The sequence below is a fragment of the Caproicibacterium lactatifermentans genome (assembly GCF_013315815.1).
GTDB lineage: Bacteria > Bacillota > Clostridia > Oscillospirales > Acutalibacteraceae > Caproicibacterium > Caproicibacterium lactatifermentans.
In genome coordinates this window covers 1827501-1885171 of sequence record NZ_CP046051.1, presented here as the reverse complement: position 1 = coordinate 1885171, position 57671 = coordinate 1827501, and the positions used below count along the sequence as shown (strand labels likewise).

Here is a 57671-nt window from a genome sequence, read left to right as displayed (position 1 = left end):
ACGACAACATTGATGGCGTCCGATTCCAGCACATCACGAATCATCTGCTGCTGGGGCAGAATCATGCGGCCTTTGGGTGCGGCAGAGTCAATGGGCGTTACCAGCACCGCAATATCGCCGGGGTGCAGCAGGTCGCCGATCAGCCGGTGCGTCAGGTCTTCGGTATGTGTCAGGTGACCGATGCGCTCTTTTAGGCTGTAAATGCCCTCTTTGGTTACGGCGCTGACATACATGGCGTTCGCTGAAAGCGACGGGCGGTGTGTCAGCAGGTCACATTTATTGTAAGCAATGATATACGGAATTTCTTTTTTACGGAAAATCTGAATCAGCTGTTTTTCGCAGTCCGCCATGCCCGCCGCAGCATCTGTTACCAGTACGGCAACGTCCGATTTGTTCAGTACCTGCTTGGTTTTGCGCACACGCTGTTCCCCCAGCAGGCCTTCATCGTCAAAACCGGGGGTGTCAATAATCATAACTGGACCGAGCGGCAGCAGTTCCATGGATTTGTAAACCGGGTCCGTTGTCGTGCCTTTTGTGTCCGAAACGACCGCGAGGTCCTGGTCCGTCACCGCGTTTACCAGACTGGATTTTCCGGCGTTGCGCCGTCCGAAAAAGCCGATATGTACGCGTTCCCCGGACGGGGTGCCATTCAGCCCCATAACTGTCACTCCTTATTTTTGCAAAATAAAACTGTACACAAAAATACCCGCAGGCAAAACCAAAAGGCAGCTTTGCCAAGCGGGTCCTTGTTTGGAGCTACTGGGCGGACTCGAACCGCCGACCTGCTGATTACGAATCAGCTGCTCTACCAACTGAGCCACAGTAGCGGATAAAATCCTGTTCCGAACTTTCTTATTATATCGTAGAAATAAAGTTTCGTCAAGCATTTCCCGTATGTGCAGCGCTGTGCTTTTTTCGTGCGGATGGGTGCTTAAGCGAGATATTCTTCCAAACAGAGATTTTTCCGCTGTATTTCTTCCGCGGTGGGAACACCCACATAGCGGTAGTGCCACGGTTCAAAGATAATACCTGTTATCTGTTCCTTTCCTTTGGGGTAGCGCAGAATAAAGCCGTATGATGCAGCATTCTTTACGAGCCAGCGGCTTTCCGGTGTGCCGGCGAATGTTTCATCCAGCAGCTGATTGGAAATGCTGCCGAGGTCCACCGCCAGCCCGAGGTTGTGTTCACTGGTGCCGGGAGGTGCCACCACCGCTGCCGCGGCGGCAACAGCGGCACCGCTCTGCAGGCCGTTGCTCTGTTTGCTGCGGATTTCGTCATGATACAGCGTTGTCTGTAGGCTGATGCTGCGCCAGCCGGAACAGGCCATCAGGTGATTTCCCTCGGTGTTGCAGGCGGAAATCATTTTTTGCAGTGCACCGGACGCGCGTGCGTCAAAACGGACATTTCCCACAGCGGATGTTTTCACGGAGAAATTTGCCGGCAAGGGGTGCGAAGCATTGACCAGCCGCAGCTGCCACGACTGCCGGTCAACTGTGGGTGCGGATGACGCGGCCGAGGAGACCGGCGCGGGCGAAACGGGTGACACCGCCGCTGCGGCAGCGGAAACCGAAGAGGAAGCTGCCTGCAGGCGGGGGTGCGTGATTCCCCAGGTACATAGGGCGGCCGCGCACAGGACTGCGACACTAATCAAAAAAACAGCCTCCCGACGGCCTTTGTGCGGTGTGGGTGCATAACGATACATATCCTTCCTCCTTAATATGCCTGTCCATATTTTTGGGCGAATCTTTATTTCTGCGGCAAAGTTCTATCTTTCTCACTGCTGTCATACCGTATAATAAATGATTATGAACGGACGGGAGGGCATGACAGTGACTATTTCATTTCACGGGAAAAAGCGAAAACTGATGTTCCTGGCGGCTGTCGTGCTGGCAGCGGTCGTCGTCTTTTTTGTCTGCACAGCGCACGCGTCTGGCGGCATTCCCGGTGCGGAGAACGAGGACCGCATTCGTTTTCTGCATCAGTGCGGCTGGCAGGTGGAGGAGGAACCGTTGTCGGTACGGGAAGTCACGATTCCGAAGACCTTTTCCAAGGTATATCAACAGTACAATGCACTGAACCAGCAGGCGGGCTTTGACCTGACAAAGTCAGCAGGAAAGGTCTGCCAACAGTATGTGTATCATGTGACCAATTATGCAGGAAATCCAGATGTGCGGGCAACGCTGCTGGTCTGCCAGAAAAGAATTATCGGGGGGGACCTGTCTACCGCCGCACTGGATGGTTTTATGAAGCCGCTGCGCAAAACGGGCAGTTGAGTTCTGCAGTGATTTTCGGTATAATGCAGGGTAGGAGGGGAAATATCCAATGGCACAAATGCGTTTGGACAAACTGCTGTCCCTGCAGCTGAAAATCAGCCGAAAACAGGCCGCTGCGCTGGTACGCGGCGGCACTGTGCGGGCAGGAGAACGGATTCTGCGGGACCCGGCGGAGCATATGGAGCCGGCAGAAGTTACGGTCAGCGGCAGGGCGCTGAGGTATCAGCCGTTTTATTACCTGCTGATGAATAAGCCGACCGGTGTGCTGACCGCTGCGCGGGACCGCCGGCAGCCCGTAGTAATGGACTTGGTGCCGAAGGACCTATACCGGCGCGGCCTGCAGCCGGTCGGCCGGCTGGACAAGGACACCAGCGGTTTGCTGCTGCTGACCGATGACGGCGCACTGGCACACCGGCTGCTGTCCCCGCAGCATCATGTTTGGAAGACCTATCAGGCACGGCTCAGCTGTCCACCGCGTTCCGGCGCAGCAGAGCGTTTTGCCGAAGGGGTGGTCCTGCCGGAATTCACCTGTCTGCCGGCGGAACTTCGCCTGCTGGAAGGCGGCAGCTGCCCGCTGTATGAGGTCCGCGTACGGGAAGGAAAGTTCCACCAGGTACGGCGAATGTTTGCGGCACAGGGCAGTACTGTGACGGCGCTGTGCCGGACAGGCTTCGGCCCGCTTGTGCTGCCGGACGAGCTGCGGCCGAGTGACTGCCGCGCACTGACACCGGCGGAGGAAACTGCCCTGCGACAGGATAAGATGGACAATTTGCCCAAAAATGATGGCTAGAATTTGATAAACAGCATTGACAATATGGATGAAATTAAGGCCTCATTTTTGGCTTTTAGAAGAATTCCATAAACTGAGCAGAAGAACTTTGGATAAAACAGGGCTGTACACATTTTGCGTTATTTGCTATGATTAAAACAACCGATTTGTGCAAAAGAAAATTGAACCAAATTACAGGAGGCACATAATATGGCAAGCGTATCCCTGAAACATGTTTACAAAATTTATGACGGCGGCGTACAGGCCGTCAGCGACTTCAACCTTGAAATCGCGGATAAAGAATTTATTATTCTGGTCGGTCCTTCCGGCTGCGGCAAATCCACCACACTGCGGATGATTGCCGGTTTGGAAGACATTTCAAAGGGTGAGCTGTATATCGGCGATACCCTGGCAAACGATGTTGCGCCGAAAGACCGCGATATCGCCATGGTGTTCCAGAACTACGCCCTGTATCCGCATATGACCGTGTTTGATAATATGGCATTTGGCCTGAAGCTGCGCAAGGTCCCGAAGGACGAAATTAAGGCCCGCGTGGAAGAGGCCGCCCGTATTTTGGACATTGCCCATCTGCTGGACCGCAAGCCAAAGGCGCTGTCCGGCGGCCAGCGCCAGCGTGTTGCGCTGGGACGTGCCATTGTGCGTAACCCGAAGGTCTTCCTGCTGGACGAACCGCTGTCCAACTTGGACGCAAAGCTGCGTGCACAGATGCGTACAGAAATTAGCAAGCTGCACAAGCGCTTGGGTACAACCTTCATTTATGTTACGCATGACCAGACCGAAGCTATGACCATGGGCGACCGCATTGTTGTTATGAAGGACGGCATCATTCAGCAGGTAGATACCCCGCAGAACCTGTATGACTTCCCGGTCAATGGATTTGTGGCAGGCTTCATGGGCAGTCCGCAGATGAACTTTATCGATGCAAAAGTCAGCAAGGGTGCAAAGGGCTATGCGGTCAATTTTGGGCAGTACACACTGGCGCTGCCGGCGGACAAGGCAAAGCCGGAAATGATGGACCCTTATGTCGGCAAGGATATTGTTTTTGGTATTCGCCCCGAGCATATGCATGATGAACCGGAGTTCCTGCAGGAACACCCGCAGTACATTGCGGATGCACAGGTGGAAGTAACCGAAATGATGGGCGCAGAAACTTACCTGTACCTTGTCTGTGACGGCAACGACATGACCGCCCGTGTAGAGCCAACCTCTACGGCACAGTCCGGCGACCATATCAAGATTGCCTTTGATATGACGAAGTGCCACCTGTTTGATAAGGATTCTGAGATTACGATTCTGAACTAAAAACGCAGTGATACAGCGTAAAAAGGAACCACACTGTGTGCGGTTCCTTTTTTCTTTGCCAATTATCTGTAGGAAATAAATAAAAGTTGTGAACTTTTTTATGAAATAGTTGAAAAGCATTTAAAAAGTATGTAAAATAAATAAAGGCGCTTTTATATGAAGAGCCAGCTTTTGTGAAATCATCTATTGCATTTTTTCAGCAGCTTGTTCTTTTGCTGAACAGTGCGCTTATATATTGCTTATATATTTAGAAAAAGCGAGGGGTTCTTTTATGTCAAACAGATTATTTCAGGGCGTTATTCATCAGATGAGAGATGCGATAGACCGCACGATTGGCGTGATAGACGAAACATCGGTCATTATTGCTTGCAGTGAACTGGGACGCATCGGGGAAGTGAACGAAAGCGTTACACCGGAACTGATGATGTCACAGGAACCTTTTGTAGTCAACGGGTATACCTATAAATCTTTCGGCTGCCTGCCGCGTCCGGAGTACGCCGTGTTTGTGCTGGGCACAGACCCGGAAGCCGCCCGCTATGCTTCCCTGCTGGCGGTTTCACTTTCCAGCATTAAACAGTTTTATGATGAAAAGTATGACCGCAGCAACTTTGTGAAAAATGTCATTTTGGACAATATTCTGCCCGGTGATATTTACCTGAAGGCACGGGAACTGCACTTCGACAATGATGTCAGCCGGGTATGTATGCTGATTAAGGTTACCAATAAGACCGATATTGCTGCCTACGATGTCATTCAGAACTTGTTCCCAGACAAAAATAAGGACTTTGTTATCAATATCAATGAAACCGATATTGCACTGGTCAAGGAAATTAAGCCGGGCATCGACAGCAAGGACCTTGAAAAGCTGGCGAGCTCCATTGTGGATACCCTTTCCAGTGAATTCTACACGCACTGTGTTGTGGGCATCGGCACACCGGTGGAGGGTATTAAGGACTTGGCACGCTCCTTTAAGGAAGCACAGGTTGCACTGGAAGTCGGCAAGGTCTTTGATACCGAACGCAGCATTGTCCGGTATGACAATTTGGGAATAGCCCGTTTGATTTATCAGCTGCCGACCACACTGTGCGAAATGTTCCTGAAAGAAGTGTTCAAAAAAGGCAGCATCGACAGCCTGGACCACGAAACACTGTTTACAATCCAGCGCTTCTTTGAAAACAACCTGAATGTTTCCGAAACCAGCCGCAAGCTCTTTGTGCACCGCAACACGTTGGTGTACCGTCTGGAAAAGATTAAGAAAATCACAGGACTGGACCTGCGCCAGTTTGAGGACGCCATTGTCTTTAAGGTAGCACTCATGGTGAAAAAGTATCTGGATTCCAACCCTGTAAAGTTCTGAAAGTGAAAAATAAAAACAGGCAGCGGTTCCTGCACAGGCGGGGCGGTTGCCTGTTTTTGTCTGATTGCCTGTATCCTTTTTCCAGGTGAGGAAGGCAGGAAAGAGTGAAGCGTTTTTCCTGTACATCTGTTTACAATTTGATTACAGTATTTTTCCGTATAGGAATTATAAGAGTAAGAAGTGTGTTAGTATGATTACATACGCGGTAAATAAAAACTGTGCGTATAAATCAAATGTTTTATGATTGGAGCGATCTGCTTGATCGAGTTGAGTCATGTCAATAAGACCTACCCGAACGGCACCCGCGCCCTGTATGACGTGAGCCTGAACGTGGACAAAGGCGAGTTCGTCTTTATCGTGGGGGCCTCCGGTGCGGGGAAAAGTACGTTGCTCAAACTGATTACCTGTGAAGAAAGGCCAGACTGCGGCAATCTTACTGTAAACGGCCATGACCTGATGCATATAAAGCGCAAAGAGGTTCCTTATCTGCGGCGCACACTGGGAATGGTGTTTCAGGACTTCCGTCTGATTTCTAAGATGACAGTTTTTGAGAACGTGGCGTTTGCCATGCATATTGTCGGCGCCAGCCGGCGGGAAATAAAAAAACGTGTACCGTACATATTGGGCCTAGTGGATCTGCAGGGGAAGGCAAAATGCTATCCGGCGGAGCTATCCGGCGGTGAACAGCAGCGTGTTGGTTTGGCGCGTGCACTGGTCAATAATCCAGATATGATTATTGCGGACGAACCTACCGGCAATATTGACCCTGCTCTGTCGTTTGAGATTGTGGATCTTTTAAGTGAGATTAACCTGCGCGGGACCACTGTGCTGATGGTTACACATGAGCACAGCCTGGTGAAACAGTTTCACAGGCGCATTGTCGAGATTCAGGAAGGCCGCATAGTGGCAGATAGCAAAGAACTGGAGGCCGCTGCGCAATGAAAAATTTTAGGTATCTTTTTAAAGAGGGCATTAAAAATATCTGGACTAACCGCACCATGTCACTGGCAAGTATCGCTGTGCTGATGAGTTGCCTTTTGATGACTGGTGCAGCTGTCCTTTTCAGCTGGAACATCAAAAGTGCCATGGGTATGGTGGAAGGAAACAATTCCATTAAAGTATACATCAAACAGGAGGTCCCTTCGCTGAAGGCACTGCAGATAGGTGACCAAATTCGCAAGATGGACAACATTTCCTCCTGTGACTTCATCTCCAAAGATGACGGCATGAAAGATATGCGCAAAATGGTTGGTGAGCAGAACGCTGGTCTGTTGGATGGCCTGGAGGGTGACAACAACTGGCTGCCGAACTCCTTCCGTATTTCTATGAAGGACCTTTCTAAATATAAGGACACGGCGGCAAAAATAACAGCAATCGACGGTGTTGACAAGATTTACGATTATCAGCAGTTGGCGGATAAACTGACACACATTGACCGAATTGTTGCCAATGTCGGTGCGATTATTGTCATTGCACTTAGTTTGGTTTCGCTGTTCATCATTGCCAATACCATTCATGTAGCCATGTATTCCCACAGGCTGGAAATCAGCATTATGAAATCGGTGGGTGCCACCAACGGGTTTATCCGAGTGCCATACCTAGTGGAAGGCATGGTCACTGGTTTGGCGGCGGGCGCCATTGCTGCCGGTCTGCTGAACCTTTTGTACTATAAAATCATCAGTTCCATTGGTATCCGCGCCGTTTTCAATGTTATCAATCTGAACAGTGTTATGGTGCCGGTACTGATTGTGTTTATGCTGGCGGGCGCTGTATTCGGCGCGGCCGGCGGCATTATTTCCATAGAGCGCTATCTCAAGAAAGAAGGAGGTTCTATCGTTGGCTGGTAAGAATAAGAGAACGAAAAGAATCCTGGGCGGCATTGTTTCCCTATGCTTGTCCGCTGCACTGGTGCTTTCTCCGGCAGTGGTAACCGTGTATGCTGCGGATGATATCGATACTCTGAAGCAGAAACAGGCGGCATACGCACAACAGAAGCAGGCTAATGATACTAAGCTGAGTCAGCTGCGTCAGGATAAGAGCAAAAAAGAAGAGTACAAACAGACGCTGCAGGTCCAGATAACAACACTGCAGAACCAAATTGATACATATAATACACAAATTTCCGAACTGGATAACAATATTCTGCAGGCACAGAATGAAATTGCAGACAAGCAAACCAGCATTACAGCAGACACCAAAAAGCTGAAAAATCGGCTGTGTGCCCTGTATATGTCCGGCGGCGCGAGCAACCTGGAGATTCTGCTTTCTGCCAGCAGTGTCGCGGACCTTTCCGATAAGGCAGAGGCCCTGCAGATGGTCACGTCGCATGATACGGCACTCATTGATACGCTGAAGTCCGAAATGGCCGCAGTGAGCAAGCAGAAGAAACAGATTGAAAAGAACCGTGAGGAAGTTGCCAATGCCAAGACAGCCCTTGATGAAAAACAGAGCGAACTTTCCAGTTTGGTAAGTGAGGCACAGAGCGTTATTAACGGGATGTCTTCACAGGAAAGCAGCCTGCAGGCCGCCAGTGATGCACTGGCCAAAGAAGAGGGCGCTGCCAGTGCGGCGGTGGATCAGTGGTATGCGGCTTATCAGGCAAGCCAGAAGAAAAAGCAGATAGAAGCAGCACAGGAAAAAGCTGCTCAGCAGAAGGCCGTGGTCCAGAAGTCCAGCGAAAGCAATGCTTCTTCCACAAAGAAGAGCCGTTCTGAAAAGAGCAGCGATAATAGCAGTGATGACACAAATTCCTATTCTTCACATTCACAGGACAGTGGCGCCAGCGCTTCCGGCAGTGGCTCCATGACATGGCCAGTGCCTAGCTGCACATCGATTACGTCTCCGTTCGGTCACCGCAGCAGCCCGGGTGGTATCGGCAGCACCTACCACAAAGGCGTAGACATCAGCGGCGGCGGCATTTACGGCGCACCGATTGTTGCGGCCGACAGCGGCACGATTGTACAGGCAGGCGACAACGGCTGGGGCTATGGCAATTTGGTTATCATTGACCATGGCAACGGCATTATGACCTACTATGGCCATATGAGCAGCGTAGCTGTCGGTTCCGGTCAGACAGTGGCTAAAGGGCAGGTTATCGGCTATGTTGGCAGCACCGGCCACAGCACCGGACCGCACTGTCACTTTGAGGTGCGTGTAAACGGCACAGCTGTTGACCCGATGGGATATGTGTAAATAGAAAAAGGGCTGAAAAAGTCCGTACAGAAGCAGTCAGTCAGCGGAAAAATTCGCGGCTGGCTGCTTTTTGAATGACCGGAAAACAAGAGGAAGGAAGAACAACAGATGCAGCCGAAGATTGTCATTCTCAATTTTACCGATATTTACAGGCAGGAAACATTTTACAAAGATGTCCGTTTTGCGTTAGTAGATTGTCACGACATTCCGGGTACCAACTGTTACTGTACCCCACAGGCTGCCGATGAGATTCGCCGAAGGATACGGGATTTTCCCGCCGCAGGCATTCATTTTTTGGATTCCGGAGACTACCATTATGTTACGGGCTTCTGGCTGGAAAAAATCCAGCAGCCTTTTCATTTGCTGCTGTTCGACTACCACAGCGATATGCAGCCGCCGAAATTTCCCGGTCTGCTTTCCTGTGGCGGTTGGGTACGGGACGTGATGGACCGCAGTCCCTTTCTGCAGAAGATTTGCATTGTGGGTCCGGACCAGTCCGCTTTCGCGTCTGTTGAGGAACCGTACCGCAGCCGCTTGCTGGCAGTAAGCCTGCAGGCACTGCAGGAAAAAGAAACATGGGCGCAGCTGGAACAGCTAAAGGGTGGTATACCAATCTATATTTCCATTGATAAAGATGTACTGAATACCTATTTTGCCTGCACAGACTGGAGTCAGGGGAAGATGTCCTTGGCAGTGCTGGAACGTCTGCTGCGGCTGTTTGAGCGCGGCAGTCCAGTGCTGGGAATCGACATCTGCGGGGAATGCAAAAAGGATATGCTACCCTTCCTGCTGCAGCAGGGGGAACAGGTTAACAGCCGCACCAATTTAGAACTGCTGCGCTTTTTGCTGCGCGGCAGTCAGAGAAAATAAAAAGGGTCTCTGCAAAACAAATGCTTTGCAGAGACCTTCGTTTGTTTAATTAGGAAGCGGCAGGAATACTTTGAATATCAATAGAGAAATCAAAATACCTAAAAGACCGCCGCACGTTACTTCCAGTGGGCGGTGGCCCAGCCGTGTTTCCAGCGGCGGAGTGTTTTTTTCCGGTTCCACTCTGGCTTCCAATCGGTTCAGTGTGGCTGCGTGCAGCCCGGACTGCCAGCGGATACCCAGTGCATCGTAAATAACAACAGCGGCTAGTGCTACGCCCAGCGCAAACGCAACAGAGTCAAAGCCACAGACCATGCCACAGCCAAAGGCAGTGGAACAGACAAAGGCGGAGTGGGAGCTGGGCATACCGCCTGTTCCAATCCAGTCGTGCAGGGTTAGTTCCTGGTGGCGAACCAGACAGACTGCCACCTTAATCAGCTGCGCTGCCAGCCATGCCAGCACTGCAGATACAATAATCCAGTTCATAAATCCTCCTGATAAAGCAGCTGCCTTTTCGGAATGCCGCGGCAAGCGCTGCCTTGTGGGTAAACATACCTCTCTTTTTACATTTCCAACAGGTGTAACTCTTTTATTATACCTTTCTGTACCAGCAAAGTAAAGAATAGAAGTTCATAAAAACGGCCAGTTTTGGTCAGCTGTTTTTGCCGCCGCGCAGCGGAGCAGAAAAGGATAAAAATGAAACAATCATTTACACGTGTTTCATAAATTGTCTATATTACAGGAAATAACGCGAAAAATGTACAAAAAAGAATTTCTATAAAAAAATATTTCAAAAGGGCTTGATTTTTTAAAAAGGGGTGTTAAGATATAGCCAACAAAGAAAGACAGGGGTGAGTCCAATGGCACAGGAAAGCGCAGAAGCGCAGAATCCAGTTTGCGAAAGGACCGATGCCTATTTGAGTGGTTTGTTTTCTTCCGATTTTGAATAGATGATTTTCATTTTTCTGTTTTAACGGAATATATTTCTCCTGTTAAAAGCGTCTGCGGGCCTTATGGTCTGCGGACGCTTTTGTGTTCTGCGTCTAGATACGGCGAAGCAGTTCCCAAATGGCAATCATGACACAATGCGGAATGAATTTTGCGGTAATGCGGTGAACAAAGCTGACTGGGCTTGGGGTAGATACTGCAAGGTCCAGCTGACTGTCCCACAGGGCCAGCTTCACCACACTGTGGGCATGACTTGCCAGCGGAAAATGACGCACGGCCTTTGCGTCTTTGGTTTTCCGGGCAGTGGGAATGAATTCAGTATCCTTTACCCAGTACGGACATACCGCAGTTGTATGAATGCCGCGGGGAAACAGCTCCCAGCGCAGGGCGCGACTGTAGCGCAGAAGAAAAGCTTTGCTGGCCGCATAAACACCCAGCCCGGGCAGCGGCTGAAAACCGGCGGTCGAGCAGATTTCCAGAATGCGTGCTCCCTTCCGCATATAGGGAAGGGCAAGCATGGTCATGTCTACTGCCGCACGGCAGTTCAAGTCAATCATGCCGTCACAGTCACAGCGGGAAATGTCCGCATAACTGCCCATTTTTCCGAACCCAGCTGCATTGACCAGAATGCGGATGTCCGGTTTTTCCCGTTGTAAAAGCGCTTGCAGCTGCTGAAGGCTTTTCTGATGGGTAAGGTCCAGTGCGACGGGCCGCACCTGTACAGATGAAATTTCCGCTGCCAACTGCTGCAGGCGGGTTTCCCGGCGGGCAATCACCCAGATTTCATCTAATGGTTCAGTTTCGCTGATTTGGCGGACAAATTCGCGCCCCAGACCGCTGGAGGCACCGGTCACAATGGCAATCTGCATAGGACCTCCTTGCTGGCAAAGCTGTACCGCCCTGCCGTTTTGTATTTTTTTCCTGTTTATAGTATAACGCATTCCATAGTCCCGAAACAAGGGAATTATAAAACTGCTGTTGAGGCAGGCTTGTTTCTATTTGTTTTTTGTTTTACAATGGATTCATCCTTACGAAAATAATAAAGAATGTTAAGAATCAGGTGTATCAAATTGGAAAATAAACAGTGCCCACTGTACCGTAAATGCGGCGGCTGTCAGCTGCAGAACATGGACTATGCCCGGCAGCTGGAATGGAAACAGAACCGTACACGGAAACTGCTGGGAAAGTTCGGGAAGATTGAGCCTATTTTAGGCATGAAAAATCCCTACTACTACCGGAATAAAGTGCAGGCGGCTTTTGCACAGGACCGCCGCGGCAATATCGTTTCCGGCGTGTATCAATCCAGTACGCATCGGGTGGTGCCGGTGAAGTCCTGCCTGACAGAGGATCAAACCGCGGATAAGATTATGGCAACGGTTCGTCAGCTGTTGAAAAGCTTTAAACTGCACCCCTATGATGAGCGTACGGAACGCGGTTTTCTGCGCCATGTATTGGTTAAGCGCGGTTTTCAAAGCGGACAGGTTATGGTTGTATTGGTTGTCAGCAATTCCATTTTTCCGGCCAAAAAGTTTACGGCGGCGCTCTGCCAAAAGCACCCGGAAATTACAACAGTTCTGCTGAATATCAATCGTCACCATACCAGCATGGTGTTGGGGGAACAGGAAAAGGTCCTGTATGGACCGGGGTATATTGAAGATACGCTGTGTGGCTGCCGATTTCGCATTTCTGCAAAGAGTTTTTACCAGATTAACCCTGTCCAGTGTGAAGTTCTGTACAGCAAGGCCATGGAGTATGCGCAACTGACGGGAAAAGAAAGCGTTATCGATGCCTATTGTGGGATTGGCACCATCGGCATGGTAGCTGCGAAAAAGGCCGGCCAGGTACTGGGCATTGAGCTGAACCGCGATGCCGTGCGGGATGCGGCGGCAAATGCCCGGCAGAATGGACTGCACAACATTCACTTTGTGTGTGCGGACGCAACGGATTATCTGACCGAGATGACAGAGGAGGGCATTCGCCCCGATGTTGTCTTTATGGATCCGCCCCGTGCCGGCAGTACCGAGCGTTTTTTGCTTTCTCTTTCGGAGCTGGCGCCGCAGCGAGTGGTTTATATTTCCTGTAATCCGGAAACGCAGGCGCGTGACCTGCAGTATCTTTGTGAACTCGGTTATGCGGTACAAAAAATACAGCCGGTCGATATGTTCCCGCATACCAATCATGTTGAGACGGTAGTATTGATGTCAAGGGTCAGGGACTAAGGGGTGAGCAAAGCCTTATTTTAAGCCATTCCTGCACACCTGACCATTTTGCAAAAGGATGGTTCAATTAAGGAAAAACTCTCTGGGGGGGAACTTATCGACCGAGCTATTTTACAAGGTTGAGACTCGTGATTAGATATTTGGTAGGTTGAGACTCGTGATTGGATGTAGTGTTCCAGTTGGATGTCATAAAAGATAAAAAGAGAGCAGGCTGCTCCGGGAGCAATCCCATGAGCAAGCCTGCTCTTATTCGTTGATGTCGATCTCAAGCCCTGATTTGAACCGGACGGTGAAGTGGTCGTCGTAAACGGTGATCTGCTGGATCAGCTTTCGGACGAGGCTTTCGTCGAATTCGGTGATTTCGGATTGCTGACTACCAATGAAGTCCTGCAGCTCGGCGATGCGCTTCCGGGTCTCCTTGCGGCTGCGGGTGTCTGCCTCGGCCTGTGATTTCTGCCCGCGCAGCGTAAAGATTTCATCGGCGATGGCATCGTAGTCCTGCTTGCTGTTGGCCTTTCGGATGAGCTCTTTCTGCAGCTCGTCGAGCCGTGCCTGGATACCGTCCGGGCTCATCGTGTCGGCGGCCATTATAGCTTTTGCTATGTTCTCCTGCATCTGCCGGAGGAAACCGTCGCTATCGGTGAGTATCCGATTGAAGGCCTTGACCGTGACCTCTTGCAATAGGTCTTCCTTGACGGTTCGGCTGATGCAGTTCATGGCGGCGCGGCTGGGTTCAAGGCGGCTGATGCATCGCCAGACGATGCTCTTGCAGCCGTGGTTATTCCAGTGGACGCGCCGGTAGAGCTCGCCGCATTCTCCGCAGACGACCATCTGAGAGAAGCAGTTGTTGCCGGAGTAGATGCGCTTCTGGCCGTTCGGCCCAGTGTGAACCTTCCTGCGTCGCACAAGCTCCGCCTGCACCTGCATGAAGATTTCCTTCGGAATGATGGCTTCATGGTCATCTTCCACATAGTATTGCGGCAGGGCACCGGAGTTGCGTACGCGTTTCTTGGTGAGAAAGTCCGTGGTTACGGTTTTCTGAAGCAGGGCGTCGCCCATGTATTTCTCGTTTCGGAGAATTTTGTTGATGGTGGAGTCGTACCATTTTGTCTTGCCCGCGCCGGTGAGGATGCCGTCCTGCTCCAGTCCTTCGGCGATCTTCTTCATGGAGAGCCCTTCGAGGTACTCGCGGTAGATCCGCTTGACGACCTCCGCCTGTTCCGGGTCGATGACGAGGTGCCCGTCGCTGTCCTTGGTGTATCCGAGGAAGTGATTGTGGTTGACCTGCACCTTTCCCTGCTGGTAGCGGTACTGTAGTCCGAGCTTCACGTTCTGGGAAAGGGACTGGGATTCCTGCTGCGCGAGGCTTGCCATGATGGTGATCAGAACCTCGCCCTTGGAGTCCATCGTGTTGATGGATTCCTTCTCGAACCAGACCGCGATGTTCTTGTCCTTTAGAAGCCGGATGTACTTGAGGCAGTCGAGCGTGTTGCGGGCGAATCGGCTGATGCTCTTGGTGATGATCATGTCGATGTTTCCGGCCATGCATTCGTCGATCATGCGGTTGAATTCATCACGCTTCTTTGTGTTGGTGCCACTGATTCCGTCGTCGGCGAAGATTCCGGCAAGCTCTGAAGTGTACCCCGTTGTTCGGACAAAATAATCAAACTTGAAATCCGAAAGCTGAATCCGTGATATAATGTTCCTGCTTTACTGACAGACAGGATAGGGCAACGCTGGAGAGCGACCCGAGCGGGCTGTCAGGTTTGCGGGGAAGGCGGAGCTTTGGCTTCGTCTTTTTCTTTGCCTTTCCCGGAAACAAAAGCGTTAAACTCCGGGGGGTTGGGGGCAGCGCCCCCAAATGTATCCAACGGATAAATTCCCGTCATGACAAACTTGTAGTACTCACACGGCGAGAGCTTGGCAAGGCTCCATTGATACCGGTCGTTGTTATAATACTCAATCCAAGCGTAAACACGTTCAGCAATTACTGCATGTCCATAAGATCCAACCGGTGGCAGTTCATCCTTCATGTGTCCAAATAGGCTTTCCTGCGGTGCATTGTCCCAACAATTTCCTCTGCGGGACATGGATTGACGGAGGTTGTAATCATTCAGAATGGCAACGAATTTAGAACTGGTGTATTGGCATCCTTGATCTGAATGGATCAGGGCGTCCGTGTGAAGTTCAGACCCATGCTTTTCCATCAGTTGATTTACGGTGTCCAAGACGAAATCTGTATCACAGGAGTTACTGCAGGTACAGGCCAAAACTTCTTTTGTGAATGCGTCCATGATCACACAGACGTATGAATAATAGTAAGCTCGTTGGCTGCTATCTCGGTGTACCGGTCTCGGAATATATGTAATGTCCGTCAGCAGAACAGTGCGCGGTCCAAATGACTTAAACTGTCTGTTTAGTATGTTCGGAGCTGTCCTGTTTTCCTGTAGACGCTTGCCGAGCTTGCGGTACGGATTTACCTTTCGTACCGGACATACGAGGTGATACTTTTTCATCAGTCTGCGAATCTTCTTTGTGTTCATAAGCACCGGGGGATCCTGATGCCGCAGTCTCATGTGTATACCGCGTGCGCCTTTTGAATATCCGCGGAAATTGTATGCAGCCACAATGAGGTCAAAGTCTCTTTGATCGGCCTCATCGGATGCTGTCCGCTCGGTCTGATGTCCACGCCAGTAATAAAATCCCGAACGAGATACGCCTGCTATTTCACAAAGATAAGAAATATTCAGAAGATTGTCATCCTGGCTAATGGTTTCATTTATGATGCGGTAGCGGACTTCTGGGGAACCATTCATATACATGGCTATTTCCCTTTCTTCTCCGCAAATATAATTTTTTTTATAAACTCAATCTCTTGGGACATGTAGGCAACCTTCGCAGCGAGATGGTTTATTTCTGACTCGCTCATCAATGGAGGATGCCCTTTGTTTGCCCTACGAGGCGGCGCTGGCAGTGGAGGTGCATCCTCGTTGTCATCCGGATAAGGATCATTTCCTTCGGTAAACTCGAGGCCACGTCCTTTTGCTTGCCGCAGAAGCTTAAAAAAGCCGAGAATGCGTGCACGTCCTAATGTCTCCGGGTTGAGGCCGACCTCAGAAAAAATCTGTATCGGATCGACCCCATCGCAGTACCGTTGCCAAGCTGCATCTTTAAAAGCTTTTGTGTATGACACTGTTTTGCTTGAGACATATGCCACATGAGGCGAGTCCGTGAGTTCCTTGAGTTGTTCTGCAGAGAACGCAGCATGCTCATATGTGCCGTCAGGATTCTTTTTCTTACGGCCTGCACCAGGACGTGAACCCCCACGATTACTGCTGTTTGCCATTGATAATTCCTCCTTTTGCAGAGAGAAATGATTTCAAATACAGATATTATAGCATTATCTGTCCGGTCTGTGGATGCAAACTATATTATCTGTCCGAAAACTTGATTTCCAACTCTGCGATTTGTGTGATGATTTTGATTTCACACTCTCGAATTTCAATCAATGACTGTCCAAATTTCGGGGTACGGATCAGGGTAATGCCGGAAATCAAGCCGCCCAAAGGAAACCCGCCCGAACCGTCAAAGAGACTGCCGAGCGTCAGGTTAGGTTTCATCCGGCAGTTCCACCTCCTTGACAAGGTCTGCATACATCAGCTTTTTGCCGTTTCGGACTACATACACATTTTCCGTGTCGGACGTGTTTTCCACATACCGGCGGAGAATGACGGATGCGTATTTCGGATCAAGCTCCATCATCATGCAGGTGCGGTTCAGCTGCTCGCAAGCCATCAGCGTGGAGCCGGAACCGCCGAATGTGTCGATGACGACGGCATTTTCCTGCGTGGAGTTTTGAATCGGGCAGCCGAGCAGGTCAAGCGGCTTTGACGTCGGGTGATCCTTGTTCCGCTTTGGCTTGTCATAATTCCAGATGGTGGTCTGCCTGCGGTCTGCGTACCACGGGTGCCTGCCGTTTTGCAGAAATCCGTAAAGCACAGGCTCGTGCTGCCACTGATAATCCGAGCGTCCCAGCACCAGGGAATTCTTCACCCAGATGCAGACACCCGCCAAATGGAACCCGGCGTCAATGAATGCCTTTCTGAAATTCAGCCCCTCGGTGTCCGCATGAAAACAATAGGCCGCGCCGCCCTTTTCAAGATGGTCCGCCATGTTTTTAAAAGCCGAGAGCAGAAAGTTGTAGAATTCCTCGCCCTTCAGGCTGTCGTTCTGGATGGTCAAGCCGTCCGATGCCTTGAAGGAAACGCCGTATGGAGGGTCTGTCAGGATGAGGTTTGCGCGCTTTCCGTCCATGAGTTTTGCCACATCATCGGCGGAGGTGGCGTCGCCGCACATCAGCCTGTGCCGTCCGACTGTCCAGATGTCGCCCGGCGCTGCAAAGGATGCCTTTTCCAAAGCGGCGCTCAGGTCGAAGTCGTCATCCTCGATGTCCTTATCGGTTCCGCCGCCCAGTAATTTCTCAAGCTCCTTTTCGTCGAAGCCGAGAAGCGAGAGGTCGAATGCGTTATCCTGCAGGTCGGACAATTCGACCGACAGCATTTCCTCGTCCCATCCGGCATTCAGCGCCAGCTGGTTGTCGGCAAGGATATACGCCCGTTTTTGCGCGTCCGTAAGGTTCTCGGCGAATACGCAGGGAACGGTTTCGTAGCCTTCCTCGCGGGCGGCCTTGATTCTGCCGTGGCCGACAAGAATGTTATAGTCGTGGTCAATGACCGCGGGAGAAACGAATCCGAATTCACGCAGGGAGCTTCTCAACTGTGCAATCTGCTCCCTACTGTGCGTCCGGGCGTTCCGGGCATAGGGCACCAGCTTATCAATGGATACCTGTTCTAATCTTTGTGTGTTCATCTATATTCCTTTCCGGGCGCGGAGCAGGCGCTCCATCGTGTCATTCGGGCTTCCCTCAAAATCTTCCGTGCAGTTCTGTTTCACCACGTCAAAAATTTCGTACCAGATGAGATTTGCTGTTTTCTGATACTGCTGCGACATCTGCACGAACGGAGACGTCACCACGCCGCCGGTTGTCGGATGCTTTCCCAAAAGACCGAAAGTGCTGATTGCGTCCTCGCACTGAATATACCGTGCAAACGCCTGCGCGTAGGATTCGATGAGCCGTTTGTTCACAAGGTTCTCGCAGCGGCGTTCCTTCAGCCACAGCCAGGTTTCCTTGTAGATGATGTCCGCACCGAGCGGCTGGCCGTTTTTCTGCTTTGCCGACAGGTATTCATCGGGCTTTGGCATATCCGCGCCTTCGAGCACCGCGCCTTCCGGCAGGTCGACCGCTTCAAGCTCGTCGTAATCAAGCTCCGGCACATCGTTGTTCATGATTCTTGCTTTGTGTCCGCTGTTGATTTTCTCCGCGGCAGGTGCCGGTTTGTCGCCGGCCCGGACACGTCTGCCGCCTCGATAGGTTCCGTCTTTTGCCACAACCCGCACCTCCTTTGCTGGCAGCGTTCAGCCGGGCAGGGGGTTAATCCCCTGTTTGAACCGGAATTTTCGTACACGAAGCCCCGCGCCGCTGTCCGCTTGAAGCAGGTTTAGAGATTTTGATACCCCCTGATCCGTACCCCGAAATTTGGACAGTCATTGATTGAAATTCGAGAGTGTGAAATCAAAATCATCACACAAATCGCAGAGTTGGAAATCAAGTTTTCGGACAGATAATATAGTTTGCATCCACAGACCGGACAGATAATGCTATAATATCTGTATTTGAAATCATTTCTCTCTGCAAAAGGAGGAATTATCAATGGCAAACAGCAGTAATCGTGGGGGTTCACGTCCTGGTGCAGGCCGTAAGAAAAAGAATCCTGACGGCACATATGAGCATGCTGCGTTCTCTGCAGAACAACTCAAGGAACTCACGGACTCGCCTCATGTGGCATATGTCTCAAGCAAAACAGTGTCATACACAAAAGCTTTTAAAGATGCAGCTTGGCAACGGTACTGCGATGGGGTCGATCCGATACAGATTTTTTCTGAGGTCGGCCTCAACCCGGAGACATTAGGACGTGCACGCATTCTCGGCTTTTTTAAGCTTCTGCGGCAAGCAAAAGGACGTGGCCTCGAGTTTACCGAAGGAAATGATCCTTATCCGGATGACAACGAGGATGCACCTCCACTGCCAGCGCCGCCTCGTAGGGCAAACAAAGGGCATCCTCCATTGATGAGCGAGTCAGAAATAAACCATCTCGCTGCGAAGGTTGCCTACATGTCCCAAGAGATTGAGTTTATAAAAAAAATTATATTTGCGGAGAAGAAAGGGAAATAGCCATGTATATGAATGGTTCCCCAGAAGTCCGCTACCGCATCATAAATGAAACCATTAGCCAGGATGACAATCTTCTGAATATTTCTTATCTTTGTGAAATAGCAGGCGTATCTCGTTCGGGATTTTATTACTGGCGTGGACATCAGACCGAGCGGACAGCATCCGATGAGGCCGATCAAAGAGACTTTGACCTCATTGTGGCTGCATACAATTTCCGCGGATATTCAAAAGGCGCACGCGGTATACACATGAGACTGCGGCATCAGGATCCCCCGGTGCTTATGAACACAAAGAAGATTCGCAGACTGATGAAAAAGTATCACCTCGTATGTCCGGTACGAAAGGTAAATCCGTACCGCAAGCTCGGCAAGCGTCTACAGGAAAACAGGACAGCTCCGAACATACTAAACAGACAGTTTAAGTCATTTGGACCGCGCACTGTTCTGCTGACGGACATTACATATATTCCGAGACCGGTACACCGAGATAGCAGCCAACGAGCTTACTATTATTCATACGTCTGTGTGATCATGGACGCATTCACAAAAGAAGTTTTGGCCTGTACCTGCAGTAACTCCTGTGATACAGATTTCGTCTTGGACACCGTAAATCAACTGATGGAAAAGCATGGGTCTGAACTTCACACGGACGCCCTGATCCATTCAGATCAAGGATGCCAATACACCAGTTCTAAATTCGTTGCCATTCTGAATGATTACAACCTCCGTCAATCCATGTCCCGCAGAGGAAATTGTTGGGACAATGCACCGCAGGAAAGCCTATTTGGACACATGAAGGATGAACTGCCACCGGTTGGATCTTATGGACATGCAGTAATTGCTGAACGTGTTTACGCTTGGATTGAGTATTATAACAACGACCGGTATCAATGGAGCCTTGCCAAGCTCTCGCCGTGTGAGTACTACAAGTTTGTCATGACGGGAATTTATCCGTTGGATACATTTGGGGGCGCTGCCCCCAACCCCCCGGAGTTTAACGCTTTTGTTTCCGGGAAAGGCAAAGAAAAAGACGAAGCCAAAGCTCCGCCTTCCCCGCAAACCTGACAGCCCGCTCGGGTCGCTCTCCAGCGTTGCCCTATCCTGTCTGTCAGTAAAGCAGGAACATTATATCACGGATTCAGCTTTCGGATTTCAAGTTTGATTATTTTGTCCGAACAACGGGGTACACTTCACCCGGAGACGAAATCTCTACGTACACAGGCACGGGCTCTTATCGAAAAGGATTCTGATAATTCGCTTGCAGCACACTGGTGTATTATCCTCGCCACTTATCCGATATTTGTAGATGTATCGAGGATCATTGGTAAGCTCTCCGAATTCGAAAAGGAGTTTACACTCCAGCAACTAAAGCAGAAGATCTTTGATGAATGGGGTGAACGCGCTACGCTGTTCCACTCCATCGACAAGATCATCGCAACAATGAAAGCAATTGGTGCTTTAAAAGCTGAGAAGCCGGGTCGCTACACTATCGTAAAGCATGAAGTGCGAGACGATAAAGTAAATGCACTTCTGGCAAGTGCCGGTATGACTGTCGAAGATAAAGGAAACTTTACCCTTCAGGACTTACGCGAAATGGGCTATATGTTCCCGTTCCAATACCAAATTGAGAGGGAAATGCTTATGATGAATGACACGTTTACCATCACGAACATCGCTGGCGAAATGATAGTGAGCCTGACGGCGAGCTTATGATGACCTGGAAACAATTCTACGATGGTTATCTTTGCTGGTCTGATAGCACTGTCTCTTCCAGACTTTCACAGATATCCGACCTTCAAAATGCGGATACCACCGAGATTGTAGATTGCTGCCAATGTATAGATGAGGCTCTTGCCCGCCGCCTTCTTCGCAAGGCAGAGAAGGTACAGCTTTCCTTCACCTATGCTCAGGTTGCGGAGCTTGCTGCATTTATCGGCGACGAGGAGCTTTTGAATACTCTCGCGATAGCGGCAACGGGTCCTTGTACGCAGGAGGTTCTGGAAGAACTCAATAATAACGAGATTCGGGACGATGTGATAACAAATATCGCTAAGCGATACAATCTGCAAGATCCGAATGAAGGTGCTATCTGGCAGCCGGGAGTTCTTCAGAAACAGATCGACGACCTCGCGGAAAGTGCGGGACAGCTTGCGGACAACCTGAACCGGATTAACAAGAATCTCGAAAAGCAGAAACGAAAGAAAAAATCAAGATGGTTTGCTTTTCTCGGTGTGCTCGGAGATTCAAACCGAGCCAAGTCGTCGTCTGGCTTTAGAGTTGGTGATCATGTGCGAGTGAAGTATCGCGGCCAAGAAGGAACGATAATTGACATCAATGGGAACCTGATAATGGTTTCCCTTGATGACGGAAAACATGTGGATTCCTACGAGGCGTCAGAGCTTGAGAAAGCATGGTGACGCCGAGTAACCTTTCAACGATAGCCATACCTTTTAACGATTGCAGATTGGGGGGAGGGTGTCGCTTTTGACTACAGAAGCCACGGCAGCATATACATACAGGACCACAGACGTAATCCTGCTCTATACTCTGAGACGAAGAAAAGCCCAGAAACAGCATGGTTTCCGGGCTAAAAGCACATATGGGCATTGTATCCGAAGATGAGGTCTTGATAGACAAGCCTAACAGCCGAAATCAGAGGTACAGGAAAAAGCAACTTGATCGGTGACCGACCAAGATAAGCGACCAAGATGCCGACCAAGTGAACGGCATACTGGGTTGAGGCCTTGATCATAAACCGATTGAGCAGAGGAGAGCAGGTCGAGACGATGGCTTCCCTCCTGCCCGCCGTATTATAGGTAGAAAAAGCATGTGGACAAGTTCCCGCAAACGGAGAGCACCTGTAAAAGCGCCGATTTTCGGCTTAGAGCAGTTCCCGCGAACGGACGGAAATGTGTACGGAATCCAGACATTCAGGTGCTTGCCTCGTGCCACGTGGAGAGTGTTGTATTGATAACAAGAAAAGATAGGTAAAGGGTTAAAAAGCCTTGAAATAAAGGACTTTCCGAGGGTTAGAGTGTAAACTCTGGCTCTCGGATTTTTTATTGGATAAATCAGAACCAAACATATCCACGATGGAAATGCTGTAGGGTTGAGTTGACAGGATTAAAATAGGGAGGTTGAGTAGACAGAAATGTTGATATATATTTTATAGATAATATTGTAAAAAATAGCCAACCGATGATAATTGGTGGGCTATTTTTTAAATAAAGAATTATGGTTCATTTGCGATTATTTGATCAAGAGTGCGCCCCATACGAGTAATCATAGGAACAACTAAAGCATTCCCCATACAAAAATAGCGCATTCTCTGTGTCATGCCAGAATTAGTCCAATTATCATCAAAACCTTGCAAACGTTCGGCTTCAATGGGTGTTATAAGCCTTAAACGATGTGTTCCAGGATCTTCAACCACATGAGTACTCCTATTTAGTGTGGATTCGCTAGTTAACATAGTTCTGCCAGGTTTATCCCAAGCATCAGGGAACGCAACTGGCCCCTCTGAATAGATGTATTCATGACCATTTGCTGCTACACGAGGAATCTTTTTAGCACCTTTTAAATATTGCCATTTTTCCATACGTTCATCTGTGATGTAGAATTTTTCATCAACATTACTCTCTAATATTTGTCCTAGAGTAATTGGAGGCTCTTCAATTTCAGAAACAGCAGCAGTGTTAATGATACCATTTGACATTAATCCAGCATTAGAAAAATCAAATTTAAATTCATCAGATGCAATTATTACATTAGTCTCAACAGGAACTGAATTAACTTCTGTAATAGGGATAATTGGAAATGTTCTAGCAAAGAATCCTTCGGTTGATATTATATCGACTGCTGAGAAATTATTTTCGCCTAATGCAAACATGGTATCATTTCTATAAGCAAAAATAAATACTCTACGCCTACGTTGTGCAGCACCATATTTGGCGGCATTTACAACACGCCATTCAACAGAATATCCAAGTTCGTTTAAACAGGTAAGCATTATACCGAAATCACGACCACGCTGTTTCGAAGGTGACTTTAATAATCTATCCACGTTTTCAAATAAGCAAAATGCAGGGCGCTTTGCAGTTATGGTTTCGTATATTTGCCACCAAAGAACACCCTTTTTACCATGTATTCCTTGTTCTGTTGATAAACCATGAGCAACAGAGTAGTCTTGACAAGGGAAGCCACCAACGAGTAGATTGTGGTCTGGTATAGTATTTTTGTCTACCTCAGCAATATCTTTACCTGTAGTGATGTTGCCATTAACATCTTCGGATTCGCCAAAATGCTGAACATAGCACTTGTGTGCCCACTGAGTGGCAGCTTTTGGTTCCCATTGACTAAACCAAACAGTTCTCCATTCAGTATCTAATCTCTCAAATCCTAATCGAAAACCGCCGACTCCGGCGAATAATTCACAAATAGTTTTATCCATCGTAAAACTCCTTTCAACTTGATCTATTATAGCAAAAAACATTCAAAAGATCAACAAGTATTTTCTCAAGATTATAAGAAGTTTATTTCGGATAATCTATGCGCTATATAAACACCTTTTATCCAGATATACTGTCTATACATTCTGATTCCATTAACCTCTTCGGGCTTATTTGTAGAGTCTGAGCCACTACCACGAACAAAAATCAGACCGTCTGAGGATTTTGGAAAATTAGGTGCAGATTGAATAGTTCCAGTTCCTTTGTTGATTTTTGGCTGACCTGTTTTCTTATCGATCTTTATAACATCGATAAGTTTGTTATTAAAAATTAGTCTTCTGATATCATCCCAGATTGGCTTGACTTGTGTATTTATAAAATTATCATCAAAGGTTAATCTTTTGAATCCAAGTAATTTATTATCCTTGAACGGAGCATCGGTGCTGGGTTCCTCAAAAACAATGCATAGCATTTGATTATTTGCAAAATAATCTCTAAAAGAAGAATCCTCAAACTGGATGTCTGGATTCGTTAATTCTTCAAAATCAATGCAGAACAGTTTCATATCCTCAGTGCGTAGCCCGGCTTTGGTAACTACAACGGATTTTCCTAACAATCCGATTTTGTTAAATAAATCTATTTTTTGCATTTTCTTTGCCTGTCCATCAAACATTCTAACAATTATTCTTTCACTAATAGATTTATCCTCGATATTTCCATCAATAGAAAAATAGTCCACAAGCTGTTTTACTGTTTGTTCAGCATAAAGCTGAGTAAGTGCATGGCACTTATGGTCTATGTCAGAATAGCTTGTATATTTGCCTGGGAGTTGCTCTAGCTCACTGCCAAAGTGCTCCTGGACAATGTTGGTTATCACGGCACGTTTCAAACGAAAACGTGGTGGATTCGGCCACTTTGGAGCTGTATCAATAAAGAGCAGTTTATCCCTTAATTCTGAAGACAAACGTGGATATTGACTTTTGTAGTCAGTATAATTAGTTTGTAATTCCACAATGAAATCATGAACAATTGTCCAGTCGTTCTTTAAGGTCGTTTTATCATCTTCGCTGAACTCATAAAATTGATAGCCTTTTATAGGAAAATTTGCATATTCAGCAGCGGGAACTGTTTTATCAGATGCATAAAGATAATAAACAAACAGAAGATGCTCTAATTTATGCCAAAAATTAGAATCCTCAAAAACTTCCGCAACAATTCTATCTGGAGATACTGCTGTAATAGACATCGGCTCTTTTGCTTCATATTTATTACGTTCCTTTTTAGAATATCTTATTCCAGTAGTCTTCAATTCTGTTTTGATGCCATCAACATTTAAATCTGGCTCTTGCCTAGTATCAGCAGGATAGCCTAATATAGATTGTTCTACAACATCTCCCGCAATACCAGTAATCTTAGGATTTAAAATAGTTCTTTTAAAAACATGGCTTTTATCTACCTCGCCTAAAGTTCTATTTAGGCAGGCATCAAATGTTTGTATCAATTCATCTCTATGGAAAAAATGATCGCTTGATGTAGACATAATTACTCCTCCTTTATCGTTTCTATGATGTCTTCTAATTTGCAATCTAGAGTTTCACAAATCTTCAGAAGAACATCAGTTGTAATATTTCCACCTTTACCTAGTTTTGCAATGGAGGCGGCACTGATTCCAGCCGCCTCTTTTAAGTCCTGTTTATTCATTTCTTTATCAATAAGCATTTTCCATAACTTGTTATAACTGATACGCATTTCCCAACCTCCTTATTTCTTCATTCTCACTCGGCATACGAGTCCAAGCTGCTTCATTAACCTCTGGACGGTTTTGTGATTGATGCAGTATCCTCTACTGTGCAGAACATCTGTGGTACGGCGATAACCATAGCGCCCCTTGTTTTCATGGTAGATTTCAGTGATCTGTTCTTTGATTTCGCTGTATTTATCCGGTTGCATTCTACGCTTGGCATAGTAGTAATAGGTTGATCGCGGCAAACCGGATACTTCAATTAGTAGTGAAATCTTGTGTTTATGCCTTAGTTCCCAGATCACTTGCGCCTTTTGTCGCGGCGTTCCTCTTCCAAAACCAAGGCATTCAATTTTTTTAAGTAATCTACCTCTGCACGCAACCGTTGGTTTTCTGCAATCAAATCTTCTTCTACCTTTTTGTTCAGCTTTGGGTTGCGTTCTTTCTGAGTGCCGCTTGCAGCACTGGCTCGACCACGGCGTTCCACATATAGCCCTTCTGGTCCTTCTTCCAGATAAATTCGTTCCCATTGAGCAACGCTTTTATGGTCAGACACGTGAAACTGCCGCGCTGCTTCACTGTAACTGAGTTTCTCTGTTTGCATAGCTTCTACAACCTGCTGTTTGAATTCTCCTGTGTATCGTTTCTTTGCTTTACCTTTTGGCATAAAAACACCCCATTTGTTTTCAGTATATCATACTGTCTAACAAATGGGGTGCAGTTCAATAAGCCGTTTCTGTGATTTTGAGATTTTTAAACTGTACATCCAAAGCGTGATTTCACCCGTTCGAGGAAATCAATCTATCGGGTCGGATTCCGTTCGCGAGAGAACAGGATGGATGTTTTTTGGATTTTGACGTATGCGTGGGAACAGGGAGAGCGAGTAAAAAGGAGTATTCGAATGAGTATAGAAAATGTATTTGACAAGAGTTTTAGAGGTTGTGCCGTAATCACCGAAAAGAATAAGGTGTTATTAAAAAAAGCATTTGGTTATGCTGATTTGCCCAATAAAGTTGATAATGATTACGATACAAAGTTTGCTACAGCTTCAGCCGGTAAAGTGTTTGTTGCTGTGGGAATATTACAACTAATTGAAAAGCATCTTATTAATTTCAAAGATACAATTGGAGAAATTCTTGATTTTGACCTTAAACAAATAGATCGAGGCATAACAATTGAAGAATTGTTGACTCACACCTCAGGAATACCAGACTATTTTGATGAATCTGTTATGAGCGAGTATGAAGATCTATGGATTGATTTTCCAAACTACAAAATACGTTCTAATCAGGACTTATTGCCTCTCTTTGTTGATAAACCAATGATGTATCCCCGTGGCACCAAGTTTCAGTATAACAACACCGGATTTGTTGTGTTGGCTCTGATTATTGAAAAAATAACGGGAATAGAATTCGACAAGTATCTAAGTGACAATGTTTTTACACCTTCAATGATGCTCAATACTGGATATTATGAACTTGACATGCTACCTGCAAAATGTGCTGTAAATTATATTTACGATGAAAGAAGTGGCGGTTATAGAACAAATATTTTCAGCGTAGATGCTAAAGGTACTGGCGCTGGAGGTGCATTTACTACAGTAGCCGATATCAAATCATTTTGGGATTGCTTATTGTCATACAAACTGCTTTCAGAATCTATGACCAAAAATATGATTTCAAATCATAGCGGAAAAGATGAATGCTATGGTTATGGAATCTGGCTAAGAAAAGTAAAAGGCCGTTTCGCGCCATATTTTCAGGGCTGTGACCCAGGTGTAAGTTTTATCACATCTTATAATATCCCGAATCAGTTGATGGTTGTATTAGTCAGTAATTATGGGGATAATGTCTGGAAATTACTAGAGAACATACATAACTATTTTTTTGAGTAAGTCAAGGCACCCTACGTTGTTATTTCGCAGAGTGCCTCGTTTATTTCCGTGCCTATCCGTTGGTATCAACCATCACACTGGATATAAATCCAAAGTGAAGACGGCTTTATTTTTCTATAATTGAATAGTTTTTGTTGCAACATTTTCACAGAAAGCGCTGTCGTGTTCAACGAACAGAATCGTGGGCCTGTATTCGAGCAACAGTTTTTCAATTTGCATTCTGGAAAGGACATCAATGTAGTTTAACGGTTCATCCCAGATATACAGGTGCGCTTGGTCACAAAGGCTTTTTGCGAGCAGCACTTTCTTTTTTTGGCCTTCACTAAACTCGTCAAGTTTCTTTTTAAACTGTCCACGTGGGAAATCAAATTTCCGCAGGATGGCTTTAAAAAGGCTTTCATCAAGAAGATTGTGCTTGATATATTCGCTCAAGGGTCCGCTTAAATCTGAGGTGCTTTGGGGAACATAGGAAATTTTTAGCCTTCCGCTTTTTCTAATGGTTCCCCGATAAGAGATGCCTTCTCCGCAAATCAGCTTCAAAATGCTGGATTTCCCGGATCCGTTTTTTCCCTGCAATGCGATTCGGTCACCCTGTTCCACAGTAAAACTGATGCTCGAACAGACGACATTATCGCCATACATAACCGAAATGTCCGAAAGTTCCAGCAAACAATTGGTATAATATCGAAGAGGAGAAATTTTTAAAGCTTCATTGATTTCAATGTTTTTAAGCAATTTTGATTTTTCACTGATCAAGGTTTGCTGACGTGTCTCGATACTCTTTGAACGCTTCATCATCTTAGCTGCTTTATGAGACACAAAGCCTTTGTCGAGCTTGCTGCCCGAATTGGTTGGGCCGTTCTTGCTTTTCTCGACTCGGTCAGACCAGCCGGAAGTCCTTTGAGCAGCGGCCGTTAATCGGTCTATATCTTTTTTTCGTTTCTCATTTTCAGCCATTTCAAAGCTGTCCTGCATCTCTTTGTTACTCCACCATGAGGAGAAATTTCCTTTTTGTATCTCGATATTGGTTTTGTTTATAGCGAGAATATGATCAATACAATTGTCGAGGAAAACCCGGTCATGTGAAACCAGAATAAATCCGTGCTTTCTTTTCAGATAATCGCTCAAAATTTTTCTTCCCATGGTGTCAAGGTGATTGGTAGGTTCATCTATCAGCAAAAAACTGTTCTCTTTGAGAAACAAAGCGGCAAGAAGGACTTTTGTCTGCTCACCTTTTGAAAGCGTAGTATACTGCCGATACAATATATCATCCGACACCTTCAGCAGAGATAATTCGCGCATAATCTCCCAGTCCTGTGCATTTGGACTGATCTCATGAATGACATCGATGACAAAGGAGTCCGGTGTGGGTACATCATAGGGGAAATACTCAAAGGAGACACTGCTGGAAATGGTGCCGCTGTATTCGTATTTTCCCATAAGAAGCTTTAAAAAGGTGGTTTTACCCCGGCCGTTTCGACCTGTAAAGCCTAGCTTCCAATTTGTATCAATCTGGAAACTGACATTTTCAAAAATGTTGTCAAAACTTCCTTCATAAGAAAAAGTTAAATTTACTATATTGATTAAAGACATGGATCAAAACCTCCGCAAAAAAATGGGGTGCAAGAAAGTTGCTTCTTGCACCCCATACCTATAGCGAAGTCAAGCCAAAACAAATGCGGCAAAACAAGGCTTATATGAGTGAATTGGCATTAAACTTCCTTGCAAATGCACAACAAAAACAACAGCACGGACATCATGCCTATCAATCTTTGCTATGCGTAATTATGGTTAGCAAGAAAATTTAATCACCTTTTCACCTCAAATATTAAAATCTAATTAGTAATATTATACATCAATTTAATGCAAGGGTCAACTCATTTTCGATTTACAGCTATATACAACTATTGTTCCTATTCCAGGTTGCACCAAAAATCGGTTTTAAAATACAGTTGCTTGGGTGAAAAAGTGGGTGGTATCGCTGTCAAACAGCGTCCTATTAAAAAATGACCCATAAAAGTCCCTTCTTACAGTGTGACTTCGCAGCCGTTAGGGGGAGGGGTTCTATGAGTCAGCTATTTTCTATTCCATTCAGTAAATTGTGTTTTTTATCCTAAATGCCGTTTCTTCGGAGCCATCTTGGCTTTTAGACTGTCTTCTTCTTTATATCCGAAGAAGTAGGTCAGCAGGGATGCCGCAACGACTGTGACTGCAGAAACGATCCAGAAATTCAGCAGGGTGCTTGGGTTAGAGGAGCTGGCGAAAGATGGGAACCCAATCAGGCTGCCGGTAAATCCGTACATATCAACACCCAGCAAACCGTTGACTAAACCGCCGATTGCCGCCCCGATACTGGAAGTGAGGAAGACACGACCGTATTTCAGATTGACACCATACATGGCAGGTTCGGTGATCCCACAGAATGCGGAAATTGCAGCGGACGCGGACAAACCTTTCAGATTTTTATTGTGGCGGGTCTTCATCCATACAACCAGTGCACCGGCACCCTGCGCAATCATGGTAACAGATACAATCCCATTCAGAACAGAGTGGCCGCCGGGGACAGAAAGCTGGGCAGAGATAATCGGAATGACTGCCCAGTGCAGCCCGAAGATGACCAGGACCTGATACAGACCGCCAATAATCATGCCGGACAGCGGCAGACTCAGATTTAGCAGCCACTGCAACGCGTTGGAAATACCAGTAGAAATCAGGGTAATGATTGGCCCAACGATGACCAGCACGGTTATGCCGACCAGGAAGATCTCGACCAGCGGAGTGAAAATCATCCGAAGAACAACCGGCATCCACTTTTTGATCCAGGGTTCAATTTTTGACGCCATCCATGCAGCAAAGATCATGGGGAAGATAGAGTAGGTGTACTGCGGAATGTGGATAGGAATGCCCAAGAAATTCGAATTGATGCCCATACCGAGGATCGAGTAGGAAAACTTGCCGGAAGCATAAATGCTGACCAGTGATGGATAAATCAAAAACGATCCAATAATGGCAACGACAACCGGATTGGATCCTAGTTTCTGGGCGGCGGTGAAACCGACCAAAATCGGCAAAAAGTAAAATGTAGCGTCGCCCATCGCGTTAATAATGACATAAGTCTGAGATGTGGTTGACACACCGCCCCAAGTGGTGAGGATCGTCATAATTCCCTTTAGCATGCCGCTGGCGGCCAGCAGACCAATGACCGGCATCATTGAACCCGTGATGATTCCAATCAGGCTGGACGCACCATGCTTAATTTTGTCCCAGAAGCCCAAGCTTTTGTTGGCCTCAGTTGTGGTTTTTGCTACTGCCTGCGTGGCCTTTTCGGGATCAGCATAGCTGTTACTAAGCTGTTTGATCGCTTCATCATAAACATCCCCGACAGTCTGACCAATGACGACCTGGTATTGGCCGCCGGCGCGGGCAACATCTATGACACCTGGAATGCTGCGGACGGCATCGTCGTTTGGCATTTGGTCGTCTTTCAGGTAGAAACGCAACCGAGTGATACAGTGAATCAAACTCTTGATGTTTTGCCTGCCTCCGACTTTCTGTAAAATCAGCCGTGCAGTCTTGGCATCCTTGTTTTCGTTCTTCGGCGCTTTTCCTTTCGGGGCAGCGGCCGACTGTGTTTCTTTCAGCGTCAGTGTTGCCGCCTCGTCGCCGCGGTGAACTTTGCCAACGGCTTTAATTTCTAGTTTGTCAACCACCTCATCGGTATTGGTAATCGCCACAACAACCGTTGCCTTTTTGCCAGCTATTTTTATCTTGTCCAAATCCATGGAAGCGATGATGTCGCCCGCTTTGACTTTGGCATCCTTCTTCGTGTCGATTTCAAAGGGTTTACCATTCATTTCAACGGTGTCGATACCCAGATGGATCAGCAATTCTGCACCGTCGTCGGTGCAAATGCCGATTGCGTGCTTGGTATCGGCCAGTATGCTGACACGGCCACTGGCGGGGGCGACGACTTGGCCGCTTGTCGGTTCAACGCCGAATCCGTCACCCATGACTTTCTTAGAGAACACCAAATCAGGGACTTCATCGATTGGCATTAGCAGGCCATCGACTGGTGAAAATAACTTTGAGACTTTACCCATGGACCTTTTCCTCCCTTATAGTGCGGATTGCCAGCGTCGTAAACGGCTCAAGCGTCAGCACATCCGTTAATTGAATACCTGATTGATTGGTAATTAAGATATTGCCCTGCTGCCACTCAGCCGGCAGTGGGACTTGAATGCTGTGGTCTGCAAAATTATTTAAAACCAGCAACGCATCGTGATTTAGGTGTCTTTGGTAACCATAGAGCCAGCCAATGTTTGTACCGAACGGTTGATAGTCACCCGCCGCAATGACGGGTACCGTCTTGCGCAAATAAATCAGCTTTTGATAGAATGGAAAAATCTGTCCGTGGTCTAGTTCATCTTTCACGTTGACCAATTTTTGGTTGGTCGGCCGTAGCCACGGTGTGCCGGTGGTAAAGCCGGCGTTGGCACTGCTGTCCCACTGCATCGGTGTGCGTGAGTTGTCGCGTGCTTTACTGTGAACGATGGCAAATGCCTCATCTGCCGGCTTGCCAGCATTGAGCAATTCCCGATAGGCATTTTTAGCCTCAATATCGACATAATCCTCCATGCTGGTATAGTCAGGATCGCTCATTCCAATTTCCTCACCCTGATAAATATATGGTGTACCGCGGTTCAGGTGAATGCTGGCGGCCAGCATCTGCGCACTTTTGACACGATAGTGTTTGACATCACCGAAACGGTCCAGCGCACGCGGTTGGTCATGATTGTTCCAAAACAGCGCTTGCCAGCCGCCGCCCTTGGACATACCGACACCCCACTGATTGAGCAAGCCACGTAGTTTCTTGAAATCATAGCGCTTTTTCGTCCACTTTTTGCCGTTGACGTAATCTGTTTTTAAGTGGTGAAACTGAAAAACCATACTCAGCTCTTTGTTGGCCGGATTGGTATACTCAATAGCCTTGGGAATCGTGGTCGAGCTCATTTCACCGACTGTGACGCTGTTGTCATCCTGGCCAAAGCTGCTGGCGGCAATTTCTTTGATATAGCTTGACACAACAGGTGTGTCAGTATAAAGCGTTTTGCTTTGGATTTCCGGCGGCGCATCGACCAGCCGATTGTCTTTCCCAATGACATTCAGAACATCAAAGCGGAAACCACGCACGCCCTTTTGACGCCAGAAGTTTACAATATCCGCTGCCTCTTTCCGAACCTGCGGGTTGTGCCAATCCAAGTCAGCCTGCGTCGGGCCGTACAAGTGCAAATAATACTTGCCGATATTGCCAAACTTTTCCCACGCAGAACCGCCAAATTTAGATTCCCAGTTGGTCGGAACAGTGCCATCTGGCTTTGGGTCACGGATGTAGTAGTAAGCCTGATACATGGGGTCTCCCGCCAGTGCCTTTTGAAACCATTCGTGCTGGGTACTGGTGTGGTTTAAGACCATGTCCAGCATCACGTCAATGCCGATATCCTGCAGCTTCCGCATCAGTTCATCAAAATCGTCCATCGTACCGAACCGCGGATCAATGCGGCGGTAATCCGCCACGTCATACCCATTGTCATTTTGCGGCGAAACAAAGAACGGATTGAACCAAATCATATCTACATGTAATCGCCTAAAGTAATCGATTTTTTCAATAATTCCGCGCAGGTCACCGATTCCATCGCCGTTACTGTCGTAAAATGACTTCGGGTAAAGTTGATAGATTACTTTATTTTGTAAACTCATAGTGCCTCCTTTAAACATTCAGACACAAAGCGATAAATCCAGAGGATTCATTCGGCCAATGTGCGAATGCCTCATAAACGTCTAGCAAAATCTTGAAATCGAAACCGATCAGGCCGATGCCGTGATTCTGTGTACTGAAATGTTGTTGTATCCTCCAAACTCGTTACGCTTTTGACCACCACAACCACATCTCCAGCTTTTAGATGGAGCAGTTCTTGATCAGAATCTGTAGCCGGTTCAACAGTGATCTCCTTTTTGGCATAGGCAATCGATAAATGCAGTTCCTCTTCAAAGTAGCGATAAATTGAATCGGCGGCCACCTCGTGGGAAATGCCGGGCACAACATCCGTTGATACATAATCGATATCAATAATCACCGGCTCACCGTTGACCTCGCGAACACGCACCAGTTTTGTGACAGGTATTGCTTTTGCAGTCGGATCGACCGATGCAAAATCGCTGATCGGAAGTTTCGTGATTTTATCCTTAATAACGGTGGTATGTGTGCTTATGTGTCTGCGCGTCGCCAATTCTTTGTAGCTGATGACATCGGATACCGGAAACACATACCGCTGGCGGTTGATGACGATAGAGCCCTTGCCTTTCTGCGACTGAATGTAACCTTCCTCGCGCAGTCGGCTCAGCGCCTTACGAATGGTATCACGCGATGCGTCATATAAATCGCACAGGCCGCTTTCGCTTGGCAGCAAGTCGTTGGTTCTATAAATGCCTTCGTTGATTTTTGCCTTGAGATCCTGATAGATCAAACAAAACTTTGCCATAATTTTCTCCAATAACAGTTTCTTTTGTATATATAATATACATGTACGTACAGGTTGCCAAGCACTTTATTATTATATAAAAGAGTAAGATCGTTTTTTCGGTTTGTACAAACTGTGCAAGAATGGGTTTCACATCCATTGAACGGACTGCCGCGAGGTCTTCCAATCACTCCATACCACTTGATGCAAACTTCCTTCGTTTTTTATGCCTACCGATCTATTTTCGACGGGCACGGAAACAGGCGGTGGCTTTGCTTGTGGGCACGCACGTTTTTTGTTATACTATAATATTTTATATGAATATTTTATATGCTTTTGCCCAAGAGGAGTGTCTGCCCAATGGCCAACAGCCAGAATGATATGCAAAACTTAAAAGCGACCCAATGAACAGCGCTGATTGTGCAGGCCACGCTGATGGTACTTTTTCTGCTTCCGGACGGAAATTCGCTGGATGGTAGTGCTCTTGCCAACTCGGTACAGATGGACCTTTTATATTTACAATACGGTGACCTGATTCATTTTATCGGAGGGCTGTTATACTGCGCGCCGCTGTTTGTCATTCCGGTAGATGTATGGCTGGTCACACTGTTGCGCAAACCGTGGCGCAAAGGCGAGGTGGAACGCAGTCATCTTAACGACCAGAGGCATTTCTACGACTGGGAAAAATTTGCCAACGTATGTGAGCTTAACCAAAAACTGGAATCCCATCTATCTTGGGGCAACACTAAGGCTATGCGTACGCTTGGATGGAAAAACCCTCTTCAACTTCTTGCTGATTTCCTTGGTTCACATTATTAACAAACACAGATTAAATTGCAAACTTCTCTTGACACCATCTAGGGGACAGGCTTCAGCAGACGGATGTTCCCTGCAGGAGGCCAGTTTTATTTCTGCCGTATGCATATGCGCGTATGTATTTTATAAATTTGATTGGCAGATGGCAAAATTAACAAATATAGTTAGGGACATTTGTAATAATTTGGGATTTATTTTCCCAATGGGATATGCTATTATTCTCTAAGGACACACGATACTTTGTAAAAACGGAGGGGTTGTGAAAACAGGAAATTTGGCGCAATAATTTCTATAAAAGCATTTCGTGCTGGAAATTCGGTTTACGCATCGACAGTTATGTAACCGATTGCATAACTGAGAAAACCAGATCTTGCTGTATGCGGTGAAAGTCGTTAAAAGGGAGGAAATTATGGTAAAAAAAGTGTGCAGGCAATGTCTCAGCTTGGTGCTGTCCTTGCTTATCGGGCTCTCTGCCTTGACAGGTGTCACTTTGAAAGCATCTGCTGCGGAAGCCACGGGCGGGCCGAAAGTAACTGACCTGGTATTGCTTGCTATAGACAAAGAAACAGACAATCAGATGTCCCTTTATGCAGGCGGCATATATGAATCATGTGTTAAGCTCAGTGCCGGAAAACACACTTATACCGTTAAAGTAAACGGGAGCGCAAAAGCTGCAGATGTTTCGGTAAATGTACCCGCAGAAGAGAACGTTTACATACGTTATTATTCACGTGGCTCTTCCGATGCTGCGGCAAAAAACAATACGGTGGATTCCATTAATAACGCAGTTCACTTTAAAACTTCGGCGACGCTGACAGGCGCTTTAGGCTCCATCGGCACGGAGCTTAACATCAGCGACTGGGTGCCGAATGACACAGACGGTGACCTCGACTATCTCGGCGGAGGACGCTATTCTAAAACTTTTAAATTTTCCGCGACAAAAAGCGATGTAAATATCAGTTATAAAGTCGCTTATAATCATGCATGGGGATATGGCGAGTGTGGAAGCAACGTTGAGACGAAGGTGCCTGCCGGTTCCACATCCTTTACGATTTTTGCGGATTATCTACAGGGGATATGCACCGATTCTATCCGCGAACCTGCCATCAATATTGATCAAAAAGATGCGGAGGGCAGCAATCTTTCCAAACCTGCTTTTACGACGACCGTTTCGCTGATAGGGACCGTACGCGGCAGCAGCGGCACATGGGACCCTAGCGCGGCTGGATGGGATTTTTCACAGATTACGAAGAATCTTTACGTATTCAGCAAAACATTCGATAAGGGTACCTACGAGTACAAAGTCGTTTTCGACAAGAAATACAAGTACGACAAAATCGCAGAAAACATCAGCTTCAAAGTTGACAGCGATGACACAAATGTTGTTTTCCTCTATGATGCCTCTTCCCAGAAGCTTTTTGATACAGTCAACAAGTTCAATGCCGTTTCCGAAGCCCTCGGATATCAGTTTGCTTCGGCAAAGGTGATTGACAATGCCAATGGGATGGTGGAATTTGTTTTTCAAGAGGCGCCGACAGACAAGATTTCTCTGACGTATGCGCCGAAATCTTCTCCCGAGAAGGCCAAAACGATTTCGCTTTCTGCCGAAAAAGATGCCAGCGGCACGTTTACAAGCGGCAACCTATTTTTGGGTGATGGGGCGCTGGATTACATTTATTTTTACACGGTAAACGGCACACGTACCCTGGACCCTTCTGCAGAAAATACTTACACGTATAACAATGAAAACTATTCCAACTACACCCGCGCAGCTTTCACAGGGCGGGCAGTCTATGTGCCGGGCACACTGCCTGGCAAGTCGTGGGACCCTGCTTCCAACAAGATGACGTATAAGGGGAAGGGCCTTTACTCATATACTTTTAAAGATGTACCGCCAGCGAACAACTACCAGTATAAAATTACAGTGGACGGAACATGGAATGAAAACTATGGCATGCATGGCAAATCAGGCGGCGACAATCTCAGCCTGGATGTAAACAATCAACAGGATGTCACGGTTTATTACAACGATATTACTCACCTTTCCGTCACATCGCTGAACTATCTATTTGTTGACCCCAGCCTTTCCGGAACAGGCGTGCCATCCGGCACAAAACTGACAGATGACGGCCTCACGGGCATTTATCAGGTAACTGTTTCTCTGCCTGCCGGAACCTATTCGGACTTTAAAATTAACTGGAAGAATAAGTCGGGCAGGGCTGCTTCGTGTAATGTCGCTCCGTTTACGCTTGCCGGGGAAAAGAATGTCACTTTTTCTTTTGACCCTTTGACTGAACTGTGTTACTCCAATGCTTCCGACCGCAAAATTGACGGGAAGAATGTCTACTACAATACACAGGACAGAAAATACAAAAGCACTTACGGCGCAGTGGAGCAGAACAAGCGGACCACCTTTTCCATCCAGACGGGCGATGATGTGTCAGAAGCTTATCTGTTTATAAAAGGGCCTGAAAATAAACGCATCACGATGACAAAGAGCTCCGCCGCCGACGGAAAAATTATGTGGAGCACAACGCAGAGTTTTGCCACGATTGGGCAGTATACGTATTACTTTGAGCTGGCGAATGCTTACGGTGATTTCAAGGTGTACGGCGATGACGACGGATATTATGGAACGGGAAAACTGACCGACCCGGGCAGCATCTCTCCTTACGACCTAGTGGTTTATAAGGAGGGCTACAAAACACCTGACTGGATGAAGAATGCGGTGATTTATCAGATATTCCCGGACCGCTTCTATAATGGTGATACCGCGAACGATGATGCTGCCCCAAAGGGTGCACGCGGGGCCACCAACTATGAGTTCGTAAAGGACTGGAGCAAATATCCGGAAAATCCGGAACAGGAGAGCCAGCACGCAGGTGAATATCCGTCCCAGGCTTACAAAGGGGACGGCATATGGGGCAATGAAATCTATGGCGGTGATATTAAGGGAATCACGCAGAAAATCGACTATCTGAAAAAACTTGGGGTGAACGTGATTTACGTTAACCCAATTTTCTCTTCCGTGTCCAACCACAGGTACGACACAACGGATTACAAGAAAATCGACCCCATCCTCGGCACGGAAGGCGATTTCACCGAACTGTGCCAAACAGCCAAGAGAAACGGGATGCACGTTATCCTCGACGGCGTTTATAATCATGTTTCGGATGACTCGATTTATTTTGACCGGTACTACAAATATGTCGGGGTAAACGGGAAAGTCGGCGCCTATCCGTACTGGGCATATGTTTACGACTATATAGATGACCATCCCGGCACAGCGCAGGATGCAGCGGAGACCGCTGCCACAGCATATTTTAAAGACCACCACAGCGTGAGAGATTTCACTTACACAAAGTGGTTTACGGTAACACGAGACCCGCTCCTTGATCAGACGACAAAGCAACCGATTCGAGATACAATCGGCGGACGAAATGGCAAAAAAGTTTATGGTTATGAAGGCTGGTGGGGCTATGACTCTATGCCTGTCATCAAGGCTACCAATGGTTCGGAGTACCAGACATCCAGCTGGGCAAAAGAGCTGGTCGACGGACCCGATTCTGTAACGAAATACTGGATCCGCAAAGGCTCCGATGGATGGCGCTTGGACTGCGCAAATGAGGTTTCGGATGAAACATGGCAGAAATTCCGCAGCTCCGTGAAAGCGCTTGGCAGTGACAATGTCATTATCGGAGAAATCTGGGCTGACGCAACAAAATATCTGCTTGGCGATATGTATGATTCGTGCATGAATTATCAGTTCCGCAATGCGATACTTACCTACACAAGAGGAGGAAGTTCGGCGGATTGTGCGAAAAATCTGGAAAAACTGCGCGAGAGGTATCCATCGGAGGCATTTTATGCAATGATGAATCTTCTGGATTCGCACGATACAACGCGGCTCCTCTCCTACCTTGACGGTATCGATGATGACCGGAATCAAAAGGATATTGCGCATACCTTCCCGACTTATGCCCAAACGTCAGATGCCGCAAAGAAAAAGCAATATATGGCGGCCCTCCTGCAGCTAACTTACCCAGGCGCTCCCACGATTTACTATGGTGATGAAGTGGGCGTGGTCGGTGCTGACGACCCGGATGACCGCCGTACCATGGACTGGAGCGGCAGCAACCAGGATTTGTTTCAGTGGTACGCAAAGCTGATTTCCATCCGAAACAGCAACTCAGCCCTTCGCACAGGAAGCATTTCTATGCTCAAAACAGATAAGAATGAGGTAATGGCTTATGTGCGCGCGGACAGTAAAAATCAATTTTTGATTGCTGCAAACAACAGTGGGCAGGATGTAACCGTAACCTTGGACGCTTCCACTGTCAAGGGCGACACACTGGTTGACATGATGACGAATACCGCTGTGCCAAAAAAGAACGGCGCTGTCACTATGACGATTCCAGCATATTCCGGCGTGCTCCTGGCTGCGAATGCCTCGTCACCTACCGACCATACTCAAACCGGCGACGCAACAGATGATTCTGATGGAAATGCTTACATCAGCGACACAACAGATGATTTTGATGTTAACGGCGCATATACCTTCAAAATCACCTCTAAAAATGGAAAGGCACCAGACTTTGCAGTCGGCACACCGAGTGTGTTCCGCACAACGCTGGTAAAGCGCAGCGGCAATGATTACTATTACAAAATCACGGCAATCGGCGCACCGGGCGCACAGTCCGGCATTTACCTCAATGGCAGCCGCCTGCTTGTGGCGACGGTCGGAAAAAATCCAAATTATTCTTTGAGTGATACCAGATGTAATCTTGTTGTCGATGGCGCTTATACTTTCAAAATTACGAACACATATGGAAAGGTACCAGATTTTGTAGTTGGCACCCCAAATGTGTTCCAAACAACGCTGGTAAAACACAACGGCAATGATTACTATTACAAAATCACGGCAATCGGCGCACCGGGCGCACAGTCCGGCATTTACCTCAATGGCAGCCGCCTGCTTGTGGCGACGGTCAGAAAAAATCCAAATTATTCTTTGAGTGATACCAGATGTAATCTTGTTGTCGATGGCGCTTATACTTTCAAAATTACGAACACATATGGAAAGGTACCAGATTTTGCAGTCGGCACCCCAAATGTGTTCCAAACAACGCTGGTAAAACACAACGGCAATGATTACTATTACAAAATCACGGCAATCGGCGCACCGGGCGCACAGTCCGGCATTTATCTCAATGGCAGCCGCCTGCTTGTGGCGACGATCAAGAAAAGCACGCGATAAGAACTTGTCGCCTCGCTGAAAAACCCAAAAGTCCATCCTTTGCTCCATGCACTGGGTGGGCTAGCCAATCATCCGGTGGCCTGCATTGTACCAAGTTGCAATGCAGGCCACCATTTTTTATGCTGGCTTCATGTCAAGAGTTGAGGTAGCCCAAAAGGGGGACAGACAAAAAGAAGGAAAATAGACAAAGTGATTTGGCAGTGCTACAATAAACATTGCCAAATCTTTTATACTGTACGGACTTTTGCCGACAGATATTGTCAGGGGGAATCCCATGAAGGAACCATTTGCGGCCTGCAACCCCAGTGTTTGTTTTATATTCTTTGCGGCAGCCCTGCTGCTGAGCGTGTTTTTGACAAACCCATGCTTTTTGGCACTGGACGCGGCGGCATCCACGTTGTATATGCTGCTCTTACGGCGCTCTGGCGGTCTACGCTTTCTAATGTCCATACTTGGATTTTCCGCTCTGCTTGCAGCATTAAATCCGCTGTTCAATACCAGCGGCAGCACGGTGTTGTTCACTTATTTTAGCCGCCCGTATACGCTGGAAGCACTGCTGTACGGCGTGACGGCCGGCGGAATGTTCTTTTCAGTGATGATGTGGGCCTCCTGCTGGCAGCAAACGATGGACAGCGACAAAATGCTGTATCTTTTCAGCGGGCTGGCACCAGCCGCTTCACTGATGCTGTCTATGGTATTTCAGATGGTGCCTGCCCTGCGGCGAAAGGCTGAAACGATAACGGCGGTACAAAAAGGTATTGGCTGCACCGGCACGGGGAATACCCGGCAGAAGCTGCGGAACAGTGTGGGCAGGCTTTCAGCACTGACATCCTGGGCACTGGAGGGTTCCCTGACCACAGCGGATTCTATGAAAAGTCGCGGCTACGGCACCGGCCGGCGAACTTCCTTTGCACGCTATACTTTTCGGGCGGCGGACTGCGGCGCGCTGGTGTTTTTCGGTGCCTGTTTTTTACTGGCGGCCGTGTCCTTTTCGCCGCGCTACCAGTGGAGCTGTTCAGGGACCGCGTTTTGGCTGGCGTTCGGGGGAAGTGCGGCACTTTTGCTGTTCCCGAGCTTCCTACATATTAAAGAGGATATTTTATGGAATTATTTTCGGTCAAAGATTTTAGCTTTTCCTATCCAGCGGCACCGAAAGAGGCATTGCACAAAGTAAATTTTTCAATCCGTTCAGGGGAATATGTTGCGCTGTGTGGAAAAAGCGGCAGCGGCAAAACAACACTGCTGAGCCACCTAAAAACGGTGCTAGCACCACATGGCACCCGGCAGGGTACAATTTTATGGAAGGGACGTCCTTTGCAGCAGGTCAGCCTGCGGGAACAAAGCAGCCAAATCGGCTATGTGATGCAGAATCCGGAAAATCAAACGGTGACAGACAAGGTGTGGCACGAGCTAGCCTTTGGGCTGGAAAGCCTGGGCACGGACCAGCGGACCATGCGGCTGCGGGTTGCGGAAATGGCCAGTTATTTTGGCATACAGTCGTGGTTTTACCGGGATGTCAGCACGCTTTCCGGCGGGCAGAAGCAGCTGCTAAATCTAGCGTCCATTATGGCGATGCAGCCGGAAATGCTGATTCTGGACGAGCCAACCAGCCAGCTGGACCCGGTTGCCGCTTCTGATTTCCTCAATACAGTATGTAAGCTGAATCGGGAATTGGGCACAACGGTTCTTATTTCGGAACATCGGCTGGAAGAAATCATCCCCTGTGCGGACAGAGTGGTTGTGATGGACAATGGCAGTATCTTTGCGGACGATGTGCCGCGTCGGGCAGGCCGCCGCATTTTTGAGGACAAACCAGAACTGGTACCGTCCCTGCCGGCACCTATGCAGGTTTACTACAGTATCGGCGGCGGTCAGTCCTGCCCGGTCACGGTGCGGGAGGGACGCAACTGGCTGACACAGGAGCTTGCAGGAAAAGAAAACATTGTTCGCCGACTGAATCGCCCAGCTGAGCCGGAGGAGGACGCGGAAACAGTGCTGGAACTGAAAGATGTCTGGTTTCGTTATGAAAAAGACACGCCGGATGTCCTGAAAGGCGTTTCACTCAAGCTGCCGAAAGGGAAGCTTTCCGCCGTGGTGGGTGGCAATGGCACGGGAAAATCCACGATGCTGAAAGCCGCCTGCGGCATTTGCCGTCCCTATCGGGGGAGCGTTCTGGTTTTACAGAAAAATATCCGCCGCTGGAAGACAGAAAGATTATTTCACGGGTGCCTCGCCATGCTGCCGCAGGATCCGCAGTGCCTTTTCCTGAAAAAGACTGTGCGGGAGGATCTGGAAGAGATGCTTTCCTCACAAAAACTCGCAAAAGAGGAGGGAGAAGCGCTTTTGCAGCAGGTGATTGCCGAATGTGACATTACCGAGCTGCTGGACGCGCACCCGTACGACCTTTCCGGCGGCGAGCAGCAGAAAGCGGCGCTGGCGAAGGTGCTGCTGTGCCGGCCGCGGATTTTGCTGCTGGACGAACCGACCAAGGGAATTGACAGCGGCTTTAAGGCCCAGCTGGCCGCTGTTTTTGAGCGGCTGAAACAGCGGCAGACGACTATCCTTATGGTTTCACATGATATTGAATTCTGTGCCCGCTATGCGGACCAAGTGTCGCTTTTTTTTGACGGCAGTGTACTGACGACCAGCCCGCCAACGCAGTTTTTTTCCAACAACAGCTTTTATACCACCGCGGCCAATCGTATGAGCCGCCATGAGTTTAACAATGCAGTAACCTGTAAGGATGTGATTACATTATGCCACAAGAATCATTTGTAAAGAGAACATACAGCAAAAAGTCCATTCTAGTTATGACAGCCTGCTTAGCAGGGATTGCAATGCTGCTGGTTTTTGGCGGCAAGGCGATGGGCAACGGACATGCCTATGGGGCCAGCCTGCTGGTGATTGTGCTGGCAATGGTGCCGTTTTTCTTTTCCTTTGAGCACCGCCGCCCACAGGCCCGCGAGCTGGTAACACTGGCGGTTTTATGTGCCATTGCGGTGGCCGCACGGCTGCTGTTTATCTGGGCGCCGCACTTTAAGCCGATGACTGCTATTATTATCATTGTCGGCGCGGCACTGGGCCCGCAGGCCGGTTTTATGACCGGCGCCATGGCGGCCTTTGTTTCGAACTTCTTTTTTGGGCAGGGCCCATGGACACCGTGGCAGATGCTTGCCTTTGGTATGGCCGGATTTTTGGCGGGTATTTTCTGCCGCAGTGGGATGATTAGCCGCCGGCGGATACCACTGTCCATTTTTGGTGCGGTGCTGGTCATGGCTATTGTTGGGCCGCTTCAGGACACCTGTTCCCTGTTTTTAATGACCAATACCATTACACCGGCGAGCGCAGGGGCCATTTACCTTTCGGGTGTTCCGGCCAATGCCGTACACGCGCTGGCAACCTTTTTAACGCTGCTGCTGGTGTCCCAGCCGATGTTTGAAAAGCTGGACCGTTTAAAGCAGAAATATGGCATTCTGAAGGAATCGGCGTGAGGCTTGACTCTTATCATCCAGTGGTCAATTTGCTTTCTTTTGCGGCAGTGCTGACCTTGCTGTACAGCCTTTTGCCTTTGCTGTTGCCGCGGCGGGAAAAGTTCCAGCCTGCGGCAGCGCCCTTTTTATCTTTTTTACAGAGAATTAAAGCAGAGTGATAGTAAAAGCAAAATCAGAGGTTTCGTTCGGTGGCAGAATGGTCATACCACGCTTGTGTTCAAAGCAGTTATCTTCATCTGTGGTGGTGCTGCAGCCTGTCCGACAGGCATCTGAAAAGCTGGATGACCGCCCACCACGAACGATATGGACTAGGCACCGATATTAGTTGTGGAAAAGCGCATTTCCAGGGAAGCAGGCCCTGTCATGCGGTAGGACATACGCAGGTGAAACGGATAGGGGTAGGCCTTCAGCCGTGTCAGATTACGAAAAACCACTGGAGCAACCAAACAGGCGGGACAACAATGCTGCAAAAAAACAAGGCCGCCATGGTGCCGCCTATATGGCGACACACCCAAAAAAATTGGGTGGGAGTACATTGTATGTGATGTGCAGTGGTCGGAGCCGCAGGCGGAGGTAGACTTTGCACGTGGGCCAAAAAGATATACGCAATGGGACTGGAATTTGGCATTCATATTATGCACGAAGGAAAAAAGGTTCTCCTTTACGGAGAACCTTTTTCTTTGCATTACAGTCAAAAAAGACCCCGCGCAGCCTCTCTGCCGGGATCTTTTGTCATGCGGATTTTAGCCTTCTTCAGGGGAAAATTCTTTTTTGTCTATGCCGCACAGAGGACATTTCCAGTCGTCCGGCAGCTTTTCAAAAGGCGTTCCGGCGGGGATACCATTGTCCGGGTCACCTATGGCAGGGTCATAGACATAGCCGCAGACGTTACAGACGTATTTCTGCATTTTGTTTTCTCCTTCCAACTGATTCTGCTATATTATAGAAGAATCACCACCACATGGCAAAATTTAATCGAGAAAATGATAATCGTCCAGAATTTCAGTTAGGTTATCGGGAAAGACCTGATTGCGCAGCAGCGACTGTGCAAGGTGGACAGCCTGCCCGCGGCTGTCCGAAACGGTTCCGCTGGCAAGCTGGGTTTTCACCTGCTCGACTTCTACGCCGTAGCTCTCCCCATCATAATAGATATAATACTGTAGGCAGCTGCTTCCAGTCGTAGATTTTCCAATTAATTCCTTACGTATCTGCATTTTCTCCGCTCTCCTTTGCTGTTTCAATTGAATACTCTCCGTTGCTTGACAGGCTGTGACAATCGTTCACACTATCGCCGACAGGAAGAACGCATCTCTCCTTTTATAAACAAAAAAAATAGGAGAAACCGGCGTCTTTTTCAACAAAAACAAAAAGCCCGGCAGATCTTCCATATGGCTTACTTGTTAAGTCATTCTTATAATACCTTTTATCGCCTAGATTTTCAAGGGCAAAAGTGGAGTATTTAGTAGGAATGAACAAAAAGTACCATATATTACCCCGAAAACAAGAAAAGGGCTTATTCTTTAGGCAATAAGAGAGCAAAGAAGTAAGCTTGGATTTCACAAGATTAGAGTTTTGTATAATTTGGCTTCACACCAGCAGGAGAATAATCCATTTTATCCAAATACAGTTTGTACTGATTTCCTAAAGAATTGCATAAAGTGAAAACAGCAGGGGGGATTTCCTATGACAAACTGGCACAACTTGACAGTGGCCGTATGTGAAAAAAAACTGAACAGCAAACCGGAGGGGTTAAATCGGGCACAGGCCGCGGACCGGCGGCGCACATGGGGGAAAAATGCCCTTGCAGGACAACATGGGCAGCCGCTTATCCGGCGCTTTTTAGCACAGTTTCAAGATTTCATGGTGCTGATTCTGCTGCTGGCAGCTGGTGTATCCTTTTTTACCTCCTGGCTGCAGGGCAGCACGGATTATATTGATTCCATTATTATTCTGCTGGTGGTCAATGTCAACGCAGTGATTGGCGTTGTGCAGGAAAGCCGCGCAGAAAAGGCGCTTGCCGCATTGCAGGAGATGGCGGCACCGCAGGCAAAAGCTGTGCGGGGTGGCAGAACGGTACATATTCCGGCGGAAGACCTTGTGCCGGGCGATGTTGTTTTGCTGGAAACCGGTGACCTTGTGCCGGCGGATATTCGCCTGACGCAGACCACCGGACTGCAGGTGCAGGAAAGTACGCTAACCGGAGAAAGCAGGGCGGTCCGCAAAGACGCAGACATCCTGTGTTCGGAAACAGCGCCGTTGGGGGACCGACACAATATGTGTTTTTCCTCTACCAGTGTGACGGCTGGACATGGCCGCGGGTTGGTGGTTGAAACGGGAATGCACACACAGGTTGGGCATATTGCACATATGCTGACAACGCAGAAAACACCGCAGACACCGTTGCAAAAAAAGTTGGAAGTAACTGGGAAAGTATTAGGGACAGGCGCTTTGGTTCTGTGCGGCATCATCTTTATTATGGGACTTGTGCAGGGAACGCCGCCGCTGGAAATGTTTCTAACCTCTATTTCACTGGCGGTCGCTGCCATTCCAGAAGGACTGCCGGCGGTCGTTACCATCGTTCTGGCAGCTGGGATGCGTCATATGGCGGAGCACCGGGCAATCGTCCGCCATATGATGGCAGTGGAAACACTGGGCAGTGCCAGTGTCATTTGCAGTGACAAAACCGGCACACTGACGCGGGACCATATGACGGTGACCGAACTGCGGAACGCTTCTGGGTTACTGCCGGCACACAGTACACGACGGCGGGAATTGCTGGACGATGCCGCACTGTGCACCAACTGCACAGTGGACGGCAGCCATATCTCGGGGGAAGCAACCGAGGCGGCCTTGTGTGAGGCGGCCGGAAACAAAGCGGTGCTGGACCGGCAGTTTCCCCGTGTGCGGGAAGTGCCGTTTTCTTCAGCCCGCAAGCGTATGACCGTAGTAGTTCGCCTGCCGGGCGGACGTTTTCGTGTGATAACAAAGGGCGCGCCAGATGTACTTGCCCCCCTGTGCCGCGGCGGCTGTGCGCTGGCACAGAACCATGAAATGGCCACACGGGCGCTGCGGGTACTGGCAGTGGCACAGAAAGAGGTTTCGTCATTTTCTGGTGTCAGCGACCAGTCGCTGGAAAGCAATTTGCAGTTCATTGGCCTTATCGGTATGTCTGACCCACCGCGGCCGGAGGCGGAAGATGCGGTTGCTTTGTGCCAGCAGGCGGGCATACGGCCAGTGATGATTACGGGCGACCATGTGGAAACAGCGGCGGCCGTCGGGCGGGAACTGGGCATTTTGGGGGATGGAAGTGTGCTGTCCGGTCCGGAGCTGGATGCTATGAAACAGGAAGAACTAGCCTGCAATATTTATCGGTATACCATTTTTGCACGCGTGACACCGGCACACAAGGTGCGCATTGTGCAGGCACTGCAAAGCCGCGGCGAAGTAGTGGCCATGACCGGCGATGGTGTCAATGATGCACCGGCGCTGAAGGCAGCAGACATTGGCTGTGCCATGGGACGCAGTGGAACGGATGTGGCAAAGGGTGCGGCAGATATGATTTTGGCGGATGACAATTTTGCCACGATTGTAGAGGCCGTTCGGGAAGGACGCGGCATTTACAGCAATATCCGCCGGACCATTCATTTTTTGCTTTCCTGCAATGTCGGGGAACTCTTGGCGGTGTTTGTCAGTTTCCTGCTGCGGCTGCCGCTGCCGCTGGCGGCCATTCAGCTGCTGTGGGTCAATTTGGTTACCGATTCATTTCCGGCGCTGGCGCTGGGCGCAGAGCCGGTGGACCGCGATGTCATGAAGCAGAAGCCGGTGCGACGCGGCAGCAGTATGTTTGGGGGCGGCATGGGCTGGTCCATTCTGGTAGAAGGCTGTTTAATTGGTGCTTTGTCCCTGCTGGCATATACGATTGGGCGGGTATTCTTTGACGCCAATCCGGCGAATCCCGTGATTGGGCGTACCATGGGTTTTGCTGTGCTGAGCTTATCACAGCTTGCCCATGCCTTTAATATGCGTAGCGACACGCATTCCCTGTTTGAGAAGGGACGTCCGCGCAATCCCAGTTTGATAGCGGCTACAGTTGCCTGTGGTGCGGCTATGGCGGTGGTTGTGGCAGTCCCTGCACTGGCAGTCATCTTCCGCACCGCGGTGCTTTCGCCGCTGCAGTGGCTGCTGACGCTTTTGCTGTCGGTTGTGCCGATAACAGTGGTGGAATTGGAAAAAGCACTAAAACGCGTACAGGAAAAACATGCGGCGCGCCGCCGGAGAATGCTGCCAAATAAGATAAACCGGCAGGAGCCATAAAAAAACGGAAGCCTTTAGAGGCTTCCGTTTTTTAGCGTGCAGAATTATTTTTAGGCTGCTTTCTTTTCAATCAGCTGTTCGTCCGGTGGTCGGGTGCCGACGTACCGGCGGGAACCCAGCAGTACCAATATATAACCGAACAGAATGGTTCCGTAATAGGTAATCAGACGCCAAACCAGAATAGCAGGCGTGGTGAGAGAGCCGAAGAAGATGGTGCAGAACGCTTTAAAGGAAATTTCCGCGCCGCCGGAGCCACCCGGCAGCGGAACAAATGCGACAACGGTTGCAGCGAAAACCTCAGCTGCGATAATCAGCCATACGGAGGCACCGTGCAGGTGGAAAGCACGGTAAATGCAGTAAGTGTCCAAGCTGCCAAAAATCAGCTGTACAATCGTGATGGAGCAGACAAGGACATACAGCCGGCCACAGTTTTTCCCCATGGTTTTAAATCCGGCATGGAAAGAGTCCAGCTGTTTAATAATGGTTTGGTACAGCTCTTCCGGATTTTTTACGATATGAATTTTGTTCAGCCCTTTCAAGCAGGTGTGCAGAAGCCGGTAGATGAAGCCAGCGTTTACGGAAACCAGAACCACTGCTGCAATGAAGATAATATTTGTGACAAGCCCGAAAATTGTAAACATTGTCAGATGTGTTACGTTTTCTACGAAAAAAGAAAGCTTGGTCGCCACCAGCAGCAGGGAAAAAGTCAGCGCCGTTGTTTGATGTGTAATCGTTTTAGAGGAGATAATAGCGGCGCTTTTACCGGGCTTCATTCCCATTTTGGACATATAGTAAATCTGCATGGGTTGTCCGCCAGAGGAAAATGGTGTGATGGCGGAGTAAAAAATGCCCGTAATGCCAATCATGAAGGAGCGCCCATAAGTCCAGCTTGGATACAAATGACGGCACAAAAGCCAGTTGCACAGGCCTTCCAGTACCCATGTGACGACCAGTGTGCCGAAAGCCAGCAGAATCCAAAATGGGTCCAGCGTACTGAGAATATGGCCTAGCTGTGAAATGCTTTCTTCTTTAAAAAGAGAAAATAAAAGAATGGCCATGGTCACGGCCAGAACAATGACGGTAAAAAGGTGTTTTCGAAGGGCCCTGAAAAAACGTTTCATAATATCTCCAATCAAGAGGTAATAGGGGAAAGAAATAAGCGGGACACTCCTGCGGAACTGCCCAGACGGCAGACAATTTTCTATAATCATACCGCATTCCGGCCAGATATACAAGACTGCCTTTTTATCCTGCGCAGGAAACAGAAAAGGTATGTATATATAAAAAGCACCCTGTGCCGTGGTGGACACAGAGCGCTGCTTTTTGAGAATTATGAACGATGCGGCGGAATAAAGCCGACTTTTTTCATGACTTTCTGCAGGGTGCGGTTGGCGATGCGGGCAGCTTTTTCGGCACCGTCGTTCCAGTACTGTTCCATATAATCGCGGTCACTGCTGTACTGGGCAAAGCGTTCCTGAATGGGACGCAGGTGCTCAATGACAGCTTCACCGACAGCTGCCTTAAAGTCCCCATATCCTTTTCCGGAAAAATCATGTTCAATCTGGTCGAAGGTTTCACCGGTGATACAGGAGTAAATCTCCATTAAGTTGTTGATGCCGTCCTTGCCCTCGCCATAGTGGACACTTGCTTCGCTGTCCGTAATGGCGCGCTTGAATTTGCGCATAATGTCGTCCGGCTTGTCCAGCACATAGACACAGCCGTTTACGTTTTCGTCGCTCTTGCTCATTTTATGGGACGGGTCCTGCAGGCTCATAATGCGCTTACCTTCTTTGCCAACGAAAGCCGCGGGCAGGGTGAAGGTGGGGGAGTAGGCGTTGTTGAAGCGTTCGGCAATGTTGCGGGTAAGTTCCAGATGCTGTGTCTGGTCCTCACCGACCGGGACAAAGTCCGTCTGATACAGCAGAATGTCCGCTGCCATCAGGCTGGGATAAGTGAACAGACCGGCGTTTACATTATCAGCGTGCTTTTTGGATTTATCTTTAAACTGTGTCATGCGCTGCAGTTCCCCGAACTGTGTGTAGCAGTTCAGAATCCATGCCAGCTGCGAATGAGCCGGCACATGGCTCTGCAGGAAAAACAGGCTGCGTTTGGGGTCAATGCCGCAGGCCAGCAGCAGGGCATAGGCATTTAATGTGTGGTGACGCAGGTCGGCTGGCTTTTGCCGGACGGTGATTGTGTGCAGGTCTGCCAAAGCAAAGATGCAGTCATAGCTGTCCTGCAGGGATACCCAGTTTTTTAATGCGCCCAGATAGTTGCCCAGGGTGATGTCACCGCTTGGCTGAATCGCGCTGAAAATGCGCTTCTTGCGTTCTGGCGTTTGTTGTTCCATTTGTATAACCTCCTGTACAAACATGGTTGTTGCTCTTATTTTGTCTGGCAGCAAAGACGGAAAAAAGGCTCCTGTCCCCCTTTTCCGAAGAAGAAGAGAGGGACAGGAGCCTGTAAAATCTCCTGCGGTGCCACCCAGTTTGACGCGAATGCGCCCGCTTAGTGTACATATATACTGCACTTTCCGGAATAACGGGCGGAAAGTCCCGCTTCCCCTACTGCGCAAAAAATTGCGGTTCAGTTCAGCCTCAAAAGTCCATTCGGCGGAAGCTGCGGCACCGGATTTTCACCCAAAGGTCCGGCTCTCTGCGGGGGCAGTTTTTCCGCTTACTTGTCTTTCTCACAGGTTTTGCTGTATGATTGCTGCTTTTGACGCTATTATAGGCAGGCCCGCGGGATTTGTCAAGCGGTTATACGGGCCAGTCGGCAGCCAGTTTGCCAAGAATGGAAATGCCACGTGCGAGGTCCTCATCTGTTGGAGAAGAATAGTTGATGCGGAAACTCTGGCAGGGTGTGTTTTCATCGGTGAGGAAAGCGTTGCCGGGAACGACACACACTTTATGCAGAACGGCCTGCTTACAGTAATCAATCATCGGAATGGATGCAGGCAGTGTGCACCAAATGAACAGGCCACCCTGAATCGGCCGATACTGCAGCAGCGGTGCGGTTTCCTGCAGGGCTTTTTCAGCAACCGCATATTTTTTGGCGTAAATTTTCCGCAGTCCACACAAATGCTTTTCAAAATCCCAGCCATGTAGGAAGCGGTGGATGACATGCTGACTCCAGATGTTGGTGTGTACATCACTGCCCTGTTTGCAGACGACCATCTTCTGCAGCAACGTGCTGCCGCCAGCGGCAAAGCCGACACGCATACCGGGGGAGATGGTCTTGCTGAATGTGCCGGAGTAGAGGACACGTCCTTCTGTATCCAGTGTTTTAATAGAAGGAATATTCTCACCCGCAAAGCGCAGGTCACCATAAGGGTTGTCCTCCAAAATCAAAACATCGTATTTTTTGGCGAGGTCGTAAATGCCGCGGCGCTTTTCCCAGCTGGTTGTCAGGCCGGTTGGGTTCTGAAAGTTGGGGATTGTGTAAATAAACTGAACTTTCCGGTCACTTTTCAGAATATCCTCTAATTTGGTGAGGTCCATGCCGTCTTCCTGCATGGGTACGCCTTTCAGTACAGCATGGTAAGAACGGAACGAGTTGAGGGCACCGATGAAACTTGGCTCTTCACAAACGACAGTATCTCCCTCGTTAAGGACGGATTTGCCGAACAGGTCCATAATCTGCTGGGCACCGCTGGTAATGAGGACACTGTCACCGGGCGTGTGAATGCCGCAGTGCTTTTGCAGAAAGGCGGTCACGTCTTCCCGCAGGGCGGGCAGGCCCTCGGTTACACTGTATTGCAGTGCATCAATGGGCTGCTCCCGCAGGAGGTCATCGCTGCAGCGGCGAATGGCCTCTACCGGAAAAGCTTCCGGTGCGGGGTTGCCGGCAGAAAGGGAGATAACCTCCGGGTCAGCAGCATATTTGAAAATTTCACGAATCGCTGAGGGCTTCAGGGCTTTGACACGGTCGGAGAAATGGTAGTCCATTTTTTTACACCTTCTCTATTAGATTCCCATTAAAAAACTGCCCGCAAGGGCCGTGGCGGTACAGCTTTCTTTCTATTTTAGCACATTTGTACGGACAGCACCATAAAAAGTATGTGCACAGCGGCCAGTTCTGCGACAATCCGACATGCGGCGGCTTGTATAATAGAAATTACAAATTTGTAAATAAAGTACATATAGCGGAATGCTGCAGGAAATGGAGTGGTTCGACAATGGCAAAAGAGCAGACGCTGAATTGGGACCGGGCGGGCACCGCCATGAAGAAGGCCGCACGCCAGGCGGCGTTCTTTGCAATGGGCCTGTTGGCAGCACGTGCTGTGGTATTTGACCGGTGCGCACCTTTTGGGGTAGCGCTGGCGGCAGCCTGCCCATGGGAATACGCGGCGGCAGCGGCGCTGGGTTCAGTGCTGGGGTACCTGCTGCCGGGGACAGTGACCGTACCGATGCACTGCCTAATGGCACTGCTGGCGGCAATGGGTATTAGATGGGCGCTGCGGGAAGCGGCTTCGCGGTTTTTACGGGTGAAAGCGCTGTTTGCGGCGCTGATGGCCGGTATACCCATGCTGTGTACGGGGATGATTGTCTTTTATGTCAACAGTACGGGGACAAGCGGTGCTGCCTATGCAGTGGCTGAAGGCCTGCTGGCAGCCGGCTGGGGATACTTTTTCTCCCAAACAGGGGACCTGTTGGACCACCAGCTGCGGCAGGGAAACTGTTTGCCGCAGGAGCTGACCTGTGCGGCTTTTTCGGCCGGCGTATTTTTGCTGGCGCTTTCTGCACTGAAAATAGGGCCCGTGTCGGTTGGTGGTATCCTTGCGGTGCTGATTACCTTATATGCAAGTGAATACAGCGGTGTAGCCGGTGGCAGTGTATCCGGTGTAGCGGCTGGCGCCTGCCTGTCCTTTTCCGGCAGCGGATTAGGCGGACTGGCAGGTGCGTATGGAGTCGGCGGTCTGCTGGCGGGGCTGTTTGCGCCCATGGGCAGGCTGGCAGGTGCCTGTGCTTTCATTTTAAGCAGCGCGGTTGCAACTTTGCCGGAAGCACTGACCACCCAGCGAATGGACACGCTGTGGGAGGTGGCCATTGCCGCTGTATTGTATATTCTTCTACCGGAACGCCTGACCGGGCGGATTTTAGGGCATTTTTCCATATCAACCGCAAGTGTCGGAGAAACGCCGCGCGCACAGGATTTGCGCCGGACGGTTGTGACAAGACTGGACCACGCCGCGAACGCGCTTGGAAATGTAGCGGACACGCTGGCACAGGTGGGCGAAAAGCTGGACAAGTCTCAGCAGGCACACAGGCAGTCAGCGCTGCAGGTGTACAGCCGTACACAGGCTTCACAAAACCGCCGACGGCTGGTTCAGCAGTTTTCCGTCGTGCGTACAATATTAGAAGAAATGGCATCGGAATTTGAGCTGTTCGAGCACAGCGACAGCACAAGCGCCAGTTTGGTATCAGAAGTACTGTATGAGTTTTCTTTGCAGCCGCTGGATGTCAGCTGCAGAGTGGATCGATTTGAGCGCATGACAATTGAAGCAATGATTGTGCGGGGACAGGGCATACAGGTCAACAAAGCGGAATTGACGCGTGAGATTTCCAAAGTATGCGGGCGGACTTTTTCACAACCGAGCATCAGCCGGACACAAACGGCATGGCGACTTGTCTTTTGTGAACGGCCGCAGTTCCGTGTCATTGCGGCCAGTGCCCGACATAACTGTGGGGATAATATGCTGTGCGGGGACAGCACCCGCTGCTTTGAGGACGGCACTGGCCGGTACATCTGCATTTTAAGTGACGGCATGGGAGCCGGTGGCCGTGCGGCAGTGGATGGCGTGATGGTTTCGGATTTGCTGACACAGCTAATAGAAGCAGGAATTGGATTTGACAGCGCACTGCAGATTGTCAACACAGCCATGGGAGTGAAATCTGGTGACGAATCCACGGCTACGGTAGACCTTGTCAGTGCGGACCTGTATACTGGCATTATTCAGTTCTGCAAGGCCGGCGCCGCCATGAGCTTTGTCTGTCGACAGGGAAAGGTTTATCCGGTGGACGCACCCGGTCTGCCCGTTGGCATTCTGGAAACAGCGCAGTTTCACTGCGCACAGGAAGAACTGGGGGACAGTGACCTGCTGGTGATGCTCAGTGATGGTGCCCTGTGTGCGGGAACAAAATGGATATGTGATTTGCTGGCAGCTCCGGGGGATGCCAAAACACCGCAGGAATTGGCGGAGGCAATTGTTGCGGGTGCCGTGGCCCGCCGCAGTGACGGCCATGACGACGATGTTACGGCGGTGGTTCTGCAGCTGCATGCGTACCGTCCTGCTATGGAAACAGAAGAAGAATAAAAGATACAGGAATCCGGCCGTATGTGCAGCTGCACGGGCCGGATTTTTTTGCCTATAAAAAAGGAAAAAATTTTTTCCTCCTTATTGTATAGGCAAAGAGACTGAAAGCAGGTATAATGGTGAAGTTGACAGAATAGGAAGTGGGGACAGAAGCATGAGGAAAAAGCCTGTATGTTTTCTGGCACTGACGCTGGCACTTGCCTGCTTGACGGGATGTGCACTTCCGGAAACAGACAGTGTATCTATTCCACCGGTCCAGACGGTTTCTTCAGCGGCAGCGGGACAAAGCTGTACGCTGGTGTCACAGCGGGGAGATTACAACGGCCTGCCCAGTGACAGCTGCCGCCGGCTGTACCAGCAGATGCTGGCCTGTGCCGGAAAGATTGCAGACCAAAAAGAAAAGAATGGCTATCCGCTGCAGCCTGCTGTCCTGTACACACAGCTTTCGGACAAAGATACACAGCTGACAGTGATGGCATTTTTTAATGATAATCCACAGATGTTTTGGGTTTCTAATCAATATACCTATACTTACTCTTTCACTGCAACCAGTGTGCAGCTGTACAGCCGTGTTTCACCAACAGTCTGCAGCAGTATGCAGAAACAGCTGCAGACAGCTGTGATAAGGGCAATGGCCGGCACTTCCGCCAAACAAAGCGAACTGGAACGGGAAGAAAACATTTATCAGGCGCTGGCGGACCGCTGCAGCTACGCGAATTCTTCTGCAGGCAAGGAACAGGACTGGCAGGACTATACTTCTTATGGTGCCCTCGTAAAAGGCAAAGCAGTTTGTGACGGCTATGCCCGTGCCATGCAGCTTTTGTGTGCGGAAGCGGGACTCTCCTGCCGGCTGGTCAATGGCAGCTCCAAAGGTGCGGCACATATTTGGAACCTGATTCGCATCGGCGGGAAGTGGTATCACTTTGACGGCACATGGATGGACAGCAGCGTGCGTACCTATGATTATTTCAATTTAACGGATACGCTGATACGGCAGGACCATACCATTTGTCCATCAAACGGGAACAATGCGGCCGACAGCAACCTGCCGATGCCGAGCGCCTCTTCCATGGATGCGAACTATTATCAGGCACGCGCGGTGCAGCTGACCAGTTTGGACAACAACAGCAAAAAAAAGCTGGCGACAGCTTTGGCACAGGCAGCAGCCAGCGGCAGGACGGTGCTGGCACTGCATTTAGGGGAACATCTGCCATACCGGCAGACAGTAGATGAGCTCTTTAATAGTATGCCGTATTTCTTTCAATCTTGTGTGGCAGCGGCGAACCGTGCACTGCCTGGCGGAAAAAAGCTTTATTATGATGGAATGCACTACAGCACCGCGGAAGCACAGCGTGGAATAAGCATTCAGCTGACTTATGCAAAAAACGGCTGAAAAACGGGCATAAACGCGCTTTTTAAAAAAAAGCAAAAAAAGATGAAAAAAGTAGTTGACAAAGGGAGAAAGCAGTGGTATTATATATGAGTCGCCGCGAGAGAGGCGCCCGGGGCTAAGGCCTAAGGGAGCTGAAATTGAGGCGGCGCAGGACCTTGAAAATTAAACAACGATGACAAGTAACGGACCCGAAAGATTCCGAGAGGAATGACGAGAAGCTGACTCGTAAAAAAACAGCAAAACGATACGCAAGCGTATCAAAACGAGCTACAAAAGCTCTAGAGTAGATTTGGATGCCGAAAGGCGTTTAGATATCATATTTTAGAGAGTTTGATCCTGGCTCAGGACGAACGCTGGCGGCGTGCCTAACACATGCAAGTCGAACGAAACTTTTTGCTTCGGTAGAAAGTTTAGTGGCGGACGGGTGAGTAACGCGTGAGGAACCTGCCTTTCAGAGGGGGATAATGTCTGGAAACGGACACTAATACCGCATGACATTTTCTGTTCACATGGACGGAAAATCAAAGGAGCAATCTGCTGAAAGATGGACTCGCGTCCGATTAGCTAGATGGTGAGATAATAGCCCACCATGGCGACGATCGGTAGCCGGACTGAGAGGTTGAACGGCCACATTGGGACTGAGACACGGCCCAGACTCCTACGGGAGGCAGCAGTGGGGGATATTGCACAATGGAGGAAACTCTGATGCAGCAACGCCGCGTGAAGGAAGACGGTCTTCGGATTGTAAACTTTTGTACCTAGGGACGATAATGACGGTACCTAGGCAGCAAGCTCCGGCTAACTACGTGCCAGCAGCCGCGGTAATACGTAGGGAGCGAGCGTTGTCCGGATTTACTGGGTGTAAAGGGTGCGTAGGCGGCCAAGCAAGTCAGCTGTGAAAACTATGGGCTTAACCCATAGCCTGCAATTGAAACTGTTTGGCTTGAGTGAAGTAGAGGTAGGTGGAATTCCCGGTGTAGCGGTGAAATGCGTAGAGATCGGGAGGAACACCAGTGGCGAAGGCGACCTACTGGGCTTTAACTGACGCTGAAGCACGAAAGCATGGGTAGCAAACAGGATTAGATACCCTGGTAGTCCATGCTGTAAACGATGATTACTAGGTGTGGGGGGTCTGACCCCTTCCGTGCCGGAGTTAACACAATAAGTAATCCACCTGGGGAGTACGACCGCAAGGTTGAAACTCAAAGGAATTGACGGGGGCCCGCACAAGCAGTGGAGTATGTGGTTTAATTCGAAGCAACGCGAAGAACCTTACCAGGTCTTGACATCCAACTAACGAAGCAGAGATGCATTAGGTGCCCTTCGGGGAAAGTTGAGACAGGTGGTGCATGGTTGTCGTCAGCTCGTGTCGTGAGATGTTGGGTTAAGTCCCGCAACGAGCGCAACCCTTACTGTTAGTTGCTACGCAAGAGCACTCTAGCAGGACTGCCGTTGACAAAACGGAGGAAGGTGGGGACGACGTCAAATCATCATGCCCCTTATGACCTGGGCTACACACGTACTACAATGGCCGTTAACAGAGAGAAGCGATACCGCGAGGTGGAGCGAACCTCAAAAAGCGGTCTCAGTTCGGATTGCAGGCTGAAACCCGCCTGCATGAAGTTGGAATTGCTAGTAATCGCGGATCATAATGCCGCGGTGAATACGTTCCCGGGCCTTGTACACACCGCCCGTCACACCATGGGAGCCGGTAATACCCGAAGTCAGTAGTCTAACCGCAAGGAGGACGCTGCCGAAGGTAGGATTGGCGACTGGGGTGAAGTCGTAACAAGGTAGCCGTATCAGAAGGTGCGGCTGGATCACCTCCTTTCTATGGAGAACAGAGCAGATGAAACAAGCTGCTCGAAATCCTAGGTCGGTCGGATTAAAAGCTTGTCAATCGTTGTTTAATTTTGAAGGCCTTGCGATGCAAGACTTTCAGAAGATGGTGGACGGGAAAAGCCACCAGTATGGGGGTATAGCTCAGCTGGGAGAGCGCCTGCTTTGCAAGCAGGAGGTCAACGGTTCGATCCCGTTTATCTCCACCATGGGCTTCTGGTGAGAACCGGAAAGCCGGGAAATGGGCTTATAGCTCAGCCGGTTAGAGCGCACGCCTGATAAGCGTGAGGTCGGTGGTTCGAGTCCACTTAAGCCCACCAGACGGGGAAACCCGCAGCTGTACATTGAAAACTGAATAAAGAAAAGAATGCGAAAAACGATATCAAGTAAAGTTAGAAAAATTAC

Annotated in this window: 47 protein-coding genes, 3 tRNA genes and 1 rRNA gene (1 of these 51 only partly in view); 25 read left to right on the top strand and 26 right to left on the bottom strand. The window is 48.9% G+C overall.

Annotation, left to right across the window (positions count from 1 at the left end; translation table 11 throughout):
* From hydF to GJQ69_RS09155, 3 genes are all read right to left on the bottom strand, one after another.
* A protein-coding gene (hydF, locus tag GJQ69_RS09165) for a [FeFe] hydrogenase H-cluster maturation GTPase HydF (protein WP_174193568.1) crosses the window boundary here: on the bottom strand, window positions 1–659 show its 5' portion. 580 nt of this gene lie to the left of the window's left edge; the window shows 659 of its 1239 coding nt (coding positions 1–659); its start codon is at window positions 657–659; the stop codon falls past the left edge of the window.
* A gap of 92 nt (window positions 660–751) precedes the next feature.
* A tRNA-Thr gene (locus GJQ69_RS09160) sits at window positions 752–827 on the bottom strand.
* A 104-nt stretch (window positions 828–931) separates the two neighbouring features.
* Entirely contained in the window at window positions 932–1702 is a 771-nt protein-coding gene (locus tag GJQ69_RS09155) for a M15 family metallopeptidase (protein ID WP_086036683.1), read from the bottom strand.
* A gap of 127 nt (window positions 1703–1829) precedes the next feature.
* Between GJQ69_RS09155 and GJQ69_RS09150 the strand changes: the two genes are divergently transcribed.
* The 8 genes from GJQ69_RS09150 (at window position 1830) to GJQ69_RS09115 (ending at window position 9784) form a co-directional block, all read left to right on the top strand.
* Window positions 1830–2273, top strand: coding sequence for a DUF4830 domain-containing protein (locus GJQ69_RS09150; RefSeq protein ID WP_174193566.1), 444 nt, complete (start codon window positions 1830–1832; stop codon window positions 2271–2273).
* 49 nt (window positions 2274–2322) lie between these two features.
* Complete coding sequence (locus GJQ69_RS09145) at window positions 2323–3063, top strand: pseudouridine synthase (protein WP_086036681.1); 741 nt, start codon at window positions 2323–2325, stop codon at window positions 3061–3063.
* Window positions 3064–3252: 189 nt separating this feature from the next.
* Complete coding sequence (locus GJQ69_RS09140; RefSeq protein WP_086036680.1) at window positions 3253–4365, top strand: ABC transporter ATP-binding protein; 1113 nt, start codon at window positions 3253–3255, stop codon at window positions 4363–4365.
* A 271-nt stretch (window positions 4366–4636) separates the two neighbouring features.
* Complete coding sequence (locus tag GJQ69_RS09135; protein WP_174193565.1) at window positions 4637–5722, top strand: PucR family transcriptional regulator; 1086 nt, start codon at window positions 4637–4639, stop codon at window positions 5720–5722.
* Window positions 5723–5980: 258 nt separating this feature from the next.
* Entirely contained in the window at window positions 5981–6664 is a 684-nt protein-coding gene (ftsE, locus tag GJQ69_RS09130) for a cell division ATP-binding protein FtsE (RefSeq protein ID WP_086036678.1), read from the top strand.
* A complete protein-coding gene (gene ftsX, locus GJQ69_RS09125; protein WP_086036677.1) occupies window positions 6661–7569 on the top strand; it encodes a permease-like cell division protein FtsX in 909 nt (302 codons plus the stop codon). Before ftsE ends, ftsX begins: the two co-directional genes overlap by 4 nt.
* On the top strand, window positions 7559–8914 hold the full coding sequence (locus GJQ69_RS09120; RefSeq protein WP_086036676.1) for a murein hydrolase activator EnvC family protein: 1356 nt from the start codon (window positions 7559–7561) through the stop codon (window positions 8912–8914). The genes ftsX and GJQ69_RS09120 overlap by 11 nt, the downstream gene beginning before the upstream one ends.
* 108 nt (window positions 8915–9022) lie before the next feature.
* The gene (locus tag GJQ69_RS09115) at window positions 9023–9784 is read left to right on the top strand and encodes an arginase family protein (RefSeq protein ID WP_086036675.1); all 762 of its coding nucleotides are present in this window, start codon (window positions 9023–9025) and stop codon (window positions 9782–9784) included.
* Between the two features lie 45 nt (window positions 9785–9829).
* Here the strand turns inward: GJQ69_RS09115 and GJQ69_RS09110 are convergent, their stop codons facing one another.
* Entirely contained in the window at window positions 9830–10267 is a 438-nt protein-coding gene (locus GJQ69_RS09110; RefSeq protein ID WP_086036674.1) for a divergent PAP2 family protein, read from the bottom strand.
* 557 nt (window positions 10268–10824) lie between these two features.
* On the bottom strand, window positions 10825–11598 hold the full coding sequence (locus GJQ69_RS09105) for an SDR family NAD(P)-dependent oxidoreductase (RefSeq protein WP_086036673.1): 774 nt from the start codon (window positions 11596–11598) through the stop codon (window positions 10825–10827).
* Window positions 11599–11799: 201 nt separating this feature from the next.
* Between GJQ69_RS09105 and rlmD the strand changes: the two genes are divergently transcribed.
* Window positions 11800–12948, top strand: a complete 1149-nt coding sequence (gene rlmD / locus GJQ69_RS09100) for a 23S rRNA (uracil(1939)-C(5))-methyltransferase RlmD (RefSeq protein ID WP_236849687.1) — start codon at window positions 11800–11802, stop codon at window positions 12946–12948.
* A 246-nt stretch (window positions 12949–13194) separates the two neighbouring features.
* Here the strand turns inward: rlmD and GJQ69_RS09095 are convergent, their stop codons facing one another.
* The 6 genes from GJQ69_RS09095 to GJQ69_RS09070 form a co-directional block, all read right to left on the bottom strand.
* Window positions 13195–14568, bottom strand: coding sequence for a recombinase family protein (locus tag GJQ69_RS09095; protein WP_476695782.1), 1374 nt, complete (start codon window positions 14566–14568; stop codon window positions 13195–13197).
* Between the two features lie 140 nt (window positions 14569–14708).
* Window positions 14709–15770, bottom strand: coding sequence for an IS3 family transposase (locus tag GJQ69_RS09090; RefSeq protein WP_174192710.1), 1062 nt, complete (start codon window positions 15768–15770; stop codon window positions 14709–14711).
* 2 nt (window positions 15771–15772) lie between these two features.
* Window positions 15773–16294, bottom strand: coding sequence for an HTH domain-containing protein (locus GJQ69_RS09085; RefSeq protein WP_174192708.1), 522 nt, complete (start codon window positions 16292–16294; stop codon window positions 15773–15775).
* 85 nt (window positions 16295–16379) lie between these two features.
* Window positions 16380–16568 (bottom strand): hypothetical protein, encoded by a 189-nt coding sequence (locus GJQ69_RS09080; protein WP_174193561.1) that lies wholly within the window; start codon window positions 16566–16568, stop codon window positions 16380–16382.
* Window positions 16558–17817 carry a site-specific DNA-methyltransferase gene (locus GJQ69_RS09075; RefSeq protein WP_174193559.1) on the bottom strand — a complete coding sequence of 420 codons (1260 nt, stop codon included), beginning with the start codon at window positions 17815–17817 and terminating at the stop codon, window positions 16558–16560. Before GJQ69_RS09075 ends, GJQ69_RS09080 begins: the two co-directional genes overlap by 11 nt.
* Window positions 17818–18396 carry a P27 family phage terminase small subunit gene (locus tag GJQ69_RS09070; RefSeq protein ID WP_174193557.1) on the bottom strand — a complete coding sequence of 193 codons (579 nt, stop codon included), beginning with the start codon at window positions 18394–18396 and terminating at the stop codon, window positions 17818–17820.
* 322 nt (window positions 18397–18718) lie between these two features.
* Between GJQ69_RS09070 and GJQ69_RS09065 the strand changes: the two genes are divergently transcribed.
* The 4 genes from GJQ69_RS09065 (at window position 18719) to GJQ69_RS09050 (ending at window position 21656) form a co-directional block, all read left to right on the top strand.
* Window positions 18719–19240 (top strand): HTH domain-containing protein, encoded by a 522-nt coding sequence (locus GJQ69_RS09065; RefSeq protein WP_174192708.1) that lies wholly within the window; start codon window positions 18719–18721, stop codon window positions 19238–19240.
* 2 nt (window positions 19241–19242) lie between these two features.
* The gene (locus GJQ69_RS09060) at window positions 19243–20304 is read left to right on the top strand and encodes an IS3 family transposase (RefSeq protein ID WP_174192710.1); all 1062 of its coding nucleotides are present in this window, start codon (window positions 19243–19245) and stop codon (window positions 20302–20304) included.
* 93 nt (window positions 20305–20397) lie between these two features.
* Window positions 20398–20952: a hypothetical protein gene (locus tag GJQ69_RS09055; protein WP_174193555.1), complete on the top strand. Its 555-nt coding sequence runs from the start codon at window positions 20398–20400 to the stop codon at window positions 20950–20952.
* A complete protein-coding gene (locus tag GJQ69_RS09050; RefSeq protein ID WP_174193553.1) occupies window positions 20949–21656 on the top strand; it encodes a KOW domain-containing RNA-binding protein in 708 nt (235 codons plus the stop codon). The genes GJQ69_RS09055 and GJQ69_RS09050 overlap by 4 nt, the downstream gene beginning before the upstream one ends.
* 815 nt (window positions 21657–22471) lie before the next feature.
* Here GJQ69_RS09050 and dcm read toward each other — a convergent pair.
* From dcm to GJQ69_RS09025, 5 genes are all read right to left on the bottom strand, one after another.
* On the bottom strand, window positions 22472–23689 hold the full coding sequence (gene dcm / locus GJQ69_RS09045; RefSeq protein ID WP_174193552.1) for a DNA (cytosine-5-)-methyltransferase: 1218 nt from the start codon (window positions 23687–23689) through the stop codon (window positions 22472–22474).
* A 71-nt stretch (window positions 23690–23760) separates the two neighbouring features.
* On the bottom strand, window positions 23761–25227 hold the full coding sequence (locus GJQ69_RS09040) for a MutH/Sau3AI family endonuclease (protein WP_174193550.1): 1467 nt from the start codon (window positions 25225–25227) through the stop codon (window positions 23761–23763).
* A 2-nt stretch (window positions 25228–25229) separates the two neighbouring features.
* A complete protein-coding gene (locus GJQ69_RS09035) occupies window positions 25230–25436 on the bottom strand; it encodes a helix-turn-helix domain-containing protein (RefSeq protein ID WP_174193548.1) in 207 nt (68 codons plus the stop codon).
* Window positions 25437–25448: 12 nt separating this feature from the next.
* Window positions 25449–25676, bottom strand: coding sequence for an IS3 family transposase (locus GJQ69_RS09030; RefSeq protein ID WP_174193546.1), 228 nt, complete (start codon window positions 25674–25676; stop codon window positions 25449–25451).
* A gap of 53 nt (window positions 25677–25729) precedes the next feature.
* Complete coding sequence (locus tag GJQ69_RS09025; RefSeq protein WP_086035182.1) at window positions 25730–26095, bottom strand: helix-turn-helix domain-containing protein; 366 nt, start codon at window positions 26093–26095, stop codon at window positions 25730–25732.
* 234 nt (window positions 26096–26329) lie between these two features.
* Between GJQ69_RS09025 and GJQ69_RS09020 the strand changes: the two genes are divergently transcribed.
* A complete protein-coding gene (locus GJQ69_RS09020) occupies window positions 26330–27322 on the top strand; it encodes a serine hydrolase domain-containing protein (RefSeq protein ID WP_174193544.1) in 993 nt (330 codons plus the stop codon).
* Window positions 27323–27436: 114 nt separating this feature from the next.
* Here the strand turns inward: GJQ69_RS09020 and GJQ69_RS09015 are convergent, their stop codons facing one another.
* The 4 genes from GJQ69_RS09015 to treR all read right to left on the bottom strand — a co-directional run bounded on the left by GJQ69_RS09015 (window position 27437) and on the right by treR (window position 33861).
* Window positions 27437–28915 carry an Lsa family ABC-F type ribosomal protection protein gene (locus tag GJQ69_RS09015; protein ID WP_174193542.1) on the bottom strand — a complete coding sequence of 493 codons (1479 nt, stop codon included), beginning with the start codon at window positions 28913–28915 and terminating at the stop codon, window positions 27437–27439.
* Between the two features lie 515 nt (window positions 28916–29430).
* Entirely contained in the window at window positions 29431–31422 is a 1992-nt protein-coding gene (locus GJQ69_RS09010) for a PTS sugar transporter subunit IIABC (protein ID WP_174193540.1), read from the bottom strand.
* Window positions 31415–33079, bottom strand: a complete 1665-nt coding sequence (gene treC, locus GJQ69_RS09005) for an alpha,alpha-phosphotrehalase (protein WP_086035070.1) — start codon at window positions 33077–33079, stop codon at window positions 31415–31417. The genes GJQ69_RS09010 and treC overlap by 8 nt, the downstream gene beginning before the upstream one ends.
* A gap of 71 nt (window positions 33080–33150) precedes the next feature.
* Window positions 33151–33861: a trehalose operon repressor gene (gene treR / locus GJQ69_RS09000; RefSeq protein WP_086035071.1), complete on the bottom strand. Its 711-nt coding sequence runs from the start codon at window positions 33859–33861 to the stop codon at window positions 33151–33153.
* Window positions 33862–34275: 414 nt separating this feature from the next.
* Between treR and GJQ69_RS08995 the strand changes: the two genes are divergently transcribed.
* The 5 genes from GJQ69_RS08995 (at window position 34276) to GJQ69_RS08975 (ending at window position 43404) form a co-directional block, all read left to right on the top strand.
* The gene (locus GJQ69_RS08995; RefSeq protein ID WP_086035072.1) at window positions 34276–34659 is read left to right on the top strand and encodes a hypothetical protein; all 384 of its coding nucleotides are present in this window, start codon (window positions 34276–34278) and stop codon (window positions 34657–34659) included.
* A gap of 406 nt (window positions 34660–35065) precedes the next feature.
* The gene (locus GJQ69_RS08990; RefSeq protein WP_174193538.1) at window positions 35066–39913 is read left to right on the top strand and encodes an alpha-amylase family glycosyl hydrolase; all 4848 of its coding nucleotides are present in this window, start codon (window positions 35066–35068) and stop codon (window positions 39911–39913) included.
* A gap of 274 nt (window positions 39914–40187) precedes the next feature.
* Window positions 40188–41087 carry an energy-coupling factor transporter transmembrane component T gene (locus GJQ69_RS08985; RefSeq protein ID WP_157658884.1) on the top strand — a complete coding sequence of 300 codons (900 nt, stop codon included), beginning with the start codon at window positions 40188–40190 and terminating at the stop codon, window positions 41085–41087.
* Window positions 41015–42691 (top strand): ABC transporter ATP-binding protein, encoded by a 1677-nt coding sequence (locus tag GJQ69_RS08980; protein ID WP_174193536.1) that lies wholly within the window; start codon window positions 41015–41017, stop codon window positions 42689–42691. The genes GJQ69_RS08985 and GJQ69_RS08980 overlap by 73 nt, the downstream gene beginning before the upstream one ends.
* Window positions 42670–43404, top strand: a complete 735-nt coding sequence (locus GJQ69_RS08975) for an ECF transporter S component (protein WP_086035076.1) — start codon at window positions 42670–42672, stop codon at window positions 43402–43404. The genes GJQ69_RS08980 and GJQ69_RS08975 overlap by 22 nt, the downstream gene beginning before the upstream one ends.
* Window positions 43405–43712: 308 nt before the next feature.
* Here the strand turns inward: GJQ69_RS08975 and GJQ69_RS09860 are convergent, their stop codons facing one another.
* From GJQ69_RS09860 to GJQ69_RS08965, 3 genes are all read right to left on the bottom strand, one after another.
* On the bottom strand, window positions 43713–43838 hold the full coding sequence (locus GJQ69_RS09860) for a hypothetical protein (protein ID WP_274379839.1): 126 nt from the start codon (window positions 43836–43838) through the stop codon (window positions 43713–43715).
* A gap of 309 nt (window positions 43839–44147) precedes the next feature.
* A complete protein-coding gene (rd, locus tag GJQ69_RS08970; protein ID WP_086035078.1) occupies window positions 44148–44312 on the bottom strand; it encodes a rubredoxin in 165 nt (54 codons plus the stop codon).
* Window positions 44313–44375: 63 nt separating this feature from the next.
* Window positions 44376–44618, bottom strand: a complete 243-nt coding sequence (locus tag GJQ69_RS08965; protein WP_086035079.1) for a DUF6514 family protein — start codon at window positions 44616–44618, stop codon at window positions 44376–44378.
* Between the two features lie 469 nt (window positions 44619–45087).
* Here GJQ69_RS08965 and GJQ69_RS08960 point away from each other — a divergent pair, with 469 nt between their 5' ends.
* Entirely contained in the window at window positions 45088–47718 is a 2631-nt protein-coding gene (locus GJQ69_RS08960; RefSeq protein WP_174193534.1) for a cation-translocating P-type ATPase, read from the top strand.
* 50 nt (window positions 47719–47768) lie between these two features.
* Here GJQ69_RS08960 and GJQ69_RS08955 read toward each other — a convergent pair whose 3' ends face one another.
* The 3 genes from GJQ69_RS08955 to GJQ69_RS08945 all read right to left on the bottom strand — a co-directional run bounded on the left by GJQ69_RS08955 (window position 47769) and on the right by GJQ69_RS08945 (window position 51665).
* Window positions 47769–48839 carry a lysylphosphatidylglycerol synthase transmembrane domain-containing protein gene (locus tag GJQ69_RS08955; protein WP_174193532.1) on the bottom strand — a complete coding sequence of 357 codons (1071 nt, stop codon included), beginning with the start codon at window positions 48837–48839 and terminating at the stop codon, window positions 47769–47771.
* A 209-nt stretch (window positions 48840–49048) separates the two neighbouring features.
* Window positions 49049–50068, bottom strand: coding sequence for a tryptophan--tRNA ligase (gene trpS, locus GJQ69_RS08950; RefSeq protein WP_086035081.1), 1020 nt, complete (start codon window positions 50066–50068; stop codon window positions 49049–49051).
* Between the two features lie 409 nt (window positions 50069–50477).
* Window positions 50478–51665 carry an aminotransferase-like domain-containing protein gene (locus GJQ69_RS08945; protein ID WP_086035082.1) on the bottom strand — a complete coding sequence of 396 codons (1188 nt, stop codon included), beginning with the start codon at window positions 51663–51665 and terminating at the stop codon, window positions 50478–50480.
* 230 nt (window positions 51666–51895) lie between these two features.
* On the opposite strand from GJQ69_RS08945, the gene GJQ69_RS08940 reads away from it, so the two are divergent.
* The 5 genes from GJQ69_RS08940 to GJQ69_RS08920 all read left to right on the top strand — a co-directional run bounded on the left by GJQ69_RS08940 (window position 51896) and on the right by GJQ69_RS08920 (window position 57586).
* Window positions 51896–54034 (top strand): SpoIIE family protein phosphatase, encoded by a 2139-nt coding sequence (locus GJQ69_RS08940; protein ID WP_086035083.1) that lies wholly within the window; start codon window positions 51896–51898, stop codon window positions 54032–54034.
* Window positions 54035–54188: 154 nt separating this feature from the next.
* Window positions 54189–55427: a transglutaminase domain-containing protein gene (locus GJQ69_RS08935; protein WP_157658886.1), complete on the top strand. Its 1239-nt coding sequence runs from the start codon at window positions 54189–54191 to the stop codon at window positions 55425–55427.
* 318 nt (window positions 55428–55745) lie between these two features.
* A 16S ribosomal RNA gene (locus tag GJQ69_RS08930) occupies window positions 55746–57258 on the top strand.
* Between the two features lie 141 nt (window positions 57259–57399).
* Window positions 57400–57475, top strand: a tRNA-Ala gene (locus GJQ69_RS08925).
* A gap of 34 nt (window positions 57476–57509) precedes the next feature.
* A tRNA-Ile gene (locus tag GJQ69_RS08920) sits at window positions 57510–57586 on the top strand.
* Window positions 57587–57671 lie beyond the last annotated feature (85 nt).

Coding starts and splice junctions, on each gene's coding strand:
- GJQ69_RS09135 (WP_174193565.1), top strand. CDS start 4,637: ATGTCAAACAGATTATTTCAGGGCGTTATTCATCAGATGAGAGATGCG.
- GJQ69_RS09105 (WP_086036673.1), bottom strand. CDS start 11,598: ATGCAGATTGCCATTGTGACCGGTGCCTCCAGCGGTCTGGGGCGCGAA.
- trpS (WP_086035081.1), bottom strand. CDS start 50,068: ATGGAACAACAAACGCCAGAACGCAAGAAGCGCATTTTCAGCGCGATT.
- treR (WP_086035071.1), bottom strand. CDS start 33,861: ATGGCAAAGTTTTGTTTGATCTATCAGGATCTCAAGGCAAAAATCAAC.
- ftsX (WP_086036677.1), top strand. CDS start 6,661: ATGAAAAATTTTAGGTATCTTTTTAAAGAGGGCATTAAAAATATCTGG.
- GJQ69_RS09065 (WP_174192708.1), top strand. CDS start 18,719: ATGGCAAACAGCAGTAATCGTGGGGGTTCACGTCCTGGTGCAGGCCGT.
- GJQ69_RS08935 (WP_157658886.1), top strand. CDS start 54,189: ATGAGGAAAAAGCCTGTATGTTTTCTGGCACTGACGCTGGCACTTGCC.
- GJQ69_RS08960 (WP_174193534.1), top strand. CDS start 45,088: ATGACAAACTGGCACAACTTGACAGTGGCCGTATGTGAAAAAAAACTG.
- GJQ69_RS09040 (WP_174193550.1), bottom strand. CDS start 25,227: ATGTCTACATCAAGCGATCATTTTTTCCATAGAGATGAATTGATACAA.
- GJQ69_RS09010 (WP_174193540.1), bottom strand. CDS start 31,422: ATGGGTAAAGTCTCAAAGTTATTTTCACCAGTCGATGGCCTGCTAATG.
- GJQ69_RS08945 (WP_086035082.1), bottom strand. CDS start 51,665: ATGGACTACCATTTCTCCGACCGTGTCAAAGCCCTGAAGCCCTCAGCG.
- GJQ69_RS09080 (WP_174193561.1), bottom strand. CDS start 16,568: ATGAAACCTAACCTGACGCTCGGCAGTCTCTTTGACGGTTCGGGCGGG.
- GJQ69_RS09025 (WP_086035182.1), bottom strand. CDS start 26,095: ATGCCAAAAGGTAAAGCAAAGAAACGATACACAGGAGAATTCAAACAG.
- treC (WP_086035070.1), bottom strand. CDS start 33,079: ATGAGTTTACAAAATAAAGTAATCTATCAACTTTACCCGAAGTCATTT.
- GJQ69_RS09015 (WP_174193542.1), bottom strand. CDS start 28,915: ATGTCTTTAATCAATATAGTAAATTTAACTTTTTCTTATGAAGGAAGT.
- GJQ69_RS08980 (WP_174193536.1), top strand. CDS start 41,015: ATGGAATTATTTTCGGTCAAAGATTTTAGCTTTTCCTATCCAGCGGCA.
- GJQ69_RS09155 (WP_086036683.1), bottom strand. CDS start 1,702: ATGTATCGTTATGCACCCACACCGCACAAAGGCCGTCGGGAGGCTGTT.
- GJQ69_RS09035 (WP_174193548.1), bottom strand. CDS start 25,436: ATGCGTATCAGTTATAACAAGTTATGGAAAATGCTTATTGATAAAGAA.
- GJQ69_RS09090 (WP_174192710.1), bottom strand. CDS start 15,770: ATGTATATGAATGGTTCCCCAGAAGTCCGCTACCGCATCATAAATGAA.
- GJQ69_RS08985 (WP_157658884.1), top strand. CDS start 40,188: ATGAAGGAACCATTTGCGGCCTGCAACCCCAGTGTTTGTTTTATATTC.
- dcm (WP_174193552.1), bottom strand. CDS start 23,689: ATGGATAAAACTATTTGTGAATTATTCGCCGGAGTCGGCGGTTTTCGA.
- GJQ69_RS09050 (WP_174193553.1), top strand. CDS start 20,949: ATGATGACCTGGAAACAATTCTACGATGGTTATCTTTGCTGGTCTGAT.
- GJQ69_RS09110 (WP_086036674.1), bottom strand. CDS start 10,267: ATGAACTGGATTATTGTATCTGCAGTGCTGGCATGGCTGGCAGCGCAG.
- GJQ69_RS08990 (WP_174193538.1), top strand. CDS start 35,066: ATGGTAAAAAAAGTGTGCAGGCAATGTCTCAGCTTGGTGCTGTCCTTG.
- GJQ69_RS08975 (WP_086035076.1), top strand. CDS start 42,670: ATGCCACAAGAATCATTTGTAAAGAGAACATACAGCAAAAAGTCCATT.
- GJQ69_RS08940 (WP_086035083.1), top strand. CDS start 51,896: ATGGCAAAAGAGCAGACGCTGAATTGGGACCGGGCGGGCACCGCCATG.
- GJQ69_RS09060 (WP_174192710.1), top strand. CDS start 19,243: ATGTATATGAATGGTTCCCCAGAAGTCCGCTACCGCATCATAAATGAA.
- GJQ69_RS09020 (WP_174193544.1), top strand. CDS start 26,330: ATGAGTATAGAAAATGTATTTGACAAGAGTTTTAGAGGTTGTGCCGTA.
- GJQ69_RS09145 (WP_086036681.1), top strand. CDS start 2,323: ATGGCACAAATGCGTTTGGACAAACTGCTGTCCCTGCAGCTGAAAATC.
- GJQ69_RS09115 (WP_086036675.1), top strand. CDS start 9,023: ATGCAGCCGAAGATTGTCATTCTCAATTTTACCGATATTTACAGGCAG.
- GJQ69_RS09085 (WP_174192708.1), bottom strand. CDS start 16,294: ATGGCAAACAGCAGTAATCGTGGGGGTTCACGTCCTGGTGCAGGCCGT.
- GJQ69_RS09140 (WP_086036680.1), top strand. CDS start 3,253: ATGGCAAGCGTATCCCTGAAACATGTTTACAAAATTTATGACGGCGGC.
- rd (WP_086035078.1), bottom strand. CDS start 44,312: ATGCAGAAATACGTCTGTAACGTCTGCGGCTATGTCTATGACCCTGCC.
- GJQ69_RS09075 (WP_174193559.1), bottom strand. CDS start 17,817: ATGAACACACAAAGATTAGAACAGGTATCCATTGATAAGCTGGTGCCC.
- GJQ69_RS08995 (WP_086035072.1), top strand. CDS start 34,276: ATGGTACTTTTTCTGCTTCCGGACGGAAATTCGCTGGATGGTAGTGCT.
- GJQ69_RS08965 (WP_086035079.1), bottom strand. CDS start 44,618: ATGCAGATACGTAAGGAATTAATTGGAAAATCTACGACTGGAAGCAGC.
- GJQ69_RS08955 (WP_174193532.1), bottom strand. CDS start 48,839: ATGAAACGTTTTTTCAGGGCCCTTCGAAAACACCTTTTTACCGTCATT.